The sequence below is a fragment of the Stenotrophomonas sp. CASM106 genome, assembly GCF_049384825.1.
In the GTDB taxonomy this organism is placed as follows: Bacteria; Pseudomonadota; Gammaproteobacteria; order Xanthomonadales; family Xanthomonadaceae; genus Stenotrophomonas; species Stenotrophomonas muris.
Genome location: NZ_JBMRFS010000015.1, coordinates 1 through 56,275 on the forward strand (window position 1 = coordinate 1; position 56,275 = coordinate 56,275).

51 protein-coding genes (1 of these 51 cut by a window edge) are annotated in these 56,275 nt (G+C 67.1%); 31 read left to right on the plus strand and 20 right to left on the minus strand.

All coding sequences use genetic code 11. From position 1 onward, the window contains the following. Positions 1-321: 321 nt before the first annotated feature. A complete protein-coding gene (locus VG556_RS21210) occupies positions 322-2,031 on the minus strand; it encodes a M28 family metallopeptidase (protein WP_049408406.1) in 1,710 nt (569 codons plus the stop codon). An 86-nt stretch (positions 2,032-2,117) separates the two neighbouring features. Next, positions 2,118-2,780, minus strand: a complete 663-nt coding sequence (locus tag VG556_RS21215) for a hypothetical protein (protein ID WP_014645682.1) — start codon at positions 2,778-2,780, stop codon at positions 2,118-2,120. A gap of 95 nt (positions 2,781-2,875) precedes the next feature. On the opposite strand from VG556_RS21215, the gene VG556_RS21220 reads away from it, so the two are divergent. Both VG556_RS21220 and VG556_RS21225 read left to right on the plus strand, forming a co-directional pair. Continuing rightward, complete coding sequence (locus VG556_RS21220) at positions 2,876-4,177, plus strand: murein hydrolase activator EnvC family protein (protein WP_100449253.1); 1,302 nt, start codon at positions 2,876-2,878, stop codon at positions 4,175-4,177. Positions 4,178-4,285: 108 nt separating this feature from the next. Next, entirely contained in the window at positions 4,286-5,758 is a 1,473-nt protein-coding gene (locus tag VG556_RS21225; RefSeq protein ID WP_111144265.1) for a S41 family peptidase, read from the plus strand. Between the two features lie 83 nt (positions 5,759-5,841). Here the strand turns inward: VG556_RS21225 and VG556_RS21230 are convergent, their stop codons facing one another. Then, the gene (locus VG556_RS21230) at positions 5,842-6,534 is read right to left on the minus strand and encodes a rhomboid family intramembrane serine protease (protein ID WP_005414994.1); all 693 of its coding nucleotides are present in this window, start codon (positions 6,532-6,534) and stop codon (positions 5,842-5,844) included. A gap of 227 nt (positions 6,535-6,761) precedes the next feature. On the opposite strand from VG556_RS21230, the gene VG556_RS21235 reads away from it, so the two are divergent. From VG556_RS21235 to VG556_RS21245, 3 genes are all read left to right on the plus strand, one after another. Further along, complete coding sequence (locus VG556_RS21235; RefSeq protein WP_014645685.1) at positions 6,762-8,189, plus strand: outer membrane protein transport protein; 1,428 nt, start codon at positions 6,762-6,764, stop codon at positions 8,187-8,189. Between the two features lie 113 nt (positions 8,190-8,302). Continuing rightward, positions 8,303-8,902, plus strand: a complete 600-nt coding sequence (gene pnuC, locus VG556_RS21240) for a nicotinamide riboside transporter PnuC (protein ID WP_049408399.1) — start codon at positions 8,303-8,305, stop codon at positions 8,900-8,902. After that, positions 8,889-9,962: an AAA family ATPase gene (locus tag VG556_RS21245; RefSeq protein WP_100449255.1), complete on the plus strand. Its 1,074-nt coding sequence runs from the start codon at positions 8,889-8,891 to the stop codon at positions 9,960-9,962. Before pnuC ends, VG556_RS21245 begins: the two co-directional genes overlap by 14 nt. A gap of 89 nt (positions 9,963-10,051) precedes the next feature. Here the strand turns inward: VG556_RS21245 and putA are convergent, their stop codons facing one another. After that, positions 10,052-13,270 carry a bifunctional proline dehydrogenase/L-glutamate gamma-semialdehyde dehydrogenase PutA gene (gene putA, locus VG556_RS21250; RefSeq protein ID WP_100449256.1) on the minus strand — a complete coding sequence of 1,073 codons (3,219 nt, stop codon included), beginning with the start codon at positions 13,268-13,270 and terminating at the stop codon, positions 10,052-10,054. A 274-nt stretch (positions 13,271-13,544) separates the two neighbouring features. Between putA and VG556_RS21255 the strand changes: the two genes are divergently transcribed. From VG556_RS21255 to VG556_RS21280, 6 genes are read left to right on the plus strand one after another with little or no spacing between them, the layout of a single operon-like run. After that, positions 13,545-14,021: a DUF2244 domain-containing protein gene (locus VG556_RS21255; RefSeq protein WP_004153894.1), complete on the plus strand. Its 477-nt coding sequence runs from the start codon at positions 13,545-13,547 to the stop codon at positions 14,019-14,021. An 11-nt stretch (positions 14,022-14,032) separates the two neighbouring features. Then, entirely contained in the window at positions 14,033-14,986 is a 954-nt protein-coding gene (gene coxB / locus VG556_RS21260) for a cytochrome c oxidase subunit II (RefSeq protein ID WP_046428202.1), read from the plus strand. Positions 14,987-15,045: 59 nt separating this feature from the next. Next, entirely contained in the window at positions 15,046-16,653 is a 1,608-nt protein-coding gene (ctaD, locus tag VG556_RS21265) for a cytochrome c oxidase subunit I (protein ID WP_004153896.1), read from the plus strand. Between the two features lie 8 nt (positions 16,654-16,661). Further along, positions 16,662-16,862 (plus strand): hypothetical protein, encoded by a 201-nt coding sequence (locus VG556_RS21270; protein WP_049408388.1) that lies wholly within the window; start codon positions 16,662-16,664, stop codon positions 16,860-16,862. Further along, positions 16,859-17,449 carry a cytochrome c oxidase assembly protein gene (locus VG556_RS21275; RefSeq protein WP_100449257.1) on the plus strand — a complete coding sequence of 197 codons (591 nt, stop codon included), beginning with the start codon at positions 16,859-16,861 and terminating at the stop codon, positions 17,447-17,449. The genes VG556_RS21270 and VG556_RS21275 overlap by 4 nt, the downstream gene beginning before the upstream one ends. A gap of 13 nt (positions 17,450-17,462) precedes the next feature. After that, entirely contained in the window at positions 17,463-18,338 is an 876-nt protein-coding gene (locus tag VG556_RS21280; RefSeq protein ID WP_005407793.1) for a cytochrome c oxidase subunit 3, read from the plus strand. Positions 18,339-18,358: 20 nt separating this feature from the next. Here VG556_RS21280 and VG556_RS21285 read toward each other — a convergent pair whose 3' ends face one another. Then, positions 18,359-18,577: a twin transmembrane helix small protein gene (locus VG556_RS21285; RefSeq protein ID WP_005412025.1), complete on the minus strand. Its 219-nt coding sequence runs from the start codon at positions 18,575-18,577 to the stop codon at positions 18,359-18,361. 57 nt (positions 18,578-18,634) lie between these two features. On the opposite strand from VG556_RS21285, the gene VG556_RS21290 reads away from it, so the two are divergent. The 5 genes from VG556_RS21290 to VG556_RS21310 all read left to right on the plus strand — a co-directional run bounded on the left by VG556_RS21290 (position 18,635) and on the right by VG556_RS21310 (position 23,034). Further along, positions 18,635-19,351 (plus strand): SURF1 family protein, encoded by a 717-nt coding sequence (locus VG556_RS21290; RefSeq protein ID WP_069118093.1) that lies wholly within the window; start codon positions 18,635-18,637, stop codon positions 19,349-19,351. A gap of 95 nt (positions 19,352-19,446) precedes the next feature. After that, positions 19,447-20,016 (plus strand): hypothetical protein, encoded by a 570-nt coding sequence (locus VG556_RS21295; RefSeq protein WP_046428212.1) that lies wholly within the window; start codon positions 19,447-19,449, stop codon positions 20,014-20,016. 10 nt (positions 20,017-20,026) lie between these two features. After that, the gene (locus tag VG556_RS21300; protein WP_041863006.1) at positions 20,027-21,190 is read left to right on the plus strand and encodes a COX15/CtaA family protein; all 1,164 of its coding nucleotides are present in this window, start codon (positions 20,027-20,029) and stop codon (positions 21,188-21,190) included. 4 nt (positions 21,191-21,194) lie between these two features. After that, positions 21,195-22,088, plus strand: coding sequence for a heme o synthase (gene cyoE, locus VG556_RS21305; protein ID WP_046428214.1), 894 nt, complete (start codon positions 21,195-21,197; stop codon positions 22,086-22,088). 136 nt (positions 22,089-22,224) lie between these two features. Continuing rightward, positions 22,225-23,034 carry a calcium-binding protein gene (locus VG556_RS21310; RefSeq protein WP_100449258.1) on the plus strand — a complete coding sequence of 270 codons (810 nt, stop codon included), beginning with the start codon at positions 22,225-22,227 and terminating at the stop codon, positions 23,032-23,034. 58 nt (positions 23,035-23,092) lie between these two features. Here VG556_RS21310 and VG556_RS21315 read toward each other — a convergent pair whose 3' ends face one another. The 6 genes from VG556_RS21315 to rpsU all read right to left on the minus strand — a co-directional run bounded on the left by VG556_RS21315 (position 23,093) and on the right by rpsU (position 28,239). After that, positions 23,093-24,064 (minus strand): bile acid:sodium symporter family protein, encoded by a 972-nt coding sequence (locus VG556_RS21315; protein ID WP_100449259.1) that lies wholly within the window; start codon positions 24,062-24,064, stop codon positions 23,093-23,095. A gap of 28 nt (positions 24,065-24,092) precedes the next feature. Continuing rightward, complete coding sequence (locus VG556_RS21320) at positions 24,093-24,593, minus strand: fused DSP-PTPase phosphatase/NAD kinase-like protein (protein WP_049448265.1); 501 nt, start codon at positions 24,591-24,593, stop codon at positions 24,093-24,095. 27 nt (positions 24,594-24,620) lie between these two features. After that, the gene (dnaG, locus tag VG556_RS21325) at positions 24,621-26,360 is read right to left on the minus strand and encodes a DNA primase (RefSeq protein ID WP_032957772.1); all 1,740 of its coding nucleotides are present in this window, start codon (positions 26,358-26,360) and stop codon (positions 24,621-24,623) included. A 61-nt stretch (positions 26,361-26,421) separates the two neighbouring features. Beyond that, entirely contained in the window at positions 26,422-27,342 is a 921-nt protein-coding gene (locus VG556_RS21330; protein WP_100449260.1) for a YihY/virulence factor BrkB family protein, read from the minus strand. Positions 27,343-27,446: 104 nt separating this feature from the next. Next, positions 27,447-27,890: a GatB/YqeY domain-containing protein gene (locus tag VG556_RS21335; protein WP_100449261.1), complete on the minus strand. Its 444-nt coding sequence runs from the start codon at positions 27,888-27,890 to the stop codon at positions 27,447-27,449. Positions 27,891-28,023: 133 nt separating this feature from the next. Next, a complete protein-coding gene (gene rpsU, locus VG556_RS21340; protein ID WP_002808376.1) occupies positions 28,024-28,239 on the minus strand; it encodes a 30S ribosomal protein S21 in 216 nt (71 codons plus the stop codon). Positions 28,240-28,405: 166 nt separating this feature from the next. Here rpsU and tsaD point away from each other — a divergent pair, with 166 nt between their 5' ends. Beyond that, complete coding sequence (tsaD, locus tag VG556_RS21345; protein ID WP_069118089.1) at positions 28,406-29,431, plus strand: tRNA (adenosine(37)-N6)-threonylcarbamoyltransferase complex transferase subunit TsaD; 1,026 nt, start codon at positions 28,406-28,408, stop codon at positions 29,429-29,431. Between the two features lie 33 nt (positions 29,432-29,464). Here tsaD and VG556_RS21350 read toward each other — a convergent pair whose 3' ends face one another. Continuing rightward, positions 29,465-30,130 carry a hypothetical protein gene (locus VG556_RS21350; protein WP_100449262.1) on the minus strand — a complete coding sequence of 222 codons (666 nt, stop codon included), beginning with the start codon at positions 30,128-30,130 and terminating at the stop codon, positions 29,465-29,467. Positions 30,131-30,487: 357 nt separating this feature from the next. On the opposite strand from VG556_RS21350, the gene folB reads away from it, so the two are divergent. The 4 genes from folB to VG556_RS21370 all read left to right on the plus strand — a co-directional run bounded on the left by folB (position 30,488) and on the right by VG556_RS21370 (position 35,174). Continuing rightward, positions 30,488-30,841: a dihydroneopterin aldolase gene (gene folB, locus VG556_RS21355; RefSeq protein WP_005407807.1), complete on the plus strand. Its 354-nt coding sequence runs from the start codon at positions 30,488-30,490 to the stop codon at positions 30,839-30,841. Between the two features lie 91 nt (positions 30,842-30,932). Continuing rightward, on the plus strand, positions 30,933-32,204 hold the full coding sequence (locus VG556_RS21360) for a mechanosensitive ion channel family protein (protein ID WP_046428231.1): 1,272 nt from the start codon (positions 30,933-30,935) through the stop codon (positions 32,202-32,204). A 128-nt stretch (positions 32,205-32,332) separates the two neighbouring features. Then, on the plus strand, positions 32,333-34,507 hold the full coding sequence (locus VG556_RS21365; RefSeq protein ID WP_014645707.1) for a glycoside hydrolase family 3 N-terminal domain-containing protein: 2,175 nt from the start codon (positions 32,333-32,335) through the stop codon (positions 34,505-34,507). A gap of 127 nt (positions 34,508-34,634) precedes the next feature. Beyond that, positions 34,635-35,174 carry a hypothetical protein gene (locus VG556_RS21370; RefSeq protein WP_100449263.1) on the plus strand — a complete coding sequence of 180 codons (540 nt, stop codon included), beginning with the start codon at positions 34,635-34,637 and terminating at the stop codon, positions 35,172-35,174. 110 nt (positions 35,175-35,284) lie between these two features. On the opposite strand, the gene VG556_RS21375 is transcribed toward VG556_RS21370, so the two are convergent. Beyond that, entirely contained in the window at positions 35,285-36,451 is a 1,167-nt protein-coding gene (locus tag VG556_RS21375) for a PQQ-dependent sugar dehydrogenase (protein WP_100449264.1), read from the minus strand. 168 nt (positions 36,452-36,619) lie between these two features. Here VG556_RS21375 and yiaA point away from each other — a divergent pair, with 168 nt between their 5' ends. After that, complete coding sequence (gene yiaA / locus VG556_RS21380) at positions 36,620-37,072, plus strand: inner membrane protein YiaA (protein WP_100449265.1); 453 nt, start codon at positions 36,620-36,622, stop codon at positions 37,070-37,072. A 107-nt stretch (positions 37,073-37,179) separates the two neighbouring features. On the opposite strand, the gene VG556_RS21385 is transcribed toward yiaA, so the two are convergent. The 6 genes from VG556_RS21385 to VG556_RS21410 all read right to left on the minus strand — a co-directional run bounded on the left by VG556_RS21385 (position 37,180) and on the right by VG556_RS21410 (position 43,592). Beyond that, positions 37,180-37,503, minus strand: coding sequence for a hypothetical protein (locus VG556_RS21385; RefSeq protein ID WP_100449266.1), 324 nt, complete (start codon positions 37,501-37,503; stop codon positions 37,180-37,182). A 110-nt stretch (positions 37,504-37,613) separates the two neighbouring features. Next, the gene (locus VG556_RS21390) at positions 37,614-38,915 is read right to left on the minus strand and encodes an APC family permease (RefSeq protein ID WP_100449267.1); all 1,302 of its coding nucleotides are present in this window, start codon (positions 38,913-38,915) and stop codon (positions 37,614-37,616) included. Next, a complete protein-coding gene (locus VG556_RS21395) occupies positions 38,912-39,673 on the minus strand; it encodes a L,D-transpeptidase family protein (RefSeq protein ID WP_100449268.1) in 762 nt (253 codons plus the stop codon). The genes VG556_RS21390 and VG556_RS21395 overlap by 4 nt, the downstream gene beginning before the upstream one ends. A gap of 15 nt (positions 39,674-39,688) precedes the next feature. Further along, positions 39,689-40,537 carry a MurR/RpiR family transcriptional regulator gene (locus VG556_RS21400; RefSeq protein WP_111144264.1) on the minus strand — a complete coding sequence of 283 codons (849 nt, stop codon included), beginning with the start codon at positions 40,535-40,537 and terminating at the stop codon, positions 39,689-39,691. 524 nt (positions 40,538-41,061) lie between these two features. Further along, positions 41,062-42,156: a dipeptide epimerase gene (locus VG556_RS21405; RefSeq protein ID WP_014645715.1), complete on the minus strand. Its 1,095-nt coding sequence runs from the start codon at positions 42,154-42,156 to the stop codon at positions 41,062-41,064. Continuing rightward, positions 42,153-43,592 (minus strand): SH3 domain-containing protein, encoded by a 1,440-nt coding sequence (locus VG556_RS21410; RefSeq protein ID WP_100449270.1) that lies wholly within the window; start codon positions 43,590-43,592, stop codon positions 42,153-42,155. Before VG556_RS21410 ends, VG556_RS21405 begins: the two co-directional genes overlap by 4 nt. A 132-nt stretch (positions 43,593-43,724) precedes the next feature. On the opposite strand from VG556_RS21410, the gene VG556_RS21415 reads away from it, so the two are divergent. The 9 genes from VG556_RS21415 (at position 43,725) to hglS (ending at position 54,739) form a co-directional block, all read left to right on the plus strand. After that, positions 43,725-45,197: a transglutaminase-like domain-containing protein gene (locus VG556_RS21415; protein ID WP_100449271.1), complete on the plus strand. Its 1,473-nt coding sequence runs from the start codon at positions 43,725-43,727 to the stop codon at positions 45,195-45,197. 51 nt (positions 45,198-45,248) lie between these two features. Next, a complete protein-coding gene (locus VG556_RS21420) occupies positions 45,249-48,248 on the plus strand; it encodes a TonB-dependent receptor (protein ID WP_049405521.1) in 3,000 nt (999 codons plus the stop codon). Beyond that, on the plus strand, positions 48,236-49,822 hold the full coding sequence (locus VG556_RS21425; protein WP_100449272.1) for a serine hydrolase: 1,587 nt from the start codon (positions 48,236-48,238) through the stop codon (positions 49,820-49,822). The genes VG556_RS21420 and VG556_RS21425 overlap by 13 nt, the downstream gene beginning before the upstream one ends. Beyond that, entirely contained in the window at positions 49,755-50,468 is a 714-nt protein-coding gene (locus tag VG556_RS21430; RefSeq protein ID WP_049441432.1) for a M15 family metallopeptidase, read from the plus strand. Before VG556_RS21425 ends, VG556_RS21430 begins: the two co-directional genes overlap by 68 nt. A gap of 363 nt (positions 50,469-50,831) precedes the next feature. Then, entirely contained in the window at positions 50,832-51,203 is a 372-nt protein-coding gene (locus VG556_RS21435; protein WP_049405516.1) for a hypothetical protein, read from the plus strand. Between the two features lie 232 nt (positions 51,204-51,435). Continuing rightward, positions 51,436-51,846: an EF-hand domain-containing protein gene (locus VG556_RS21440; RefSeq protein ID WP_014035758.1), complete on the plus strand. Its 411-nt coding sequence runs from the start codon at positions 51,436-51,438 to the stop codon at positions 51,844-51,846. A gap of 95 nt (positions 51,847-51,941) precedes the next feature. Next, positions 51,942-52,694 (plus strand): HAD family hydrolase, encoded by a 753-nt coding sequence (locus VG556_RS21445; RefSeq protein WP_014645722.1) that lies wholly within the window; start codon positions 51,942-51,944, stop codon positions 52,692-52,694. 31 nt (positions 52,695-52,725) lie between these two features. After that, on the plus strand, positions 52,726-53,214 hold the full coding sequence (locus VG556_RS21450) for a hypothetical protein (RefSeq protein ID WP_100449273.1): 489 nt from the start codon (positions 52,726-52,728) through the stop codon (positions 53,212-53,214). A 160-nt stretch (positions 53,215-53,374) separates the two neighbouring features. Then, positions 53,375-54,739 carry a 2-oxoadipate dioxygenase/decarboxylase HglS gene (gene hglS / locus VG556_RS21455; RefSeq protein ID WP_014645724.1) on the plus strand — a complete coding sequence of 455 codons (1,365 nt, stop codon included), beginning with the start codon at positions 53,375-53,377 and terminating at the stop codon, positions 54,737-54,739. Positions 54,740-54,814: 75 nt separating this feature from the next. Here hglS and VG556_RS21460 read toward each other — a convergent pair whose 3' ends face one another. Next, positions 54,815-56,275, minus strand: partial view of an acetyl-CoA hydrolase/transferase family protein gene (locus VG556_RS21460; RefSeq protein WP_100449274.1) — the 3' portion only. Its footprint extends 54 nt past the window's final position; 1,461 of the gene's 1,515 nt are visible here — the last part of the coding sequence; its start codon lies beyond the right edge, outside the window; it ends in the stop codon at positions 54,815-54,817.

A 56,275-nucleotide genomic window follows, 5' to 3' on the forward strand; every position in this document is an offset into this window, starting at 1 on the left:
TCAGGGAGAATCCGGCGTGGGGACCCAAGCTACTTCTCGGTCGCAAGACCTGGATCCACACGGTCGCCCACGCCGGGCTCTCGGCCCCCAAGGTGCCAGATCGGCAAGAGATAAGATCCACGCCATGCGTGGAGGCCCTCTGCGAGGAAGCATGGCGCCAACCAGGGTTGGCCGCTACCAATCGATTGCCGGCTAGCGGCCGGCACTACCGGCAGATCCACACCAACCGTGGATGAGCCGCCGACGGTACGCAAAAGAAAAGCGGCGCCCCGTGGGGCGCCGCTCTGCTCTCAACAGTGCTCAGTCGAGCATGGCCCGACTTTACTTGGCCGGGACCTTGTCCTTCATCATCGCGTCGCGGGCTGCCTTGAACGGATTGCCTGCATACCAGTTCGGCCAACGATCGCCACCGGCCAGTTCCTTGCCCACGCCGTACATCAGCTGCAGGTCTTCGACGGTGCCGTCCAGCTTCCAGGTGGCGGCGTCGAACTCGTCCTTCGGGCCGTGGTAACGGTTGGCGCCGTAGTCCGCCGCCGCCTTGCGGCCCGCTTCCACGCCACCCTCGCGCAGGTCTTCGCCGCCATCGGCGTACAGGGCCGGCACACCCGCTTTTGCGAAGTTGAAGTGATCGGAGCGGAAGTAGAAGCCGCTCTGTACCGAGGTCTCACCGTGCAGGGTGCGGTCCTGGGCGGCGGCCAGCGGCTTGAGGATGTCCTCCAGCTCCGAGCTGCCGAAGCCGGTGACGGTCACGTCCTTGGCGCGGCCGGCCACCGACATCGCATCGATGTTGATCACGCCGGCGATCTTGTCCAGCGGGAAGGTCGGGTGGGCGACGTAGTACTTGGAACCCAGCAGGCCGGACTCTTCCAGGGTCACCGCCAGGAACACCACCGAACGCTCCGGCTTCGGCTCCTGGTGGGCCATGGCTTCGGCCACTTCGAGAATGCCAGCCACGCCGGTGGCGTTGTCGACCGCGCCGTTGTAGATGTTGTCGCCGGTCTCACCCTCATGCTTGCCCAGGTGGTCCCAGTGCGCCATGTACAGGACGGCCTCGTCAGCGCGCTTGCTGCCCGGCAGCACGCCGACCACGTTGCGCGACTGCTTCTGTGCGATCTGGCTCTTCAGGTCGACCGCAGCGGTGGCCTTCAGCGGCACTGGCTTGAAACCGCGCTTGCTGGCGTCCTTGTAGGCCTGGGCAAGGTCCAGGCCGGCACCGGCGAACAGTGCCTTGGCCGCGTCGGCGCTCAGCCAGCCCTGTACCGGGATGCGCGCTTCCGGGTCATCCTTGGCGGGCAGGTCGTACTGCGGGCCAGCCCAGGAATTCTTCACCACGTCCCAGCCGTAGGACGCGCCGGCGGTGTCGTGCACGATCAGCGCGGCGGCGGCGCCCTTGCGGGCGGCCTCCTCGAACTTGTAGGTCCAGCGGCCGTAGTAGGTCATGCGCTTGCCGTCGAACAGCTTCGCGTCGTCGACGTGGAAGCCCGGGTCGTTGACGAACATCACGACCGTCTTGCCCTTCCAGTCCTGACCGGCGTAGTCGTTCCACTTCTGCTCCGGCGCATCGACGCCATAGCCGACGAACACCAGGTCGCTGGCATCGACCTTCACCTCGGCCTGGCCGGTACGGGTGCCGACCACCATGTCGGTGCCGAACTTCAGTTCGGTGGTCTTGCCGCCCTGGGTGATCTTCAGCACGGTCGATTCATCGGCCGTGGTCTCGGTCATCGGCACATCCTGGAACCAGCTGTCGCCGTTGCCGGGCTGCAGGCCGATGCGCTGCATCTGGTCGCGGATGTAGTTGACCGTCAGTTCTTCGCCCTTGCTGCCCGGGGCGCGGCCTTCGAACTCATCCGAAGCCAGGGTCTTGACCATCTCGGCGAAGTCGCCGGCGTTGATCTCCGGTGAGAACTGATGGGCGGCCGGCTTCGCGGCAGCGGTATCGGTGGGCGGCGTGGCAGCCGGCGTGGATTCGCCTTTGCAGGCACTGAGCGCGGCCGCGGCGGCCAGGCACAGGAGGAGTTTGCGGGGCATCGTCGATTCCTGGAGAACAAAGGGCGGTCGCACCTCACGCGCGACCGGTAAACGCGAGTATCACCGAAGCGGCAGGTGCGACGGGTTCAGTCGGCCGGCGCGGTTTCGGTATCGAACGGGATCGGCTCGGCCCCGGTGACCGGGCCGATGCGTGCGGTGCGATGCACGTACAGCACCACCTCGCGCTCGAACTGCAGCGGCCCACTGACGACCGCGTTGGGGCCGATGATCACGCGCGGCTTGCGGCTGGCGGTGAGCGAGACACTGAAGTTCGGCTTGCGCACATGCACGCCGCCGTTGACCTGCGAACCGATGCCGACGGTGATGTCACCGTTGACGGTCTCGACGTCTTTGCCGACGCGGCTCTCGACCAGGCCGATGCCGCCGTTCACGGTCTCGACGCCGCCTTCGATCTGGCTGCCGCGATCAGTGAAGATGCTGCCGTTGACGGTGCTGACGCCACCGCTGGCGATCACTTCGCGACCCAGGCGGACACCGCCGTTGACCGTTTCGATCTTGCCGGTGCGTGCGCGGTCGGCAACCTTCACCCCGCCGTTGACGGTGTCGATGCTTCCGGTCTCGACGCCTTCGCCGACGCGGATGCCGCCGTTGACGGTGTCCAGCTTGCCGTAGCGTTGGCCGGGTTCGGCGCTGATGCTGCCGTTGACCTTGCTGATGTTCTCCTGGGCGCAGACCGGCCCGGTGACCAGCAGTACGCCCAACAGCAGCGGAATGGATAGAGTTTTCATGGGAACCTCGATGGATGTGCGGCTGGCAGGCCGCGTGCGGAGATGTCACCATTCCCCGGTACCCCCCGCAACTGCCTGAAGTCACTGGAAAGCCCTTGCGCGACAACGCCTTCCCATCACGCCGACATCACATCGCCGCCGTACGCGGCGGGCGCTGGCTGCTGCTGGGGCTGGCTGTGGCGCTGGCTCTGCCCCTGCCGGGTGCTGCGCAGACCACCCGCGAGACCGAGCGCAAGCTGCAGAAGCTGCGTACCGAGCTGAAGGGCGTGGCGCAGGAGCGACGGCAGATCGAAGGGCAGCGTGGCCAAGCATCGCAACAGCTGCGCGAGGCCGACGAGAAGGTGGCACGCACCGGCCGCGCGCTTGCGCAGACCGAAGCGGCGCTGCGCGAGCAGGCCCAGGCCCTGGCCCAGGCCGAGCAGCGCCGCGGCAGCCTGCAAACCAACCTGGCCCAGCAGCACCGCGAACTGGCCGGCCTGCTGCGCGCGGCGTATCAGCTTGGCAATCACGCACCGCTGAAGCTGCTGCTGTCGCAGGATACGGTGGCCGATGCCAATCGCGCCCTGGCCTACCATCGTTACCTGCAGCGCGAACGAGCGCAGCGCATCACCACGCTCACCGCCGACCTGAAGGAACTGGAAGCGCTGCAGGCGCAGATCGCCGAGCGCAAGCAGAAGCTGCAGGGGGCGCAGCAGGACCAGAAGCAGCAGGCAGCGGCGCTGGCGGCCGACCGCCGTGACCGCGCGCAGACCGTGGCCTCGCTCGACGAACGCTTCAAGGACCGGCGCGAGAAGGAACAGGCACTGGGCCAGGATGCCAAGGCGCTGGAAACGCTGCTGGCCAATCTTCGTGCCGCTGCCGCCCGGGCCGAAGCCGAGCGTCGCGCGGCGGCGCGTCGAGCTGCTGCCGAAAAGGCCGCTGCCGAGCGGGCCGCACGCCAGGCGGCCGCACAGGGCCGGCCACCGCCGCCGGCAACCAAGGTTCCGCCTGCGGTGGCGTCGGCACCGGCACCGAAGGTCGGCGGCCTGGGTTGGCCGTTGTCCGGCAACCTGCTGGCCCGCTATGGCGGCAAGCTGCCCGATGGCCGTACCAGCAGCGGCGTGCTGATCGGCGCGCCGGCCGGCAGCACCGTCACGGCCGTGGCCGACGGCACCGTGGTGTTCTCCGACTGGATGACCGGCTACGGCATGATCCTGATCGTCGACCACGGCAATGGCTACATGAGCCTGTATGCCCACAACGACACCCTGCTGAAGGATGCCGGCGCACGGGTCAGCCGCGGTGATGCGGTGGCCAAGGTCGGCAATTCCGGTGGCCAGGGCGTCACCGCGCTGTACTTCGAGCTGCGCCGTGGCGGGCAGCCGGTCAACCCGGACAGCTGGCTGCAGCGGCGCTGAATCCAGGCCTGCCGGATGCGGGTTGGATTCAACGGGAATTTAGCTGTGCTTCGCGCATAATCGGTGCATGTGCCTTGGGCACGATGCCAACGTCGACAGGAGTGATCCATGCGCGCAGCCCGTACCGCCACCCTCTTGCTGGCCCTGTTGCCAGCGCTGTCCTGGGCGCAGCAGACCGCGCCCGCCCCGAGCCAGGAAACCAGCGGGCAGGCAGCGAACAGCGAGGAGGCGGTGACCTCGAAGGTGCCGCTGGAGGACATCCGCCGTTTCGTGGCCGTGTACAACGCGGTGCGCGCCGCCTATGTCGATCCGGTCGATGACAAGAAGCTGATGCAGTCGGCCGTGCGTGGCCTGCTGCTCGACCTCGATCCGCACAGCACCTACTTCAACAAGGAAGACGCGCAGGCCTTCGACGAGCAGGCCAATGGTGCCTACGAGGGCATCGGCGTGGAGCTGCAGCAGCAGCCGGACAACGCCAGCATGAAGGTGATCGCGCCGATCGACGACACCCCGGCGGCCAAGGCCGGCATCCTCGCTGGTGACCTGATCATCGCCATCGACGGCAAGCCGATCAGTGCGATCGATGCCAGCGAGCCGCTGCGCGGCCCGGCCGGCAGCGAGGTGGTGCTGACCATCGTGCGCGAAGGCAAGCCCAAGCCGTTCGACGTGAGCCTCACCCGCCAGACCATCCGCGTGACCAGCGTGCGCAGCCGCCTGCTGGAACCCGGCTATGGCTACATCCGCCTGAGCACCTTCCAGGCCGATACCGGTTCGGACTTCCAGAAGCACGTGCAGCAGCTGCAGAAGCAGTCCGGTGGCCAGCTCAAGGGCCTGGTGCTGGACCTGCGCAGCAACCCGGGTGGCCTGCTGACCGCTGCCGTGCAGGTGGCCGATGATCTGCTCGACAAGGGCAACATCGTCAGCACCCGTGGCCGCATCAGCATCAGCGATGCACGATTCGACGCGACCCCGGGCGACCTGCTGAAGGGCGCACCGGTGGTCGTGCTGGCCGATGCCGGTTCGGCCAGTGCATCGGAAGTCCTGGCCGGCGCGCTGCGCGACAACAAGCGGGCGCGCGTGGTCGGCAGCCGTACCTTCGGCAAGGGCTCGGTGCAGACCGTGCTGCCGCTGGACAACGGTGATTCGGTGAAGCTGACCACCGCGCGCTATTACACGCCCAGCGGCAAGTCGATCCAGGCCACCGGTATCGTGCCGGACGTCGAACTGAAGCCCGCCGCCACGCCGGCCGAGGATGCACTGCCAGCCAGCCTGAGCGACTACAGCGAAGCGACCCTGCCGGGCCATCTGCGCGGCGATGACGAAGGCACGGAGGGCTACCACGCCGGTGCGGTGCTGCCGGGCGATGGCCCGATCAACGACGCGCTGGCCGAGCTGAAGAACCCAGGCTCGGTGGCCGCACGGTTGAAGGCCGAGGCCGCCAAGGCGGATGCGGCCAAGGCCGCGAAGGCCGCTGCGGCGAAGCCGGAAGCAAAGCCGGAAGCAAAGCCGGAAGCAAAGCCGGAAGCAAAGCCGGAAGCAAAGCCGGAAGCAAAGCCCGAACCCGTCCCGGCCAAGCCTTGATTTTGTAGAGTCGAGCCATGCTCGACTGATCTACGAACGAGCGGGTGAGCGTGGAGCCGGCCAGCGGCCGGCACTATCAGGGGTCAGAATCCGTGCCGCTTGCGCAGGCGGCGCGCGATCGCGGCGCGCACGTACACGCCATACACCACGCCGAACACGAAGCCGCCGATGTGCGCCCACCAGGCCACCATGCCGAAGCTGGGGCCGATATGGGCGAACACCACCTGCAGCGCGGCCCAGACGCCGATCAGCAGGTAGGCCGGGGCGCGCACGAACTCCAGGAACAGGCCCAGCGGGATCACCACGCCCAGCCGGGCACCGGGGAACAGGGCCAGATAGGCGCCGATCAGCGCCGACACCGCGCCGCTGGCGCCGATGATGATCTGGTCCGGGCTGCCCATGGTGTAGATCGCCACCAGGTTGGACACCGCGCCGCCTACCAGGAACAGCAGCAGCAACCGCCAGGGTCCCAGCACCCGCTCGGCGGGGAGGCCGAAGATCAGCAGGAACACCAGGTTGCCCAGCAGGTGCGACCAGTCGGCGTGCAGGAACAGCGCAGTGAACAGGCGCAGCACGCTGCCGTCCTGCAGGGTCGCCCACCAGTCCAGCGGACGGGTCAGGCCGGTGGACAGGGCGCCCCAGTCCAGCCAGAGACTGCCGCGGGCATCGTCCGGGCGCGAGATCGACCACAGGAATGCCAGCCACAATGACGCGAACAGCACGGGCGTGGCCCAGCGCAGGGCCGCCTTCTTGCGCGACGGGAGGGAGACGAACATGCCAATAGCCTAGCGTGCGGCCACGTTCGGTGGGGACGGTCCTGTTCAGCTTTTGAGACGAAAAAACCGCCTGCGCTGTTATTGTTTCATTAACAGCTCTGGGTAATACTCGCATACGGCGTCGTATGTCGGGAGGGGAATCCGGCGCGCTCCGAAGGGCTTCAGGGCCGGTCGGGCGCAGGCGCACTCAGAGCACCATCACCGCTTACCGGAGAGAGAGAACTACGATGCAAACCGCTTCCACCATTGCCCGACTGACCCTGCTGGCCGTCGGCGTTGCCGGTGCGCTGGCCGCTGCCGATGCCAATGCTGCCGCCTTCCAGCTGAAGGAAAACAGCGCCAAGGGCCTGGGCCGCGCGTTCGCCGGCTCCACCTCGACCGAAGGTGACGCCTCGGTCATCGCCACCAACCCGGCCTCCATGCGCCTGCTCGACGGCACCCTGGTCCAGGGCGACGTCAGCGCCATCAGCTTCGGCGCCAAGTTCCGCGGCCAGGGCAAGTACGCCAACGGCGCGCCGATTTCCGGTGGCAACGGCGGCGACGCCGGCATGATCGCCCCGGTTCCGGCCGCGTACTTCCACGTGCCGTTCGGCGAGAACGACAACATGCACTTCGGTGCTTCGCTGACCGTGCCGTTCGGCTTCAAGACCGAATACGACCGCGACTGGGTCGGCCGCTACAACGGCGTCAAGACCGAGCTGCAGGCCATCGACCTGGGCGTGGCGTTCTCCTATGACGTCAACCCGTACCTGTCGTTCGGTGCGTCGGTGTTCGCCGAGCGCCTGAACGTCGACCTGACCAGTGCTGTCGACACCGGCACCGCGATCAACGCCACTGCCCAGCGCACCGCTGCGGCGCGTGTGCTGGCTGCCGGCGGCACCGCAGCCCAGGCTGCGGCGGCCTCGCAGGCCGCTGCACGCCAGGCCGCCCAGCTCGGCTTCTCGCCGGGCACCGCCGATGGCTACCTGCGCATCAAGGGCGATGAAGTGTCGGTCGGCTACACCCTGGGCATGACGGTCACCCCGGTGGAAGGCACCAACATCGCGTTCAGCTACCGCTCGAAGGTCGAGCACAAGATCACCGACGGCAAGGCCGATTTCACCATCCCGCAGAATGCGGCGGCCTTCCTGGCCACTGCTGCCCCGGGTACCTTCATCGACAGCAACGGTCGCGCGACCATCACCCTGCCGGCCAGCGCCACCGTGGGCTTCACCCACCGTGTGAACGACCAGTGGCAGATCATGGCTGAAGTCACGCGCACCGCGTGGAGCAAGTTCGACCAGGTCGTCGTCGATTACGACTCCAACCAGCCGGACAGCGTGCTGCCGTTCCACTACCGTGACACCACCTTCGCGTCGATCGGTACCGATTTCCGCGTGAACGACAAGCTGACCCTGCGCGGCGGCCTGGCCTATGACCAGACCCCGACCACCGATGCCCACCGCGACGTGCTCGTGCCGGACACCACCCGCAAGTGGCTGTCGCTGGGCATGACCTACGCCGCTTCGGACAAGATGGAATACAGCGTGGGCTACACCCACCTGTTCACCAAGGATCCGAACATCACCTCGACCTCGGCCACCGGCAACACCGTGACCGGCAAGTACAAGGTCAGCGGCGACGTGCTGGCGGCTTCGATGCAGTACAAGTTCTGATTCGGGCGATTGCCTGAAGCAGTACGAAGGAGGCCCCGCGCAAGCGGGGCCTTTCTTTTTGTGGGGACGGGCCGGGGCGTCCACGCAGCGCACGGATCCACGACAATAGCGACATGAACCTGTCCGATCCGAACTTCCAGCTGGAGCTGGCTGCCAACATCGCCGTCGCCGGCTCGATCCTGCTGGCCGGCCGCAACAACGTGCACACCTGGTGGCTGGGCATCGTCGGCTGCGCCTTGTTTGCTGCCGTGTTCGAACGATCGCATCTGTATGCGGACATGGTGCTGCAGTTCTTCTTCATCGCCATCAGCGTGCTGGGCTGGTGGCAGTGGCTGCGTGGTGACCATGGCGCGCCGTTGCCGATCACTTCATTGCGGCCGCGCGCCTGGGCCTGGCTGGCGCCGCTGGCGGTAGTGGCCACGTTCGGCTACGGCTGGATGCTGACCCGCCTGACCAATGCCTATGCGCCGTACATCGATTCGGCGGTGCTGGTGTTGAGTGTGATCGCGCAGATCCTGATGATGCGACGCAAGCTGGAATCGTGGTGGCTATGGCTGCTGGTGAACACCGTTGCGGTGCCGCTCTACTACAGCCGAGGCCTGCACCTGACCTCGATCCTGTATGTGGGCTTCTGGATCAACGCGCTGGTGGCCTTGCGCCATTGGCGGCACCTGATGCGGGACGAGGCCAGGGCAGCCGATGCCGCTGCCTGAGCGCGTTGCACGCGGCCTGGTGGTGGGCAAGTTCTGCCCGCTGCATCTCGGCCATGAACGACTGATCGACTTCGCCGCCACGCGCTGCCAGCGGCTGCTGGTGATCGGCTGGTCGCGGCCGGGCTTTGCCGGCTACAGCGCTGCGCGCCGCGAGCGCTGGCTGCGTGCGCGTTTCCCGCAGGCCACGGTAGCGGTGCTTGACGACGCGCGTCTGGCCGCATTGTGCACGCAGCATGGCTTGCCAGTGCGAGCGCTGCCGCAGGACAGTGATGACGAACAGGTGCAACGTGACTTTACCGCCTGGCTGTGCCTGAACCTGTTCGGTGGGCCGGTGCAGGCGGTGTACACCGGTGAGGACTACGGTGACGGCTTCGCGCAGGCGCTGGCCACGCACTTCGGTGCGCCGGTACGCCATGAGCAGCTCGAACGCGCATTGGACGTCGGGCAGGCCTGCGGCACCCAGCTGCGCAGCGATCCGCATGCGCATCGCCATGGGCTCGCACCGCAGGTGTATGCCGACCATGTACAGCGCGTGGCCTTCATCGGTGGCGAGTCCAGCGGCAAGACCACGCTGGCCCGCGTGCTGGCCGAGCGTCTGCAGACTGTCTGGGTGCCGGAGTATGGCCGCACGCTGTGGGAGCAGCGAGGCGGAGAGCTGACGCCGGGCGATCTGCTGCGCATCGCAATGACACAGCCACAGCACGAAGACGAAGCTGTGCGGCGTGCGCATCGCTGGCTGTTCTGCGATACCACGCCGCTGGTGACGCTGGGCTACAGCGGCTGGATGTTTGGCACCGCGCCGCAGCCGCTGCGGCAAGCGGCACGACGACGCTACGACCTGCTGTTCCTGTGCGCGCCGGATATTCCGTTTGACCAGGATGGCACGCGCGTGGGCGAAGCCTTCCGGGCGCAGCAGCATGCGTGGTACCTGGAGCAGCTGCAGGCAGAGGGTGTCGAGCATGTGCTGCTGGAAGGCGATCTGGAGACGCGCATCGCACGCGTGCAGGGCGAGCTGGCGAAGCGGGCGGACAATCGGTTCAGTGTGGCCCAGCCTCTGTAGAGCCGAGCCCATGCTCGGCTCAGCAGGAACCCAAAGCACAAAAAACCCCGCGTTCGCGGGGTCTTTTGTTTACTGCATCAAGCAGGCGATCAGTCGCCCAGGGTCAACAGCGAGGCGTTGCCGCCGGCGGCGGTGGTGTTCACCGTCACCGTCTTCTCGGTAGCGAAGCGCAGCAGGTAGTGCGGGCCGCCGGCCTTCGGGCCGGTGCCGGACAGGCCCTGGCCGCCGAACGGCTGCACGCCGACCACCGCGCCGATCTGGTTGCGGTTGACGTAGACGTTGCCGACGTGGACGCCGTTGCTGATGCGATCAACGGTCTCGTCGATGCGCGAATGCACGCCCAGGGTCAGGCCGTAGCCGGTGGCATTGATCTGGTCGATCACCGCGTCGAGCTGGTCGCCCTTCCAGCGGATCACGTGCAGGACCGGCCCGAAGATTTCCTTGTGCAGCTGGCCCAGGTCCTTCAGTTCATACGCGCGCGGTGCGAAGAAGGTGCCATTGGCCGCTTCGGCGGACAGCTCGGCGGCCGCGATCAGGCGGGCTTCGCGGTCCATGCGCTCGGCGTGGTCCTGCAGGATCTTCAGCGCGTCGGCGTCGATCACCGGGCCGACGTCGGTGGACAGCAGGCCCGGGTTGCCGACCTTCAGTTCCTTCATCGCGCCGGCCAGCATGGTCATCACCTTGTCGGCGATGTCGTCCTGCACGAACAGCACGCGCGCGGCCGAGCAACGCTGGCCGGCGGAGGTGAAGGCCGAACCGATCGCGTCCTTGACCAGCTGTTCCGGCAGCGCCGAGGAGTCGGCGATGAAGGCATTCTGGCCGCCGGTCTCGGCGATCAGCACACCGATGGCGGCGTCACGCGCGGCCATGGCGCGGTTGATCGCACGTGCGGTGTCGGTGGAGCCGGTGAAGGCCACGCCGGCCACGCGCGGGTCGGCGGTCAGTGCGGCACCGACGGTGGCGCCGTCGCCCGGCAGGTACTGCACCACCTCGGCTGGCACGCCAGCTTCGTGCAGCAGCTTCACCGCGTAGTAGCCGATCAGGTTGGTCTGTTCGGCCGGCTTGGCGATGACGCTGTTGCCGGCGGCCAGTGCAGCAGCGACCTGGCCCAGGAAGATCGCCAGCGGGAAGTTCCACGGGCTGATGCAGACGAACACGCCGCGGCCGTGCAGCTGCAGCTCGTTGGACTCACCGGTCGGGCTGGGCAGCTTCTCGGCGTGGCTGAACTGCTCGCGCGCCTGCTTGGCGTAGTAGCGCAGGAAGTCCACGGCTTCGCGCACTTCGGCGATGCTGTCGGGCAGGCTCTTGCCGGCTTCCTTCACGCACAGCGCCATGAACTCCGGCATGCGCGCTTCCAGCTGGTCGGCGGCGTGCTCGAGGATGGCGGCGCGGCTGGCGGCCGGGGTGCGGTTCCAGCCCGGCTGCGCGGCTACGGCATTCGCCAGCGCCTTCTGCACGGTGGCGGCATCGGCGGCCAGCCACTGGCCGACCACTTCGCGGGTGTCGGCCGGGTTGGTCACCGGCAGCGAGGCGCCGGCCGGGTTCGCACCCGGTACCAGCGGGGCGGCCTGCCACGGCTTCACGGCCGCGTTGAGCTGCTCGGCCAGGGCGCGCAGTTCGTTGTCGTTGGCGAGGTTGGCGCCCATGGAGTTCTTCCTGTCGTGGTTCTGGCTGCGCAGCAGGTCAACCGGCAGCGGGATCTTGGGATGCGGAATCGAAGCGAACGAGGCGACCATCTCGACCGGATCGCGGATCAGGTCGGCGATCGGCACGCGCTCATCGGTGATGCGGTTGACGAAGCTGGAGTTGGCGCCGTTTTCCAGCAGGCGGCGCACCAGGTACGGCAGCAGGTCTTCATGCGAACCGACCGGGGCGTACACGCGGCAGGGCAGGCCCAGGCGATCGGCCGGCACCACTTCGGCGTACAGGTCATCGCCCATGCCGTGCAGCTTCTGGTGCTCGTACACGCCACCGTTGGCGATGCTGCGCACCGCAGCGATGGTGTGCGCGTTGTGCGTGGCGAACATCGGGTAGATCGCGTCGGCATGGGTGAACAGGCGCTTGGCGCATGCCAGGTAGGACACGTCGGTGTTCTGCTTGCGGGTGAACACCGGGTAGCCCGGATAGCCTTCGATCTGCGCGCGCTTGATCTCGGCATCCCAATAGGCGCCCTTGACCAGGCGCACCTGCAGGCGGCGACCGGCGCGGCGCGCCATGTCGGCCAGGTGGTCGATCGTGTACGGTGTGCGCTTCTGGTAGGCCTGCACGACCACGCCGAAGCCGTCCCAGCCGGCCAGCGAGGCGTCGGAGAACACCTTCTCGATGATGTCCAGCGACAGTTCCAGGCGGTCGGACTCTTCGGCGTCGACGGTGCAGCCGATGCCGTAGCTCTTGGCCAGCTGCGCCAGCTCCAGCACGCCCGGCACCAGGTCCTTCAGCACGCGCTCGCGCTTGGCGTGCTCGTAGCGCGGGTACAGCGCCGACAGCTTGATCGAGATGCCCGGTGCGTTGTTGACGTCGCCATCCGGGCGGCCGCCGCGGGCCTTGTGATCACCGCCGATGGCGTGGATCGCGCGACGGTAGTCTTCCAGGTAGCGCAGCGCGTCCTTCATGGTCAGCGCGCCTTCGCCCAGCATGTCGAAGGAGTAGCGGTAGTTCGCGTTGTCGCCCTTGTGCGAGCGCGACAGCGCCTCGCTGATGGTGCGGCCCATGACGAACTGGTGGCCCATGATCTTCATCGCCTGGCGCACGGCCAGGCGCACCACCGGCTCACCGACGCGGCCGACCAGGCGCTTGAACGCGCTGGGCGCATCGGCGCGGGTGGCGTCGTTCATCTGTACCAGCTTGCCGGTCAGCATCAGGCCCCAGGTGGAGGCGTTGACCAGCACCGAGTCGCTGCCGCCCAGGTGCTTTTCCCAGTCGGCATCGGCCAGCTTGTCGCGGATCAGCTTGTCGGCGGTGTCCTGGTCCGGAATGCGCAGCAGCGCTTCGGCCACGCACATCAGCAGCACGCCTTCTTCGCTGCCCAGGTCGTACTGGCGCATGAAGGCTTCGATCGCGCCCTGGTCCTTGGCACGCACGCGCACGCGGCCGACCAGGTCGGCGGCCAGCGCCTGCACCCTGGCCTGCTCGTCGGCCGGCAGCCGGGCCTGCGCCAGCAGCTCGTGGACGTGGCTGGCCTCGTCCTTCAACCATGCATCGGTGATGGCCTGGCGGAACGGGTTGGGGGGCGCCGGCAGTTCCGGCGACAGCAGCACGCCGGGACGCTGGGCGTCGCTGGCGGCAGGGGAGGAGGAAGGTGCGTTCATGCCGGTCCGGCCAATGGAAAACTTGGCGATTTTAATCATTTTTGCGGGTTGCGGAAGTGCCCCACAGCCACCTTCGTGAAGGGCTGATAGCCCCTAACGGTGGTGTATTCAGCGTGTTCAGCAAGCCCGGCAATATTTGTGCTGAATTCGGCATTCGCGCCGCCGACCCCATGCTGTGTTGCAGCATGGGAAAAAGTGTGAATGCACCCTTGCTACCGGCGAGAGGGCGGGGCTACCATCGAGACGTTTCCCGCGGCAGGAACGCGGTTGCGACATGATCGAGGTGCTTCCAGCTCCGGATGGGTCAGGTACGCAGCTGCGGCTGCGTCCCCCACGGGCGCTCGATGCCCGGCAGTTCGTCCTGTTGTTCACCGTGTTGTCGGGTGCGATGTGGCTGGTGTCCGCCCTCGGGTGGTTGGCCGGCAATGCATTCGCCCCCCTGTTCGCGCTGCTGTACAGCCTGGTGCTGGCGGCGGCGCTGCGTGCCTTGTGGCGCAGCGGTGAACGGCAGGAGGAGATCCGGGTGGTGCCGGCGTACGTGGAGGTCATCCCCGTACCCGGTGGATCGCCGGTGTTCCGGGCCCACCCCCACTGGGTGCGCCTGCTCACCGACGATGAGAGGGTCCGGCTGGCATCCAGCGGCCGGCAGGTGGAGGTGGGGAGTTTCCTCGCGCCGGCCGAACGTCAGACGCTCGCAGAGACACTTGAAAGCTTGCTCGCCGCCAGCGATGGCGGCAACCGACGACGCTAAGGGTCTAGGCAATGAAGCAAAGCAGCAGGTGGGGCACGAAGTGCGTTGCAGTGGTCACCGCCATGGTGGCCGGGGGACTGATGCCGGCGTTGGCCTGGGCCCAGGCGGCCGATCCCAAGCCGTGGCAGCTGAACATGGGCAAGGGGGTGACCCAGACCTCGCGCCTGGCCTGGGAATCGAACAATCTCTCGTTGATCATCTGCACGGTGATCGGCGTCATCGTGTTCGGCGCGATGGCCTACGCCATCTTCAAGTTCCGCAAATCCAAGGGGGCAGTCGCCGCCACCTTCAGCCACAACACCAAGGCCGAGATCATCTGGACGGTGATCCCGGTGATCATCCTGATCGTGATGGCGTGGCCGGCCACGGCCAACCTGATCAAGATGTACGACACCCGCGATGCCGAGATGACGGTCAAGGTCACCGGCTACCAGTGGATGTGGAAGTACGAATACCTCGGCGAGAACGTCACCTTCACCAGCCGCCTGGACCGCGAGTCCGACCGCGTGCGGCAAAGTGGCATCGTGCCGACCCGTGAAAGCCATCCGCACTACCTGCTGGATGTCGACAACCGGCTGGTGCTGCCGGTCGACACCAAGGTGCGCTTCGTCATCACCTCCGACGACGTGATCCACGCCTGGTGGGTGCCGGCGCTGGGCTGGAAGCAGGATGCCATTCCCGGCTTCATCAACGAAGCCTGGACCAGCATCGAGCAGCCTGGCGTGTACCGCGGCCAGTGTGCCGAGCTGTGCGGCAAGGACCACGGCTTCATGCCGATCGTGGTCGAGGCGGTGTCCAAGGAGGAATTCAAACAGTGGCTGGCGCAGCGCAAGCCGGCGCCGGCTGCCGCGCCGGCCACGCCTGCGGCACCTGCCGAACCGGCTGCACCGGCGGGCGAGGCGCCGGCTGCGCCTGCTGCTGCAGAAGCGGCCAGCGCACCTGCCACTGCAGCCAGCGGCGCGTGATGTAAAGCCCGCGGCCGCCCGCGGCCGTGGTGACAACCGATTCTGAGAGGTGTTTTGCAATGGCGCACTCGGCAGTTGGGCACGACGATCACCATCACCAGCAGAGTTTCTTCGAGCGTTGGTTCTTCTCGACCAACCACAAGGACATCGGCACGCTGTACCTGGGTTTCAGCTTCATCATGTTCATCATCGGTGCGGCGATGAGCGTGGTGATCCGCGCCGAGCTGGCACAGCCCGGCCTGCAGTTCGTCAAGCCCGAGTTCTTCAACCAGATGACCACCGTGCATGCGCTGGTGATGATCTTCGGTGGCGTGATGCCGGCCTTCGTCGGCCTCGCCAACTGGATGATCCCGCTGCAGATCGGCGCGCCGGACATGGCGCTGCCGCGCATGAACAACTGGTCGTTCTGGTTGCTGCCGGTGGCCTTCAGCCTGCTGCTGCTGACCCTGTTCCTGCCCGGTGGTGCGCCGGCTGGTGGCTGGACGCTGTATCCGCCGCTGTCGCTGCAGGGCGGCTACAACGTGGCCTTCAGCGTGTTCGCTATCCACGTGGCCGGCATCAGTTCGATCATGGGTGCGATCAACATCATCGCCACCGTGCTGAACATGCGTGCGCCGGGCATCGACCTGCTGAAAATGCCGATCTTCTGCTGGGCCTGGCTGATCACCGCGTTCCTGCTGATCGCGGTGATGCCGGTGCTGGCCGGTGCGGTGACCATGCTGCTGACCGACAAGTTCTTCGGCACCAGCTTCTTCAACGCCGCCGGTGGCGGTGACCCGGTGATGTACCAGCACATCTTCTGGTTCTTCGGGCACCCCGAGGTCTACATCATGATCCTGCCCGCCTTCGGCGTGGTCAGCGAGATCATCCCGACCTTCAGCCGCAAGCCGCTGTTCGGCTACCAGGCGATGGTATACGCCACCGCGGCGATCGCGTTCCTGTCGTTCATCGTCTGGGCCCACCACATGTTCACCGTGGGCATGCCGCTGGGCGGCGAGATCTATTTCATGTTCGCCACCATGCTGATCTCGATCCCGACCGGCGTGAAGGTGTTCAACTGGGTCAGCACCATGTGGCGTGGCTCGCTGACGTTCGAGGCACCGATGCTGTGGTCGGTGGCCTTCGTCATCCTGTTCACCATCGGTGGCTTCTCCGGCCTGATGCTGGCCATCGTGGCCGCCGACTTCCAGTACCACGACACCTACTTCGTGGTCGCGCACTTCCACTACGTGCTGGTGACCGGTGCGGTGTTCGCGCTGATCGCCGCGGTGTACTACTGGTGGCCGAAGTGGACCGGGCGCATGTACAGCGAGAAGTGGGCCAAGGTGCACTTCTGGTGGTCGATCGTGTTCGTCAACCTGCTGTTCTTCCCGCAGCACTTCCTCGGCCTGGCCGGCATGCCGCGCCGCATTCCCGATTACAGCGTGGCGTTTGCCGACTGGAACCTGATCAGCTCGATCGGTGCGTTCGGCATGTTCGTCACCCCGTTCATGATGGCCGCGATCCTGCTGTCCTCGCTGCGCAACGGCGAGAAGGCCGAAGCGCGTTCCTGGGAGGGTGCACGCGGCCTGGAATGGACGCTGCCGTCGCCGGCACCGGCGCACACCTTCACCACCCCGCCGACCATCCGTCCGGGGGATCTGGCGCATGACGACATCACGCATTGAGGTGGGGCATGCATAACGAGAGCCCGCTGCAGACCTGTAGAGCCGAGCCATGCTCGGCGGATGAGAAGCAGCCGACCAGCGGTCGGCTCTACCAGGGCGGAAGCATCGAGCAGCAGCGCCAGCGTGCGAAGCGCACCGCGATGTGGGTCGGCGCCATCGCTGTGCTGGTCTACGTCGGCTTCATCCTCAGCGGGGTGATCGGGCGATGAGCGAGGCACTGGCCAGCACACCGTCACGCAGTGCCGGGCTGCCGCGCCTGATCGGCGTGGCGGTGGCGGTGTTCCTGCTGACGTTCTCGCTGGTGCCGCTGTACCGCATCGCCTGCGAGAAGGTGTTCGGCGTGCGCCTGGAACGCGGTCCCGGTGGCGAAGCCAGCGCAGGTGCCGCGGCCGGCAAGCGCACCGTGCGGGTGGAGTTCGATGGCGGCGTCAATTCGCGACTGCCGTGGTCGTTCCATCCTGAGCAGCTGACCATGGACGTGGTGCCCGGCGAGCTCAACGAGGCGCTGTACTTCGCCCGCAACGACAGCGCAGCTGCCGTGGTCGGCAGCGCGGTGCCTTCGGTGGCACCGGCGCGTGCGTCGGGCTTCTTCAGCAAGACCGAGTGCTTCTGTTTCACCGCGCAGACGCTGCAGGCCGGCGAGAAGCGCGACATGCCGGTGCGCTTCATCGTCGATCCGGACCTGCCGCCGGAGATCAGGACGATCACCTTGTCCTACACCTTCTACCGCAACGACGCGCTGTCCGATCGGCTGGCCCCGGCCGCCACCTCGGACGGCGCGCACGCCGCACCCTGACCCGGATACCGACATGGCCCAGACACCGACCGACGCCAACGTGTACTTCGTCCCGGCCCAGAGCAAATGGCCGTTCGTGGGTTCCATCGCCATGATGGTGACCATGGTGGGCGTGGCCAGCTGGCTCAACGATGCCAGCTGGGGACGCTGGACGTTCTACATCGGCATCGCGATGCTGGTGCTGACCCTGTTCTGGTGGTTCAGCGACGTGGTGCGCGAATCGCAGGCCGGCAACTACAACCACCAGGTCGACGGATCATTCCGGATGGGGATGATCTGGTTCATCTTCTCCGAGGTGATGTTCTTCGGCGCGTTCTTCGGCGCGCTGTTCTACACCCGCAACCTGGGCCTGTCGTGGCTCAGTGGCGAAGGCCGTGGGGTCATGACCAACGAGCTGCTCTGGCAGGGCTATTCCGCCGGATGGCCGACCAATGGCCCGGCGGCGATCGGTGGCGCGTTCCAGACCATCCCGGCCTGGGGCCTGCCACTGATCAATACGCTGATCCTGTTGACCTCCGGCGTGACCCTGACCATCGCCCACCACGCACTGAAGGCCGGCAACCGCCGCCAGCTGCTGATCTGGCTGGGCCTGACCGTGGTGCTCGGCCTGGGCTTCCTGACCCTGCAGGCAGAGGAGTACATCCATGCCTACAAGGAACTGAACCTGACGCTCGGCTCCGGCATCTACGGGTCGACGTTCTTCATGTTGACCGGCTTCCACGGCGCGCACGTGCTGCTGGGCACGATCATGCTGATCGTGATGTGGCTGCGTTCGGCCAAGGGACACTTCACCCGCGACAACCATTTCGGTTTCGAAGCCGCCGCGTGGTACTGGCACTTCGTTGACGTGGTGTGGCTGATGCTGTTCCTGTTCGTCTACGTGCTTTGATCAGGCGCGCATCGGTGGTCTCAGCCGCCGATGCCGTGTGGTTTGATCCAGCCCATGTAGATGCTCACGATCACCAGCAGGATCAACGCGACCGACACCGCGATGCGGCGCGTCAGTGCATTGACCGTGCGCTTGGTCTGCCCGCGGTCGACCAGCAGGTAGTACAGGCCGGCGCCCAGATTCCAGACGATGACGATCAGAAACGCGATTACCAGCAGGGTCTTCAGCGAATCACTCATGCGCGGCTCGAGGGCAGGGTGGATGTGCCTATCTGACCGCGTTTGCGCGGACTTGTCATGATGCGCCAGCACACGCGCGTGTTCGGATGGTTGCTGGCCGTGCTGGCGATGGCCGGATTCACCGCATTGGGGCTGTGGCAGCTGCAGCGCATGCATGCCAAACAGGCAATGTTGGATGCACAGGGTCCAGCCGTGGCACAGGCGTTGCCGCTGTCGCAGGCCCTGGCGGCGCCCGGCGCGTTGCACGGCGTGGCCGACCACGGTCGCTTCCTGCCCGGCGTGGTACTGCTGGACAACCAGATCCGGCATGGCCGCGCCGGCGTGAAGATCTATCGCCCCTTCCGCAGTGACGACGGCAGCGTGCTGCTGGTCGACCTCGGTTGGCGTGCGCTGCCGCCGGATCGCACGCTTCCGGAGGTGCCTTCGCCGCCTTCGCCGGTGGCCGTGCGTGGGCTGCTCGCGCCGCCACCGTCGGCGGGACTGCTACTGGGCCCGGCGTTCTCTGCTACCGGTGAGGCCGGGCGCTGGCTGGCCAGCCGGTTGCCGGACGACGGGCTGGCGCGCGCGCTGGGGCTGCAGGCGCTACCCGACCGCGTGCTGAGGCTGGACCCGGCGCTGCCCTTTGGCGACGAGCGCGATCTGGACCTGCTGCCGAACACGCTGCCGCCTCAGCGCCACCTGGGCTACGCCGTGCAGTGGTTCGGGCTGGCCCTGACCGTGCTGGTGGTGGCCGTGGTGCTGGAGCGGCGGCGGAGGCGCGTGATTACCCGGTAGTGGCGGCCGTTGGCCGGCAACCCCCGCAATCCTGGATGCCGGCCAGCGGCCGGCACTACCGGCATCCCCTACCCAACCATGAGAAAATGCCCCGCATGAACACTGCTACGTCCCCGCAGGCGCGCGGTTCCGGCCGCCGGACCCTGGTGCTGCTGTTTGCCGTGTTCTTCGGGGCGATGGCACTGGCCGCCGTGCTGCGCTTCTCCGGCTGGCAGCCGACCGGGCACCGCAATGCCGGCCAGCTGCTGAAGCCGCCGGTGGACCTGCGCCAGCAGGCGCCGACCCTGGCCAGCGGCCAGTCCTACCCCTGGAACCCCGAGGCCCGTACCTGGCGCCTGCTGGTGGCCCCGGCCGGTGCCTGCGACGCGCAGTGCGTCACTTTGTCGCAGGGACTGGGCAAGGTGTGGCAGCTGTTCGGCCATAACGCCGATAATGTCGAGATCCTGTGGCTGGGTACGCCACCGGCGTCGATCGCCTCGCTGCCCGCGCTGCGGCCGCTGGCTCCGTCGCCAGCCCTGCGCGCGGCGTTGCCGGGCGTCGATGATCCGGCGGGACTGCCGGTCTACGTGATCGATCCGAACGGCTTCGTGATCATGCGCCATGCCCCGGGTTCCGACCTCGGTGGCCTGCGCAAGGACATGGCCACGTTGCTGAAACTGAAGTGAGTCCCGTTTGATGAGCCTTTCCGCGCGTCCGGCGCTGCACCGCAATTTCCACCGCCTGGCGTGGTTCGCCATGATCATGACCGCGAGCACGATCATGTTCGGCGCCTTCGTGCGCCTGTCCGATGCCGGCCTGAGCTGCCCGGACTGGCCGACCTGCTATGGCCAGGCCACCTGGCCGCAGCACGTGGAAGAGACCATCGGCCACCCGGCGGCGGAGATCCGCCCGCTGGAGACCCACAAGGCCTGGCGAGAACAGGTGCATCGCTTCCTGGCCGGCGCGCTGGGCATCGAGATCCTGACCCTGGCGCTGCTGGCAACGCGCAAGCGGCGATTCGGAAGCACGGCGGTGGTGACCGCCTGCGTGCTGGTGGCCGCCGGCATACCGCTGTACATGATGGGCTGGCACGGCACCGCCAGTGCCCTGGCTCTGACCGGCGAGGCGATCCTGCTGATCGCCGCGCTGCGCTGGAGCAACATCGATCTCGCACGTGCGGCGCTGCTGACCTTGGCGGTGGTGATCTTCCAGGCCCTGCTGGGCATGTGGACGGTGACCCTGCTGCTCAAACCCATCGTGGTGATGGGCCATCTGCTGGGTGGCATGCTGATGTTCGGCCTGCTGGTGTGGATGGCCTGGCGCGCGACGCACATGCCGATCACCCTGGCCGAAGCGCCGAAGCTGAAGTGGCTGATGCGCATCGGCGTGGCAGTGCTGGTTACCCAGATCGCGCTGGGTGGTTGGGTCAGCGCCAACTACGCCGCACTCGCCTGCGGCGGTGGCAGCGCCTCGCTGGACAACTTCCCGCGCTGCGCCAACCAGTGGTGGCCGCAGCACAACTTCGTCGAAGGCTTCACCCTGTGGCGCGGCATCGGCGTGGATTACGAAGGCGGCGTGCTGGATGGCGCTTCGCGCATCGCCATCCAGATGGCGCACCGCCTGTTCGCGGTGGTGGTGGCCGTCTACCTGCTGTGGCTGGGCGTGCGCCTGTTCCGGTTGCCGAGCATGCGTGGCTGGGCCAGCGCGCTGATCGCGCTGCTGGTGCTGCAGGTCACCCTCGGCATCCTCAACGTGAAGCTGGCGCTGCCGCTGGAAGTGGCCGTGGCCCACAACGGCGTGGCCGTTGCCCTGTTGTTCGTACTGGTCAGCCTGCTGGCCCGCCTGCGTGCCCCGGACTGATTCCATGTTTTCCAATTACCGCCAGTACTGGGACCTGACCAAGCCCAAGGTCGTCGCCCTGATCGTCTTCACCGCCCTGGTCGGCATGGTCCTTGCCATCCCCGGCGTGCCGAGCTGGGAGCAGGTGCGCGCCGGCCTGCTCGGCTTCCTCGGCATCTGGCTGGCGGCCTCGGCCGCGGCCGCCATCAACCAGCTGCTGGACGCGCACATCGATGCGCAGATGGCGCGCACCTCGTGGCGCCCGCTGGTGGTGGGCAAGGTCAAGCCGTGGCAGGTGCTGGTGTTCGCCGGCGTGCTGATCGTGCTGTCGATGACCCTCCTGGTGCTGTGGGTGAACCTGATCACCGCGGTGCTGACCTTCGCCTCGCTGATCGGCTACGCGGTGATCTACACCGTGTACCTCAAGCGTGCGACCTCGCAGAACATCGTCATCGGTGGCCTGGCCGGCGCGATGCCGCCGATGCTGGGCTGGGCCGCAGTGACCGGCATGCAGGGTTCGTCGGACTGGGCGTACTCGTCGCTGCTGGTGCTGATCATCTTCATCTGGACCCCGCCGCACTTCTGGGCGCTGGCGATCTTCCGCCGCGAGGATTACGCCAAGGCGGAGATCCCGATGCTGCCGGTGACCCACGGCGTGGCGCACACCCGCAAGCAGATCATGGTGTATTCGGTGGTGCTGGCGCTGGTCTGCCTGTTGCCATACCTGGTGGGCATGAGTGGTGCGTTCTACCTGGGCGGCGCGATCGTGCTCAACGCCGTGTTCCTCTGGTACGCCTGGCGCATGCTCGACCCGCCGGATGAGCTGTTCTCGATGAAGATGTTCTATTACTCCATCGTCTACCTGATGGCGCTGTTTGCCTTCCTGCTGGTGGACCACTGGATCCTGCCCTGGTTGTGACCTCGGGGTCGGATCCCCGAAGGGGCTCTGACCCCACCTGATCGCGCGGACATCCTCGCATGACGTGGATCACCTTGAACCGCCGTCTCGGCGTCGCCATTGCTGTTCCTGACCCCAGGGAAAGGAAGCAGCAGGGATGCATTCGTTCTTCCGTTGGACCACCGCGCTGATGCTGGCGCTGGGCATGGCCGTGACCGCGCATGCCGACGACACTACCGCGCAGATCCGCCAATACGCCGCTGGCCATCGCATGCTGGTGCTGGGCGAATTCCACGGCACACGCGAGACGCCACTGCTGGTGCGGCAGCTGGTGGACGACTACAGCCGCAATGGCGCGCCGGTCCTGCTGGCGCTGGAACTGCCACGTGCCGAGAATCCTGTGCTGCGCGACTATCTGGAATCCGATGGCGGGGCCGCGGCGCGCCAGCACCTGCACGGCCGCGCGTTCTGGACCGTACGCGACGACCAGCACGATGGTCGCCGCAGCCGCGACATGCTGGCGATGATCGAAGGCCTGCGCGCGCTGAAGGCGCAGGGCCGCGCGATCGAGGTGATTGGCTACGACGTCAATCACAGTAACGGCGGCAGCCAGGCCCGCGATGACCGCATGGCCGCCGAACTACGGCGCCTGTACCAGCGCCTGCCCGATGGCGCACGGATGGTTGTGCTGACCGGCAATGTCCACGCCATGCTGCAGCGCCCCGCCGATGCTCCGCCGGAAATGCAGACCCAGCCGATGGCATCGGTACTGCGCGACCTGGATATCTACAGCGTGCGGCTGGAAGCGTTGCACGGCCACTTCTGGGGATGCATGGACCGCTGCAAGGCGCTGGCGCTGCTCGAACGGCCCGCGCGTGCGCCGGAGGTCAACACCCACGCCGGCCGCGAGTACGACCTGTGGGTGTGGATGCCGCAGCTGAGCGTGGGCACGCTGGTGGAGCCGTGAATCCACGCATGGCGTGGATCTGCTGTAGATCCACGCCACGCGTGGATGGATTTCCGGGTCAGGGCTTGCGCCGCGCATACCGCTGCGCGATCACACCGCAGACGATCAGCTGGATCTGGTGGTAGATCATCACCGGCAGCACGATGGCGCCCAGGCTGCCGCCGGCGAACAGCACCTTGGCGATCGGCACGCCGGTGGCCAGGCTCTTCTTCGAGCCGCAGAACACGATGGCGATCTCGTCCTCGCGGTTGAAGCGCAGGCGACGGGCGATGAAGGTGATCAGCGGCATGGCGATGCCCAGCAGCACGGCGGCCACCACCGCCACAGCCAGCAGCGACAGCAGCGGGGTCTTGCTCCACAGGCCTTCGGTGACGGCTTCGCCGAACGCCGAGTACACCACCAGCAGGATGGTGGCCTGGTCGGTGTAGCGCAGCAGCGCGCGCTGGCGTTCCACCCAGCCGGCAATCCACGGCCGCAGCAGGTGGCCGGCCACGAACGGCACCAGCAGCTGCAGCATGATGCCGCCGATCGCATGCAGCGGATCATGGATGCCGCCCGAGGTGCCGGCCAGCGCGGTCAGCAGCAGCGGGGTCAGGAACACGCCGAGGATGCTCGACAGCGAGGCGCTGCACACCGCTGCGGGCACGTTGCCATGCGCCATCGAAGTGAACGCGATGGACGACTGCACGGTGGAGGGCAGGGTGCACAGGAACAGCACGCCCAGGTACAGCTCCGGGGTCAGCAGCCAGCCCGACAGCGGCCTGAACATCAGCCCCAGCAGCGGGAACAGGATGAAGGTGCAGGCCAGGATGGTCAGGTGCAGCCGCCAGTGCAGCATGCCGCCGATGATCGACTCACGTGGCAGGCGCGCGCCATGCAGGAAGAACAGTGCAGCGATGGCGACGGTGGTGACATCGTCGAGGACGATGGCGGCGGCGGCCTTCATCGGCAGCAGCGAGGCCAGGCCGACGGTGCACAGCAGGGCGAGGGTGAAGTTGTCCGGTCGCAGGCGCGACCACCAGCGGGTCATGGTGGGCAGAGTCCTTGGTGCGGAGGGTTCAGGGCGAGGTGACCGGCGTGGCCAGGCGTTGGCGGGTGGCGGCTTCCAGCGACTTCAGGCCAGCACGCTGGCCCAGCTGAAGGGCCTGTTCGGGGCTGGCATGTTCGTACCGTGCATTGACCAGGCCGAGCACGGCGCCGGCGCGGTTGCCGGACGCACAGTGCAGCAGCACCGGCCCCTGGCTCTGCTGCAGGGCCAGGTGCACGGCGCGCACGTTGGCCGTATCCAGGCCATCGGCGCCGGCCACCGGAATGCGCACGTAGCGCAGGCCCAATGATTCGGCGACGCGGGTTTCATCGAAGCCCCGGTCCTCGCCGGGCTGGCGCAGGTCGATCACGGTGCGCACGCCCTGTGCGGCCAAGGCCTGCAGCTGTGCGGCGCTGGGCTGGCCGCCGGCATACAGGCCGGGGCGGACTTCGTTGAGGGGCGCGTCTTCGGCCAGGGCCGTCAGTGGCAGGCAGAGCGACAACAACAGCAGGCAGGTCAGGCGCAGCAGCATGGTCTTCTCCGTGAAAACGTTCTGCCGCTACAGGCGCAGTCCGGCGCGCGCCTTCAGCAGCTCGCGCAGTTCGTACTTGTCAGTATCGTCCAGGCCCTGCTGGCGCTGCTTTGCCAACAACTCCTCCAGACGTTGCACCAGCAGCTGTTTCTCCAGCTGTGCCACTGCGTCGTGCAGTTCCTGGGTCCAGCTGGCCTCGGTGCCGGGCAGCGTCTGTGCGGCCAGGGTATGCAGCGAGGCCTGTTCCTCGCGCCCGTCGAAGTGTTCCAGCAGGGCGCCGGTACTGATGTCCGGGCGCTGTTCGACCAGCCCCAGCAGCTCCAGCAGCAGTTCCACGCCGGGCAGGCGCAGGCCCTGGAAGTGGTGCTTGCCGCCCAGCGTCAGCGCCAGCGACGGCTGCTGCAGCAGCACGGCGATCGCGCCGCGCACCAGGCTGCGCTTGGCCACGGGCTGGATCGTCCGCTGCGGCTGGCGTTGCGGCATCGGCGCGCGCGTGGCCTGGGCAGTACCGCCCAGGCCGGTCAGCTGCGCCAGCTGCTGCTTCATCAGGTCGCCAAAGGCGCCGTCGGGAATCTGCGCCAGCATCGGCTTGGCGCGTTCGGCCAGGCGTGCCTTGCCATCGAGCGTGCCCAGGTTGATCTCGCGGGTCAGTTCGTCGAAGAAGAACTGCGACAGCGGCGTAGCCTGCTTCAGGCGCTCGTTGAACGCTTCGGCGCCTTCCTTGCGCACGATGGTGTCCGGGTCTTCGCCATCGGGCAGGAACAGGAAGAAGGCCTGGCGGCCATCCTTCATGCGCGGCAGCACCGACTCCAGCGCCTTCCAGCCGGCGCGGCGGCCGGCGGCGTCGCCGTCGAAGCAGAAGAACACGTCCGGTGCGTTGCGGAACAGCAGCTCGGCATGGTCCGGCGTGGTCGCGGTACCCAGCGTTGCCACCGCCTGGGTGACGCCGAACTGGAACAGCGAGACCACGTCCATGTAGCCCTCGACCACGATCAGCCGCTCGATCTTCTGGTTGGCCTGGCGCACCTGCCACAGGCCGTACAGTTCGCGGCCCTTGTGGAACAGCGCGGTCTCGGGCGAGTTGAGGTACTTGGGGCCGTCGTCCTTCTCGAACACGCGGCCGCCGAAGGCGATCACCCGGCCACGGCGGTCGAAGATCGGGAACATCACCCGGTCGCGGAACTTGTCGTAGACGTGGCCGCGGTCGTTCTTGGAGAACAGGCCGGCGCGGTCGAGCAGCTTCATGCGCCGCTCGTCCTTGCCCAGCGCGTCGCGCAGGCCGCTGTAGCCATCCGGCGCGTAGCCGATCTGGAAGCGCGCGCGGTTCTCTTCGTCCACGCCACGGCCATCCAGGTAGCTGCGGGCCTTCTCGCTGCCCTCCAGGTTCTTCTGGAAGAACTTGGTCGCCGCGTCCAGCGCCGAGTACAGCTCGCGGCTGTCGTCCTGCTGCTGCGGGCTGCGCGGATTCTCGTTGCGCGGCACTTCCATGCCGGCGCGCTTGGCCAGTTCATCCACCGCGTCGAGGAACTCGAGGCGGTCGTAGTTCATCAGGAAGCTGATCGCGGTGCCGTGCGCGCCACAGCCGAAGCAGTGATAGAACTGCTTGGTGGGCGAGACCGTGAACGACGCCGATCGCTCGTCATGGAACGGGCAGCGCGCGGCGTACTCCTTGCCCTGGCGCTTCAACGGCACGCGGCTGCCCACCACCTCGACGATATCGGTGCGGGCGAGCAGGTCGTCGATGAAAGCGTCGGGGATACGGGCCATGGGCAACAGGGCAGGGCGCGGTGCAGGACCACGCGACGGAACCGGGGGCGGTCGGCCTAGTTTACCCCCTGTCGGGCACCTGGCTGGCGGTTGCCGGATCAATGCCGGCTGCGGCCAGGTGATGACGCGCGCGCAGGCGCTCATCGATCACCGCCGTCATCAGGGCGCCAACGAAGAACACGACGGTGGCGTAGTAGATCCAGACCAGCGAGATCACCAGCGCGCCCATCGAGCCGTAGGCACTGCCGGGGGCCACGGTGGCGATGTAGACGCCGATGCCGTAGCGGCCGAGTGCGAACAGTGCCGAGGTGATGACGCCGCCGATGAAGGCCTGGCGCCAGGCCACGCGGCGGTCGGGCAGGTAGTGGTACATGAAGGCGAAGCCGACTGCGTAAAGCAGCAGGCTCGTGACGTACCCCAGCGCGGGCAGGATCGAGGGCAGCTGGGCGAAGGCCACCTGCAGCACCGTGGTGGCCGTCATCGACAGGATCAGCAGGAAGCCCAGGGCCAGCACCACGCCGAACGAGAACACGCGCTTGCGCAGCCAGGCCTTGAGGCCTTCCAGGCGCTCGCCGCTGGTGCGGAAGATCAGGTTCAGTGCGTTCTGCAGCTGGGCGAACACGGCGGTGGCGCCGACGAACAGCAGCAGCGTGCTCCATACACCCGCCAGCGAGCCGACATCCGGCTGGTTGTCGGCGTTCTTCAGAACGGTTTCGGCCACGGTAGCCGCGCTGCTGCCGGCCACCGAGCTGATCTGGTCGATCAGCGCCTGCTGGGCCGGTGGGTACAGCGAGGCGGTCAGCCACAGCAGCAGCACGAGCAACGGTGCCATCGACAGCAGGGCGTAGAAGGAGACGGAAGCTGCCTGGGTCAGCACGTCGACGTCGATGAAGCGCTTGGCCACCGCCATCGGAAAGCTGTCCTGCAGGCGCTTGAGGTACTTGTGCAGGGACACGGGAACGTTGGGCTCGGATTCAACCATGTGTGCGGTTGTAGCAGGCGACCGACGAAGGTGCGGTGAAGCGGGTGCATCAATGGGTCAGAGCCCTTCCGCGCTGCGGAAGGGATCCGACCCCAGGTGCTGGATTACGCCAGCAGCTGCTTGACCAGCTTGGAGACCAGGCCCATGTCGGCCTGGCCGGCGAGCTTGGGCTTCAGCGCGCCCATCAGCTTGCCCATGTCGGCCGGGCCGGCGGCACCGGTCTCGGCGATGGCGGCCTGGATGGCGGCCACGATCTCGGCCTCGCCCATCTTGGCCGGCAGGTAGGCTTCGATGACCACGATCTCGGCGCGCTCGATCTCGGCCAGGTCTTCGCGGTCGGCGGCTTCGTACTGGCTGACCGAGTCCTTGCGCTGCTTGACCATCTTGTCGAGCACGGCGATCACGGCGGTGTCGTCCAGCTCGATGCGCTCGTCCACTTCGCGCTGCTTGATGGCAGCGTTGATCAGGCGGATCACGCCCAGCTTGTGCTTCTCGCCCGCCTTCATGGCGGCCTTCATGTCTTCGGTGAGCTGCTGCTTCATGCTCATGAGGAACCTCGTGGTGGTAGGTGGGGCGGGGCGGCTGCCCGAACCCGGAAACGCAAAAAGCCGGCGACGCTCGCGCGTGCCGGCTTCGGCTCCATCGCGACAGGCAGGCCCGCCGCAATGAAGATGCGTCCGATCAGTACAGGCGCTGACGCTTGGTGACGTCGCGCGACGAGCGGCGCAGCTGACGCTTCACAGCAGCGGCGGCCTTGCGCTTGCGCTCCTGGGTCGGCTTTTCGTAGAACTCGCGCTTGCGGGTTTCGGCCAGCACACCGGCCTTTTCGCAAGTGCGCTTGAAGCGGCGAAGAGCAAACTCGAAGGGCTCGTTCTCGCGGACTTTGACGCTGGGCATGGAATCTCCGGGACACAGTAGAACCGGGTCACGCCCGGCGAGCCGCACATTATAGCGGCGAAACGACAAACTGCAAGCGGCCAACCCTGAATACGGGCCGGGGGTTCGAAAGCAGTGAGATCTGCACGTCCCCCGAGGGGGCGGCAGGGGCGTCATAATAGCAGGCATGCGAGTCCTTGGCATCGAATCTTCCTGTGATGAGACCGGCGTGGCGGTGTATGACACCGACCTGGCCGGCAGCGCGGCCCTGCGCGCCCATGCGGTCTACAGCCAGATCGCCCTGCACGCCGAATACGGTGGTGTGGTGCCCGAGCTGGCCAGCCGCGACCATGTCCGCAAGCTGCTGCCACTGGTACGCCAGACCCTGGCCGACGCCGGCCTGGGCGTGGGCGATATCGATGGCGTGGCCTACACCGCCGGTCCCGGCCTGGTCGGCGCGCTGCTGGTGGGCGCTGGCGTGGCGCGTTCGCTGGCCTGGGCGCTGGAGGTGCCGGCCGTGGGCGTACACCATATGGAAGGCCACCTGCTGGCCCCGCTGATGGAAGACGACCCGCCGGAAGCGCCGTTCGTGGCGCTGCTGGTGTCCGGTGGCCACACCCAGCTGGTGGCGGTGGACGCCATCGGCCAGTACCGCCTGCTGGGCGAGACCCTGGACGACGCGGCCGGCGAGGCCTTCGACAAGACCGCCAAGCTGATGGGCCTGCCGTACCCGGGCGGCCCGCAGCTGGCCAGGCTGGCCGAGCAGGGCACGCCGGGCGCGTACCGCTTCGCGCGGCCGATGACCGACCGCCCGGGGCTGGATTTCAGCTTCTCCGGCCTGAAGACCCAGGTCCTGATGGCCTGGCGCGACAGTGACCAGAGCGAGCAGACCCGCGCCGATATCGCCCGGGGCTTTGAGGACGCGGTGGTCGAGACCCTGTCGATCAAGTGCGAGCGCGCACTGGAAGCGGCCGGCACCAACGTGATCGTGGTGGCCGGCGGCGTCGGCGCCAACACGCGCCTGCGCGCCCGCCTGCAGCAGATGGCCGAGCGCCTCGGCGGCCGTGCCTGCTTCCCGCGGCCGGCACTGTGCACCGACAACGGGGCGATGATCGCCTTCGCCGGCGCGCTGCGCCTGCGGGCCGGCCAGCACAGCCCGCCGAAGGTGGATGTGACCCCGCGCTGGGACATGGCGACCCTGCCGGCGGTCTGAGCCGGTGGCGCCGGGCCATGCCCGGCGGACGCATTACCGATGCACTGCCAACGGCGACGCCGCCAGCACGGTTGTCGCCCGCTCATGGCGCTGCAGCCAGCCCAGCGTGTGTGGGCAGCGGGCATGGATCAGCCGCCCGATCGCGGCCAGGTCGGCGCCGATGTCACGTTCCAGGACCGGCTCGTGGTGGGCGATGCGGTTGCGCAGGTGGCGGATGCGTCCGATATCCGCATGGATGGCTTTCCTTACGGCACTGGGATGAGCAGAGGGAGCATGCTGCAGAACCCTGCTGAGTGCGGGTATCCAAAGCGTGGAGTCGAAGCGACAGGTAAAGAGCTGCTGCCAGAACACCATCGGCAGGTTGGCGACGATCCCAGGTGTATCGGTTACGCGGCTGGCAAGTTGTTCCAGTACCGTGCGCGGAGGAGTACTGGATGAGGTTGGCAGCCTCCGTCGGAAGGCATTATTCCAGGGCCAACGCGGGCCATGCTGCCTGGCGAGCACAGCTGCAGCGGCGTTGCGGGTGACCACTTCGCACAGATGGACCGGCATCATCAGTGCACTGCACATCCGCATGTTCCACAGGTACAGGGATTCGGCTGTGACGTCGGGGCTGCAGGTCGATGCGATTCTCTCGTAAGTAGACAGACGCTCCGCTGACAACGCGCGCCGCAGTACATCGTATGGAGCCATCGTCATGTGCGGTGGTGAAGGAGGAATCGATGTTCGCGAGAGTGGGCGGCGGCGACCATCAGGGAACGTCCTTGTCCGCGCGGCTGATTTTCTGCGTTTTGCCTCGGACGAATACCTGACCTGTCCTGTCGGATTTGGCCTTGACCGGCGATCTGGTCCTTGCCTAATCTGCGTGCCTGCGCCACCGGGACTCGCGGCTGGATTTCAGCTCCCCCCGGGGACAAACGGTAGTACCAAAGGGCCCCGCTAGCAGGGCCCTTTGTTTTTTCCGGGCCGCCCCACGCCGGTGGCCCACCGCCCGTTCCGGGCAGGCTCACCGCCGTGCCGTTACCATGGCCGCCTGTATTCGTGCCGGTAAGCGCAATGGACAAGGTTTTCATCGAAGGGCTGACGATCGACGCCCTGATCGGTATCTACGATTGGGAACGACGGATCCGCCAGGACCTGGTGTTCGACCTGGAAATGGGTTTCGACAACCGTCGCCCTGCAGCCACCGATGACATCGCCCACACCCTGAACTACAAGGCGGTGAGCAAGCGCCTGGAACAGTTCGTGCGCGAGTCGGAGTTCGGCCTGGTCGAGACCCTGGCCGAGCGCTGCGCGCAGATCGTGCTGGACGAATTCGACGTGAAGTGGCTGCGCCTGAAGCTGAGCAAGCCGGGCGCGGTGCGCGGCGCGCGCGCGGTGGGCGTGATCATCGAACGCACGCGGGACTGACCCGGTCGTGCCGGCCGTTGGCCGACAACCCCGGTAGTGCCGGCCGCTGGCTGGCAACCTTGGCAACAACGAAACAGACAGGAGACAACTGATGGTGGACGCGGTGGTGGCGGTACAGTGGCTGGAACGGCTGCAGAACACACTGGAACCCTATCCCGGCGCCTACCTGGCGTTGATGATCTCGGCGCTGCTGATCGCCGCTGGCCTGGCCAACTGGGTGACCAAGCGCATCCTGCTGCGCGGGCTGCGGCGGCTGCTGAGCCGCCTTCCGGGCGCTGACACTGGCCGCGGCAGCCACCTGATGCGGGTGATCTCGCGCCTGTCGAACGTGGTGCCCAGCCAGGTGATCGCCTCGGGCATCCGCATCGTGCCGGACCTGCCGCCGGGCCTGGTCAGCTTCATCATCGGCGCCTGCCAGGCGTGGGCGATCCTGACCGTGGTGCTGGCCATCTCGCATGCGCTGGATGCGGCCAACGATCTGTACGAGCGCCGCCCCGAGGCACGCAACAAGCCGATCAAGGGCTACCTGCAGGTCGCCAAGATCGTCCTCTTCGTGATCGCCGGCCTGTCGATCGTCGCTACCCTGGCGGGCGTCGACCTGCGCTATCTGGTCACCGGCCTGGGCGCGGCCACGGCGGTGCTGATGCTGATCTTCCAGGACACCATCCTGTCGCTGGTGGCCAGCGTGCAGATCAGTGGCGATGGCCGCGTGCGCATCGGCGACTGGATCGAGATGCCCAGCCAGAACGCCGACGGCGACGTCATCGACATCGCGCTGCACACCATCACCGTGCAGAACTTCGACAAGACCATCACCACCATCCCGACCAAGAAGCTGGTGACCGAGTCGTTCAAGAACTGGCGCGGCATGCAGGAGGCCGGTGGCCGCCGGATCAAGCGCGCGCTGTACCTGGACCAGCACAGCGTCGGCTTCCTGGACGAGGGCGACCTGGCCTTCCTCGGCGAGTTCGCGCTGCTGCGCGACTACCTGCGCGACAAGGAACAGGAACTGGGGCAGTGGAACGGGCGCCTGCGCGAGCAGGGCGTGGCCGAGGTCAACAGCCGCCGCGTGACCAACCTGGGTACGTTCCGGGCCTATGTGGAGCGCTACCTGCGCAGCCACCCGGGCATCCATACCGACATGACCCTGCTGGTACGGCAGCTGCAGCCGACCACCGAGGGCCTGCCGCTGGAGCTCTACTGCTTCACCCGCAGCACTGCCTGGGCCGAGTATGAGGCGGTGCAGTCGGACATCTTCGACCACCTGCTGGCGATCCTGCCGGCCTTCGGCCTGCGGGTATTCCAGGCCTCCAGTGACGCCATGTTGATGGCCGGGCAGCGCCAGTTGGCCGGCTCGGAGTAAGCTGCGGTGCCCCCGGCGGGGCCATACGGACCCCGCTGGTGGCTGAAACTGAATGAAGAAACCTCTCGCCAAACGGCTCGGGATCGCTAGAATGCCGGGCTTGTAAACGTTTTCATCAAGGACTGCCGGTGGCCTCCGATCGCATCGAATCCCTCATTGCCCAGATGACCGTCGAGGAAAAGGTCGGCCAGCTGGGTGTCTTCGCGGACATGGTCCGCCCGTTCGCCCCGGACGTGAACCCGGAAGCCAACGTGCGCAATGCCGACCAGGTGCTGCAGCAGGTGCGCGAGGGCAAGGTCGGCTCGCTGTTCAATGGTGTGGGCGCCGAACTGGGCCGCCGCATCCAGCAGGTCGCCACCGAGGAGAGCCGCCTGGGCATCCCGGTGATCCTGGCGGCCGACGTCATCCACGGCATGCGCACCGTGTTCCCGATTCCGCTGGGCGAGGCCGCCAGCTTCGAGCCGGACCTGGCCGAGCGCACCGCGCGCGCAACTGCGATCGAAGCCACCGCCGCGGGCCTGCACTGGACCTATGCGCCGGCCGTGGACATCGCCCGCGACCAGCGCTGGGGCCGTGGCGCCGAAGGTGCCGGCGAGGATGTGGTGCTGGGCTGTGCGTTCGCCGCCGCCCGCGTGCGTGGCTTCCAGGGCAGCGACTTGCGTGCGGCCGATTCGCTGCTGGCCACGCCCAAGCACTTCGCCGCCTACGGCGCGGTGATGGCCGGCATGGAATACAACATGGTGGACATCTCGCCGCAGACCCTGCGCGACGTGCACCTGCCGCCGTTCAAGGCCGCCTTCGAGGCCGGCGCGATCACCGTGATGTCCTCGTTCAATGACATCAATGGCGTGCCGGCCAGTGCCAATGCCGAACTGCTGACCGACATCCTGCGCGGCGAATGGAAGTTCCCGGGCGTGGTGATCTCCGACTATACCGCCGACATGGAACTGGTCGCGCACGGCTATGCCGCCGATGACCGCGATGCCACGGCCAAGGCGTTCACCGCCGGCCTGGACCTGAGCATGCAGAGCGGCTTCTATGCCGAACACCTGCCCGGCCTGGTCGAGAGCGGCGAGGTGCCGATGGCGGTGCTGGATGAAGGCGTGCGCCGCATCCTGTGGCTGAAGGAGACCATCGGCCTGTTCGACGACCCGTACCGTTCGCTGGACCCGGCGCGCGAAGCGGATACCTCGCACATTGCCGCGCATGACGAACTGTCGCGCGATGCCGCGCGGCGTTCGATCGTGCTGCTGAACAACCGTGACAACGTGCTGCCGCTGCAGAAGACCGGGCAGAAGATCGCGCTGATCGGCCCGTTCGTGCAGGACCGCGAGAACATCGAAGGCTGCTGGACGCTGTTCGGCGACAAGCAGCGTTACGTGGACCTGGAAACCGGCGTGCGTGCCGCCATCGGCGACGAAGCGCTGCTGGAAATCGTGCCGGGCTGCGAACTGGAAGCCGCGATTCCGGGCGGCACGGAAGCCGCTGTGGCTGCCGCACTGCGTGCCGACGTGGTGGTGCTGGCGCTGGGCGAACCGCAGCGCTACAGCGGCGAAGCACAGTCGCGCGTGGAGATCACCCTGCCGCCGGCACAGCAGGCGCTGGCCGAGGCCGTGGCGATGACCGGCAAGCCGCTGGTGGTGCTGCTGCGCAATGGCCGCGCGCTGGCATTGCAGGGCGCAGTGCGCAATGCGCAGGCCGTGGCGGTGACCTGGTACCTGGGCACGCAGACCGGCCATGCCGTGGCCGATGTACTGTTCGGTGACTACAGCCCGTCCGGCCGCCTGCCGGTCAGCTTCCCGCAGGTGTCCGGCCAGCAGCCGTACTTCTACAACCACCCGCGCACCGGCCGTCCGGAACTGCCGACCATGTCGGAGTTCAAGGCGCGCTGGCGCGAGATTCCCAATGAACCGCTGTACCCGTTCGGCCATGGCATCGGCTACACCACCTTCGCCTACGGCGTGCCGCAGCTGAGCACGGCACAGCTCGGCTGGGACGACACCCTGACCATCACCACCGTGCTGACCAACACCGGCCGCGTGGCGGGCGAGGAAGTGGTGCAGCTGTACATCCACGATCGCGTGGCCAGCCGCGTGCGTCCGGTGCGTGAACTGAAGGACTTCCGCAAGGTGGCGCTGCAGCCGGGCGAGTCAGCCGAAGTGGTGTTCACCTTGACCCGCGAGCAACTGGCCTTCACCGGCCGCGACGGCGTGCTGCGTGCCGAGCCGGGCCAGTTCGACCTGTGGGTCTGTGCCTCGTCGGCCGCCGGCGAAGCGGTGCAGTTCGAGCTGCTGAAGGCCTGATCGAAAAAAGGGGACGGAGGGGATTAAGTCGTTTGTGCCAAAACGACTTAATCCCCTCCGTCCCCTTTTTTGTGGTCCTCACTGTGGTGGCGCTACCATCGGGCCTCCTGTTCGATGGAGTGCGCGCATGCGCCGGATGGCCTACCTGATTCCCGCCCTGCTGCTGGCGGCCTGTTCGCAGCCGGCGCCGCCGGCCGAGCCTGCAGCGGATGCGCCGCCGCCGATGGAGGCCAGTGCTGCTTCGACGCCTGCGGCTGAACCGGCGGCGCCGGCTGCCGAAGCCGCCGCTGCACCCGCCGCACCGGCAGCCGAGGATGCGCGTGCGCGCATCGAGTCGCTGCTCGGCGATGCCGCGCAGTTCGAAAAGGTCTTCAATGCGTTCAAGGCCGCCGTGGTCGGCGGTGATCGCGCTGCGGTGGTCGAGGAAGTGCGATTCCCCTTGAACATCAGCGGCGGAAAGAAGATCTCCGGCCCCGGAGAGTTCCAGCGCAACTACGAGAAGATCATCACGCCGGAGGTGGTCAAGGCGGTGTCCGCGCAGGACTTCGGCAAGGTGTTCGTCAACCAGCAGGGCGTGATGATCGGCAGCGGCCAGGTGTGGTTGAGCGGCCAGTGCCTGGACCAGGCCTGCACGAAGACCGAGGTGAAGGTCATCACCATCCAATGAATGCAGACGCCCCGCGTGCGGGGCCGTTTGGCAAGGGTAGTGCCGGCCGCTGGCCGGCAACCGCAGGATGCCGGAAGGATCCAGGGTGCCGGCCGGCGGCCGGCACTACCTCAGGTCTTCGGCGTGAGCTTCAGCAGGCGCGCCTTGCTGCCGTCTTCCAGCAGCCACAGCGCGCCGTCCGGGCCCTGTTCCACTTCGCGGATGCGCTCGCCCATGTTGAAGCGCTCGGCTTCGCGCGCGCTGTCGCCATCGAAGGCCACGCGCACCAGCGAGGTGGACGACAGGCCACCGATGAAGCCGCTGCCCTTCCACTGCGGGAACAGGCTGCCGCTGTAGATCACGAAGCCGGCCGGCGAGATCACCGGCGTCCAGGTCACCTTCGGCGCGGCGAATTCCGGGCGCGTATCGTGGTCGGGAATCGGCCGGCCGTCGTAATGGTCACCGTTGGAAACGATCGGGTAGCCGTAGTTGGCGCCACGCACGATCAGGTTCAGTTCGTCGCCGCCGGCCGGGCCCATCTCGTGCGCCCACAGCTTGCCGTTGGCATCGAAGGCCATGCCGAGGATGTTGCGGTGGCCCAGCGACCACACCTGTGCGGCCACCCCGCCCTGCGAAGCGAACGGATTGTCGGCGGGCAGGCTGCCATCGTCGTTGAGGCGGATGATCTTGCCGAGGTTGCTGCCCATGTCCTGGGCCGGATCGAACTTCTGGCGCTCGCTGGAGCTGATCCACAGCTTGCCGTCCGGGCCGAAGGCGAGGCGATGCCCGTAGTGACCCTCACCGCTGACCTTGGGGCTCTGCCGCCAGATCACCTTCAGGTCCTTCAGCTGGCCACCGCCGTTGGCATCCAGTGCCAGCGTGGCCCGGGCCACCGCGGCACCGCGGGTATCCAGCGTGCCTTCCTCGGCATAGCTGACGTAAACGACATGATTCCGGGCGAAATCCGGGTGCAGGATGATGTCGCCGAAACCACCCTGGCCAGCATAGGCGACCTTCGGAACGCCGGTGATCTCGTGCTTCTGGCCGCTGGCCGGGTCCAGGTGCTGGAGCTTGCCGCGCTTTTCGGTGACCAGCAGGCTGCCGTCGGGCAGGAAGGTCATCGCCCAGGGCTGGTCGAAGCGGCTGACTTCGGTGGAGTTGAACGGGCGCTGGTCGGTGGCGGCAGAGGCCGCTGTGGCGGTCTGCGCACCGTTGGCGGCCGGATCGGCGGCATTGCAGGCGGAGGTGGCAAGGATCGGCACGAGGCCGAGGGCGAGCAGCAGGGGCGTGCGGGTCATGGGTATCTCCAGTGCGGGGATGCGGATGGCCGGGCTGTCCCTTGTATACCACCGGCGCCGTGAGCGTCGTGGCCCGAAGGTCCTGCGCCCCCTGTGCGAGCGCGGCGGGATCGTCTAGGGTGGGCACGCCCGGGCAAAGCGTGCCCGCCTGCCTGCCAAGGACCTGCAATGAACACTGCCATGCCCCACAAGCCGTCCACCGCCTTCATCGCTGCCTCCTGGGTGGCCCTGCTGCTGGGGGCGGCGGCGTACCTGATCGGCCTGTTCAACGCCACGATGGCGCTCAACGAGAAGGGCTACTACCTGACCCTGCTGCTGTTCGGCCTGTTCGCGGCGGTGTCGCTGCAGAAGAGCGTGCGCGACCGCGTCGAAGGCATTCCGGTGAGTGGCCTGTATTACGCGCTGTGCTGGTTCGCGCTGCTGTCGGCGCTGATGCTGCTGCTGGTCGGCCTGTGGAATGCCACGCTGGCGCCGAGTGAGAAGGGCTTCTATGGCATGGCGTATGCGCTGTCGCTGTTCGGCGCGGTGGCGGTGCAGAAGAACACCCGCGACCTGATCGCTGCCGGTGGGGGCGAGAGCAAGCGCAGCGCGCTCGTGCCGCCGCTGCCGGAACAGGAGTGATCGATCCGGTGTAGAGCCGGGCCATGCTCGGCTCAGTCGAGCGTGGCTCGACGTTACAGACGTGGTGCGAGAGCCGAGCGTAGGCTCGGCTCTACAGAAGCATGGCGCTATCGCTTCAACAGCGGGTCCGCCAGGTGCGCTTCGTCCCAGCCACGACGCACCGCATTGCGTGCCTGCGCCCAGTCCAGGCGGCTGCGGCCGCGTTCGTTGGCCCAGCGTGATTCGAGCTCGGCCTCGACCTGTTCATAGGCGCGGATCATGTCCTGTGCACGCGCGGCGTGGCCGATGCGGTAGGCCGGCTCATAGTCCTCGAAGAACAGCTGGTCGTCGTAGTACGGCTCGGCCGTGTAGCGTTCGCGCCAGTAGTTGCTGATCGCATCGCGCGGCGTGCTGTCGTCCGGTACGCGGCCGGGGATCTGGTACTCGGTCATGGAAGGCTCCGTTGTGGACGAAGCCCGATCGTGCCTGTGTGGCGGTTAACGGCCCGGTCCGGCAGCGTGATCACCAGATCAATCCGCCGGGCATGGCCCGGCGCTATCGGTCATCCGGCATCGGTATCTTTTCGCGGCAGCGTGTAGATCACCGCGCCGATGGCGAACGCCACCAGCGCAGCAGCGATGTTCTGCCAGCTGGCACTGGCGAACAGCGCCAGGCACAGCAGCAGCGCCAGCACCGGAATCAGCGGTCCGCCGGGCAGCTTCAACGCGCCCGGGCGGTCGGCGTAGCGCTTGGCCAGGACCAGTACCGCCGCGGCGGTGCCGATGTAGGCGAACAGGCGCGTGGTCATCGACAGCAGGGCCAGCTGCACGAACGAACCGGACAGGGCCAGGCCGAGCGCGATCAGGCCCTGGCACAGGATCGACGCGGCCGGGGTGTGGAAGCGTGGATGCACCTGCGCCAGGATCTTCGGGCCGTAGCCATCGCTGGCCAGTGCGAACAGGAAGCGTGGGCCCATCATCATCGTGTTGCTGTTGGTGCCGAGGATGGAGATGGTGGCACCGACGGTCAGGACCAGCGCCAGTGCTTCGCCACCGAAACCGGCGGCGGCATCGGCCAGCGGGGTGGCCGAACTGGACAGGCCGGCCAGCGTTCCCTGCGCCACCACCTGCACCGCGCCGTAGATGACGGTGACGGTGATGATCATGGTGATCAGGGCGAACGGAATGTCGCGGCGCGGATTGCGGTACTCGCCGGCGGCGGCCGGGATGTTCTCGAAGCCCGCGTAGGCGTAAAGCAGCAGCAAGGCGGCTTCGCCCATGCGCTGCAGGTCATGCGGGTCCGGGCGTTGGCCGGAGAAGGCCAGCTGTGGGTCGATGTAGAACGCACCGATGGCCACGAACAGCAGCAGCGGCAGCATCTTGCCGATCACCAGCACCACGCCGGTACGCGCGGCCGAGCGCACGCCGATGATGTTGATGCCGGTGAGGAAGCCCAGCGATACCACGATCACCGCGATGCGGCCCAGGCCGGCATCGGCCCACGGCCAGAAACGCGCAACCGCGTCGGCCAGCGCGTTGCTGAGCGCAGCGGCCGAGCTGATGCGGGTCAGCCAGATCATCCAGCCGATCTCGAAACCGGCGAAGCGCCCGAACGCCTCGCGTGCATACAGGTAGCTGCCGCCGGGTTCATCGAAGTAGCTGGCGGCCTGCGCATAGCACAGCACCAGCAAGGCCACGACGATGCCGGCGGCGACCACGCCCCACAGGCTGAAGGGGCCGAGCAGGGCGACGGTGGCGGCCGGCAGCAGGTAGATGCCGCTGCCGATCACATCGTTGATCGACAGGCCGACGATCTGCCAGCGGCTGACCGCGCGTTGCAGCTGCGGTTCGTCCTGCGTGCTCAACGGACGTCTCCGGCCAGCGCGGGCAGTTGCCACTGCGCCTGCAGGCGCTTGTACTCCGCGCGCGGCAGGAGCACGAAACGCGGCGCGTCCTGCGGCCGCAGCCAGTCCAGCAGTGCCTGCATGCGTTCCTGCGGCATGGCCGTGCAGCCGGCGGTGGCTTCGCCGGGCTGGCGCCACAGATGGGCGAAGATGCAGCTGCCCTTGCCGGGCTGGTTGTCCGGGTTGTGGGCGATGACGAAGCCTTCCCGGTAGCGCACGTCGCCCTTGTTGTGCAGGTCCAGCCGCATCGGCTCGGTGGAGCCCTTGACCGCTGCATTGCCGACCTTCTTTTCATCGACGATGCGGTTGTAGAACGGCGAACCGGGCACGTCCATGCAGTAGCTGCTGTCCAGCATCGGCTGGTAGGGCATGGCGGTGCCGCGGCGGGTGACGGCATAGCCGAACGCACTGCCGAGCGCGAATATGCCGGCCGGGCTGCGGCCATCCCCTTCCTGCTTCTGCGGGCCATCGGCCTGTGCCGGATGCAGGCCCAGGCCCCAGGCGCTGCCGGTGCGGCCGAGCGCGACCGGGAACGCCTGTCCGTGCGTGTGCCAGCCCTGGCCGTCGCGCACATAGGCCTGCAGTTGCCCCTGGGTGCTGTCCCAGCCATCGCTGGTGACCACGATCAGCTGGCGCGCGCCATCCAGCGGCGCCGCGTGAACGGACACCGCCGAAGCAAGCAGCAGTGCAGCGGTAGCGAAGCGAACCAGCGATCTCATCAACATGCGCCCCGGTCAGGAATCCAGCAGGTGGTCGATCCGCTCCAGGTTCACCGCAAGCTGCTGCTGGCGATCCGGATTGGTGTGGCAGAGCAGCATGAACAGGAAATCGAGCAGGGCGTGCATGGCGCTACGGTACAGCAGCTGCGCGACCTGTGGCGTGCGGTCGTGCGCGCAGACCGCCAGTGCCGCGTCCGCATGCGCGCGCAGTGGGTTGGCGGTGTGGCGGGTGATGGAAATCACCTTGCCACCCATGTCCTGGAACTGCCGCGACAACTGTGAAAGCTGGGGCAGGTTGCCGAACTCGGAGAACATCAGCAGCGCATCGCCGGGGCGTGCGGCCGAGAGGTTGGCCAGCATCAGGATCGGATCGGTATGCGGCACCACCAGCAGTCCGAGCAGCGACAGCCGCATGGCGAACTCGCGGGCATACAGGCCGTCGTCACCCAGGCCGTAGACGAACAGTTTGGGCGCACCGTCGAGCAGCTGCACGATGCGCTCGATCTCCCCGCGTGGATTGGCCTGGCGTGTTTCCTCCTCGGCCTGCGCCTTGCTGCGGCGCAGGGCCTCGCCCAGGCGCAGGTAGTCATCGCCGCTGTCGGGTTCGTCGGGCGCCTGCTGCGGATCGGCACCGGCGCGGGCCACGTCCTGGCCGATGGAGTACTTCAGGTCCGGGTAGCCCTTGAAGCCAAGCTTCTGGCTGAACTTCACCACGCTGGACTGGCTGATGCCGAGCGCGCTGGCCAGCTGCTGGGAGGAGTAGTCGCGCAGCAGGTGGGCGTTGTCGAGGATGAAGTCGGCGATGCGGCGCTCGATGGCCGACATCTGCCCACGCTCGGTGCGGATCTTCAGCAGGGGCGGCATGCGGGGTGTCCGGGGGTCTGCAAAGGCGTTGCGGTTGGCCGCATAAAGCGAGTTATGGGGTGGGTCGGGCGGGGGGGGGGGGGTGGGGATTGCGGGGGACGCCGCAAGTACGTCCGTGTAGGCTTGGCCGCCGCATCCATGCGGCGGACACCCCCGCAAGCCCCACCCGCCCGACCTTGGACACATCGCGCGCGTGCCAGCCGCGAAGGGATTACGGGGTAGGGCAAAAACAAGCGCTTCCACGCGTGGCGTGGATCTACTGGGTGCAGCTGTTGCATTGGACGTTGAGTCCGCCTTGTAGCGAGCCGAGCACCGCAGGTCCGGCGAGGGCGAAGAGGCGCGGGTGTCTGAGCGCAGCGAGTTCCCGCGCCGTCCCTCGACGGGCCGAGGAGCGCAGGGAACCGGTGCGTAGCACCGGCTCGCGGCCGGCGGAGCGTTTCTTTTGGTTACTTTTCTTTTCGCGAAAAGAAAAGTAACGCGCGACCCAGCGTCAGTGGCAGGCAACGTCAGCCGCAAGGCAGAAATCAACCCAGCATCTCCAGCCCGCGCACTTCGGTGATGCCCAGCCCCGGCACGTCGCTGATGCTGATCTCCGATTCGTTGAAATGCACGCCGCCGCTGACCGGATCGAACTGGCCCAGCGAGGGGCCGTCCAGATCGACCTTGGTGATCACATCGCTCTTGGCCACGGCCAGGTGCACGGCGGCGGCCACGCTGATGCTCGATTCGATCATGCAGCCGATCATGCACGGCACGCCGTAGATGCCGGCAATGTCGGCGATGCGGATCGCGTTGGACAGGCCGCCGGTCTTCATCAGCTTGATGTTGATGATGTCGGCCGCGCGCTGCTGGATCAGGTCCATCACCTGGCTCGGGCTGAACACGCTTTCGTCGGCCATCACCGGCGTGTTGACGCGGTCGGTGACGTACTTCAGGCCGCTGATGTCGGCCGCTTTCACCGGCTGCTCCAGCAGTTCAAGCACCACGCCGGCGTCTTCCAGGGTACGCATCGCATGCACCGCCTGCTTGGCGGTCCAGCCCTGGTTGGCGTCCAGGCGCAGCAGGGCGCGGCCTTCCACGGCGGCATGGATCGCCTTGACCCGTTCGATGTCCAGGCCGATGTCCTTGCCGACCTTGATCTTCAGCGACTCGAAGCCACGTTCGATCGCCGACAGCGAGTCGGCCACCATCTTGTCGATGTAGTCCACGCTGATGGTGATGTCGGTGGTGATCACCGGGTCGCCACCACCGAGCATCTGGTACAGCGGGGCGCCGTGCAGCTGCGCCCACAGGTCGTACAGCGCGATCTCCACCGCCGCCTTGGCGCTGGTGTTGCGCTCCATCGCGGTCTGCACCAGCGTGCACAGGTGGTTGAGGTTGACCACGTCCTGGCCGATCAGGCGCGGGGCGATGAAGTGGCGGATCGCTTCGATGATCGAGCCGTGCGTATCGCCGGTGATCACGGCGGTGGCCGGGGCTTCACCATAGCCGGTGTTGCCGGTGTCGGTGCGGATCAGCACCACCACGTCTTCCACGGTTTCCACCGTGCGCAGGGCGGTCTTGAACGGTGTCTTCAACGGCACGCGCAGCATGCCCAGTTCGATGGCGGTGATCTTCATTCAGGAGTCTTGGCCCGCAGGCGCTGGATGTTGGTGATGCGGTCGATGTAGCGGACGGTATCGCTGGCCATCATCGGCTCCAGCGGCGTGACCGAAACACCATTGAGATGGGCCTGCACGCGCGTGCCGTCGGCACCGAACCAGCTGCCGCCCGCCGTATCGTGGATCACCCACGTACGACCGTCGACGTGGCCGATGGCCATCATCACGTGGCCGGGGATGTAGACCAGATCGCCGACCTTCAGGTCGGTGACGGCACGGTCGCGCAGTGCCTTGCCGTCCTTGCCGGTGAACGGCAGGCGATCCAGCGCCGGGCTGACCGCCTGTGCACTGGTATTGCGTGGCAGCAGCACGCCGAAGCTGCGGTAGATCTCGGAGACGAAACCGCTGCAGTCGCGGGTGTCGTAGTCGTGGCCCCAACCGTAGCGCTCGCCGAGGAACTTGAAGGCCTGCTGCAGCAACAGGCGCGGGGTCAGGGCCAGGTAGTCGGCGGCGGTGTCCTGCGAGCGCGGCAGCAGGGCCGGTACCAGTTTCAGGCGACCATCTGCCTCGCGTACCGGCAGCTGCACCACCCACGATGCGTGCGCCTGCTGGCCGTTCACCGGTTCTGACGCGGGCCAGTCGGCCAGCACCGGCAGGCGCACGCCCATGTCCAGCTGCAGGCGCGAGACACGCGGTTCTTCCGGGGTGTAGGCGGTCTGCGCGGTGGCACCGGTGATGATCCGGTAGGGTCCCTTCGCGCCGTAGCCGAGCACCGTGGCCTTGTCGCCGCTGGCGATGGCGTCGGCTTCGATCCACGCGCTGTAGCGCTCGCTGTGCACGAACAGCCAGCGGCCGTCGGCACTGCGGTGGACCACGGCGACCTTGTCGCCGGGGAACAGTGCCGATTCCTGGAAGCGGTCGATGTCGGTGTCACCGACGGTGCTGAAGACGCGCTCGCGGGTGGGGAAGGTGCGCAGTGCGGCACGCTTCACCACCAGCCCGTAGGCCGGTGCCACCTGGGCGGGAATCGCATCAAGGCCGAGGTTGGCTTCGATCGCGCTGCGCAGGGCCGGCGCGATGGGCGTGCCCTTGTCGCTGTAGAGGGTGGGCGTGGGCCAGCTCGACAGCGCGGTGATGCTGGCACGCACCGTCGCCGCATCAAGCTGGGCTGGCAGCGCCGCGATGTCCTGGATGTGGCTGTCCTGCGCCCGCATCCGTGCGTTCTGTGCCTCGATCTGCGCGCGATCCAGGATCGGCGCATCGGCGTTGTCCAGACGCGCCGCCCAGTACTGCGGCGTCAGGTAGGCCTCGTGCAGGCCGATCACATAGGGCAGCGGTGCGCCGGGATCGGGCGCCGGGGCGGCCTGTGCAAAGGCCGGTGCGGCCAGCAGGCACAGGGCCAGGGTCAAGCGGCGCGGCCAATGCCGGTGCCGTTCGCGGGAAGCCAGGCTCATGCGGTGCACACCCTCCTCGAATGCCTTGTGGAATATTTATTCCTTTCGGCATCGAAAGCAAGAATAAATTATTGACCGGCATCCCGGCCCGTGTTACACAGCCGTTACCACCCGCGCTGGGGAAGTGTCGCTGTGGATCCTGCCATTCGCAAACCGCGTCTGCCTGCTGCTGCCGGCCTGTGTGCCGCGCTGCTGCTGTGGGTGTCGGTCACGCAGGCGGCAGACGGGCGCACCAGCCAGCAGCGTGCGCGCCAGGCGCAGGTGATCGACCTGATCGACGGTGGCCGCTTCAGCGACGCCGATGCGTTGCTGGCGACAGGGAGCGATGCTGCCGAAGGCGCGTTCCAGCGTGAGCGCATGCGCCGCATCCGCCTGGATCTTTCCCTCGACGAAACCGCCGCCAAGTCTGCCGTGCGCCGCTGGATTCCCGACCTGACCGACGAGGAATTCGCGCGCTGGGACCAGCTTGGCCTGATCGAGCATCTCGATATCGATGGCGAGCGTTGGTACTTCAAGCGCGCACCGTCGAACCTGTTCCTGCTCAGCGACGAAGCACGCGCACGCCGCCGTGCGGATGCACCGATGCCGCCTCCAGGACCCAACGAAGTGCTCAACGCGCACCACACGCGCGTGGTCGCCGCGGCCGAACAGAGTGGCCGGGCGTCGGTGCTGCCGCAGCGTATCGAATTCACCCAATCGCTCACGGTGAAGGCCGATGCCGTGCCGGCCGGCGAAACCGTGCGTGCCTGGATTCCGTACCCACGCGAGATCCCCGGCCAGCAGGAGCAGGTGCAGTGGCTGGGCAGCAGCCCAGGCAAGGCGCGGGTGGCACCGGCCAGCACCTTGCAACGCACGGCCTATCTGGAGGCCAAAGCGGTGGCCGGGCAGCCGACCCGCTTCGAGATCCGCTACGCGGTCACGATCTTCGCCCGGCACACCGCGATCGACCCGGCCGTGGTGCAACCGGCCCCGGCCGATACGGCGTTGAAGCCGTATCTGGCCGAGCAGCTGCCGCATGTGCGCTTCACCCCTGCGTTGAAGCTGTTCTCCGACCAGGTGCTGCAGGGCGAGACGCGCCCATATGAAGTGGTGCGCAAGCTGTTTGCTGCGGTCGACCGTATTCCCTGGGCCGGTGCGCGCGAATATTCCACGCTCAGCAACATCAGCGATTACGCGCTGCGTTCCGGCCATGCCGATTGCGGGCAGCAGACCCTGCTGCTGATCGCGCTGCTGCGCCTGAACGGCATTCCCGCGCGCTGGCAGTCGGGCATGGTGTTCTCCGACGATGGCAGTGGCTACAACAACCTGCATGACTGGGGACAGGTCTACCTGGCGCCGTATGGCTGGCTGCCGATGGACGTGACCACTGGCGCACTGGCCAGCGAGGTACCGGCCCTGCGCGACTTCTACCTGGGTGGCCTCGATGGCTACCGCATCGCCTTCAACGATGATTTCGGCCAGCCCCTCGTGCCGGCCAAGCAGCACTTCCGCTCGGAAACGGTCGACTCGCAGCGCGGCGAGGCCGAGTGGGCAGGCGGCAACCTGTACTTCGACCAATGGAGCTACGACTTCCAGTGGCGGGTACTGCCAGCCAGGCAACGCTAGCGCGACACATCGCATTCCACACCATTCAATTCTTGCAGGAGAGAGCAGGGGATGAAGGCTTACAGCATCAAGCGGGCGGCGTTGTGCGTCGCTCTCGGGGCGTGTCTGGGCGTGATCGCGCCCAGCGCATTTGCACAGGATGGTTCAGTGGTCGGCCGGCTGGTCAGCGATGCCGGCCAGGTACCGGCCGGTGCCACGGTGACCGTACGCAACCCGGCAACGGGCTTCGTGCGCTCCGTGCAGGCCGAAGCCAACGGCAGCTACCGCATTCCGCTGCTGCCCGTCGGCACCTATGACATGGAGGTGAGCCTGCCGGGTGGAGGCGCCAGCCGTGTCGGCCAGGTGACGGTCAGTCTCGGCAGCGCGACCACGGTGAACGTGCCGCTGGGTGCGGTCAGTACCCTGGGCACGGTCGAAGTGCGGGCGCCGCAGGTGGTGTCGATGGTGGATGTGAAGTCCACCGAGTCGGCCACCAACATCACCCGCGAGGAGCTGTCGCGCCTGCCAGTGGACCGTGACATCACCGCGGTGGCGCTGCTCGCGCCGGGCGCGGTGAAGGGCAAGGGGTCGCTGGGCGGGCAGGGCATTTCCTTCGGCGGTTCGTCGGTGGCCGAGAACACCGTCTACATCAATGGCCTGAACGTCACCGACTTCTACAACCGGGTCGGCTTCTCGTCGGTGCCGTTCTCGTTCTACCAGGAATTCCAGGTCAAGACGGGCGGCTACTCGGTGGAGTTCGGGCGCAGCACCGGCGGCGTCATCAATGCGGTGACCCGCTCGGGCAGCAACGATTTCAAGGCCGGTGCCGAACTGGTGTTCGAGCCGCGCGCGTGGCAGTCGCAGGCACGCGACCGCTACGACGGCAGCGGCAGCCGCTACATCACCGCCAGCCGCGACGACTACAGCCGCAGCGCGCTGAATGTGTTCGCTTCCGGTGCGCTGGTGCAGGACCGCCTGTTCTTCTTCGGCATGTACGAGGCGCGCGACTACCGTCCCACCTCGACCAATGATGCCGGCACGCGCCTGAGCCAGGGCAAGGCCGATGATCCGTTCTGGGGCGGCAAGATCGATTGGCAGATCACCGACAACCAGATGCTGTCGCTGTTCGGCTTCTCGGACAAGAGCAAGACCCTCACCGACGTCTACGCCTACGACTACGCCACGGGGCAGACCGTGGGCGAGCGCAGCAACCAGATCTACAACACGGTGGGTGGCAAGAACTGGTCCGGTACCTACAGCTGGCAGGTCAACAACGACCTGACCATGAAGCTGATGTACGGCGAGAACAAGCGCAACCGTGTGCAGAGCTCGTTGATGGACCAGAACTGCAACCGCGTGTTCGACAACCGCACGGCCGGCCAGGGCGTGCCGCCGTCGCTGCAGGGCGACCGCAGCTGCACCAGCAGCTCGCAGCTGGAGTCGGCGCTGGACACGCGCAAGGCCGCGCGCGCGGACTTCGAATGGACGTTGGGCAACCACCTGCTGCGGTTCGGCCTGGATCGGGAAGAGAACACCTCCGATTACAGCCGCGCCTATCCGGGCCCGGGCGGCTTCCGCTACGACATCTACTACCGCACTCCCGGCAGCTCGCTGAACGGTGGCGTGGTGCCGGCCAGCGGCGTGGTCGTGCGCACCCGTCGCTATGAAGTGGACGGGGCCTTCGAGACGATCAACTCGGCCTACTACCTGGAAGACAACTGGCAGGTGACGCCGAATCTGCTGCTGAACATGGGCCTGCGCCTGGAAGCCTTCGACAACAAGGGCGGCGACGGCAGCAGCTACATCAAGATCGACGACATGCTGGCCCCGCGCCTGGGCTTCTCCTGGGACGTGCGCGGCGATGGCACGACCAAGGTGTTCGGCAACCTGGGCCGATACTTCCTGCCGGTGGCCAACGTCATCAACATCAAGCAGGCCGGTGGTTTCCTCGACGAGCGCACCTGGTACGAGTTCCTCGGCTACACCGGCGCAGCCAACAACATCCCCAACCTGGGCGCGCAGATCGGCCCAGTGGACAACTCGCAGGGCGACGGCAGCGTGCCGGACCTGCGCGCGGAAGTGAACCGGGACATGGACCCGGTCTACCAGGATGAAGCGATCCTGGGCTTCCAGCAGATGATCAACGAGGCCTGGTCGGTGGGCGCCAGCGTGACCTACCGGCGCCTGCACAATGCCATCGATGACATGAACATCACCGCGACCGGCCAGTGCGGCGCCATCGACAGCGTGTGGATCATGGGCAACCCGGGGCGCACCAACACCGTGTGGGGTGACACCGACTGCGACGGCCGCAACGATGGCTGGATCAGCATCGACACCTCGAAGGAAGGTTGGGCGCTGTATGACGACAACGGCAATTATGTCGGCCAGCGCGGCTGGGTGAAGCCCAAGCGTGACTACAAGGCGCTGGAACTGCAGGTCGACCGCGCCTGGGACGGCAAGTGGGGCTTCAACGCCTCCTACACCCTTGCATACGGGCGCGGCAACGCAGAAGGCCCGGTCAACTCCGATACCGACTTCGCCGATGCAGGGCGCACCGAGAACTTCGACAACCCCTGGGTCAACTACGGTGGCTACGGCTACCTGGCCAACGACCGCCGCCACCAGTTCAAGTTCCGTGGCAGCTACGCGCTGACCGAGAACCTGAGCGTGGCGGCTACGCTGGGCGTGCAGTCGGGCAGCCCGATTACCCGCTTCGGCGCCGGTAATCCGTTCGACGACACCGACTTCCACAGCTATTACGTGTGCGTGTCCAACTGCCAGGCGACGGTTCCGTCCCAGCGCGTGTTCGTGCATTCGCCACGCGGTGGCGATGGCCGCACGCCCTGGACCTATGACCTGGACGTGAGCGTCTCGTACAAGGTGCCGATTCCCACCGATCTGCGCCTGAAGCTGGCGGTGTACAACGTGCTCAACCAGCAGCGCGTGGTGACCGTGGACCAGGACTACGAGCCGCAGGACAGCATCGGCACGCCGAACCCGCTGTACCGCTACGGCACCGGCTTCCAGTCACCGCGCTATGCGCAGTTGACCGTGACATGGGCCTACTGAAGCCCGCACGGCAGGCTCGAAACTGCGTCTGCGCGGCGGCGCTGGCGGTGTTCCCGGTTGCGGTGGCACAGACCACCGCGACCGCCTCCCTCGATGCCGATGTCGCTGCCGTCGTCCAGCACGAGCACCTACCCGGGCTGGCGATGGCGGTGGTCGACAACGGGCAGGTGGTCTATCGCCACGCCGAGGGCGCGCGTGGCGATGGCGGCCGCATCGACGAGGACACGTTGTTCAAGATCGCCTCCAACAGCAAGGCGATGACTGCTGCACTGCTGGCGCGGCTGGTGCAGCAGGGCAGGCTGCGCTGGGATGATCCGGTGCAGCGGCATCTGCCGGGCTTCCGCATGCACGATGCGTGGGTGGGCCAGCAGATGCAGGTGCGCGACCTGCTGATCCACAACAGCGGCCTGGGCCTGGGCGCCGGCGACCTGATGCTGTGGCCGGAACCGAACGCGTTTACCCGTGCCGACATCATCGCCGCATTGGCGCATCTCAAGCCGGTCAGCAGCTTCCGCAGCCACTATGCCTACGACAACCTGATGTACGTGGTGGCCGGTGAAGTGGCCGCTGCGGCGGGCGGCAAGCCGTATGACCAGCTGATGCGCGAGCAGGTGTTCGAACCATTGGGCATGACGCGCTGCCAGGTGGGGGCGTGGTCGGTGAAACGCGTGGGCAACGTAGCGCAGCCGCATGCCTGGCGTGGCGAACGCAATGAAGTGGTGAACGCCGATGGTGAAACCAGCCCGGACGTGCCGTCGATGGCGGCCGGCGGCATCCGTTGTTCACTGCGCGACATGACGCGCTGGATGCAGGTGCTGCTGGATCCCGCGCTGATGCCGGACTGGCTGGGCAGCGAGCAGCGGCGCACGCTGTGGACCCTGCACATGCCGATGCCGCTGGGCGAGCGCCAGCGGCGCTGGGACAACGCGCATTTCTACGGCTACGGCTATGGCTGGCGCGTGTCTGACATGGACGGCCAGTGGAAAGTGGCGCACACCGGCACGCTGTCAGGCATGTACTCGTCGCTGGCGCTGCTGCCTGAACGCCGGGTGGGCGTGGTGATGCTGATCAACGGCGAAGGCGAGGACGCACGCACGGCCCTGATGCAGGCCGCGCTGAAGCGCTTCACCGCAGCGGACGATGCGCGCCCGGCGATGGAATACCTGGCCGAACTGAAGGCTGACCAGGCAACGCGGGCCGCGACCGGCCATTCGCGGCCATCCACCGCGGCGGCGCAGGAGACGAGCCGCACGGACCTGTCCCGCTGGCAGGGCCGCTACCGCGATCCGTGGCTGGGCGCGGCCTCGCTTTGCCCGGGCAAGGACGGCCTGCGTTTCAGCGTGGACAAGTCGCCCCGGCTGCAGGCCACGGTGCTGCAGCTGCAGGGGCGCTGGCTGCTGCGCTGGGATACGCTGGGCGACGAGGCGCAGGCGTGGTTGCAGCCAGGCGAAGCCCCGGCACCGACGCTGGACCTGCGCGCCATCGACCCGGACATCGACTTCAGCTATGACTTCCAGGACCTGCATTTCACTCGTACTGGCGACTGCGCTGGCGGCGACCACCCGCGCCGCTGAGCCACCGCGCGTTTCACCGGCAGCCGACGCGGCCAGCGCCGGACTGGTGGAGATCCGCACGTTGTCGCCGCGCATCGACCTGGACATCCGCTACGCCGGTGCCAACAACTTCACCGGGGCGCGCGTGCCCGGCTACGAGGCGCCATCGTGTTATCTGCTGGCGCCGGTGGCGAAGGCGCTGGCACAGGTGGAACAGGACCTGCGCGGCGATGGCTTCGGCCTGCGGCTCTACGACTGCTACCGGCCGGTGCGTTCGGTGCAGGCGTTCATGGCCTGGGTGAACGATCCGCGCGAGCGCTCGCGCAAGGCACAGCAGTACCCGGACCTGGACAAACCACGGTTGCTGGCCGACGGCTACATCGCCGAGCGCTCTGGCCATAGTCGTGGCGCCACGGTTGATCTGGGCCTGCTGGATTGCCGCAGCGGTGCATGCACGCCGCTGGACATGGCCACCGACTTCGATTTCTTCGGTCCACGCGCGCATACGCAGGCAAGCGGATTGAGCGATGCGCAACAGGCCAATCGCCAGCAGCTGGTGCGCGCGATGGCGCGGCGGGGCTTCGTCAACTATCCGCAGGAGTGGTGGCACTACACCCTGCAGCCCGAACCGGATCCCGGCACCGCGTACGACGTCCCGGTACGGTAGGGGCATCGGCAGGGCTGCGTCCTGCACCTGCAGAATCTGGAGCAGCAACAGCAACAGCAACAGCTTGCTTTCCGTGGGTTGGCGGGGCGGTGCCGGAGTGCGGGGACGCCGTAAATCCGTCCATGGAGGCTTGGCAGCCGCATCCATGCGGCTGACACCCCGCATTCCGGCACCGCCCCGCCTCTGACAGTTTCCCGCGTGGTCCGTTGTAGAGCCGAGCCCATGCTCGGCTGCTCCTTGTTCAATCGTCGGGATATTCGATTTGGATGGAGATTCATCCACGCATGGTGGATCCACTGTGGCTGCCGATTGGGTCCGGCGCAGATCCCTTACACTGGCCGCCTTCTCATCCCAGCCCACCCGATGAACCTTCCCCTGCACTTCGGCCTGCTCGGCACCCTGGAAGCCGGCGCCATCGCGCTGCTGGTCGGCCTGCTGGTGTACTTCCTGTGGTCGCGACTGTGCCGGCTGCTGCACTGGTCGATGGGCCATGCCATCGGCTGGGCCTGCGTCATCTCGGTGGTGGCCTCCGCTGGCATCGATGCGTGGAAGCTGTTCTACATGGGCATCGTGCGACTGGAGTCACCGCTGTACGCGCGCCTGTTCCTGGCCACCATCCACGATCCGAACGAGCTTGGCAGTCGCGTGGTGCTGGAAATCGCCGGCGCGCTCGCCGGTGTCGCCTTGGGATGGGTGTTGTTCAGTTCGCGGTCATCGGAAAAAACCGTCGACTGACGCAGGTTTTTCGTTGCCTGCCGGTTAAATGCAGAGGCGTTGAATGCGCATCTTATGAGCCGCTCACTCCTCGCTAACCAGCGCGCTAAAGCATGCGTGGATGCGAGTGGTTAATCGTGCGTGTGGAGGCCGGTCGCGGCCCAAAATCGATTCAGAAACGCGGTGGCAGGGTAGGTGCCGTGCGGAAACAACAGGCCGCGCAACACCACCCAATATGCAGGAGACACCCCTGATGACTATTCGCAACCGCAAGCCCCTGATCGCCCTGATCGTCGCCGCTGGCAGCGTGCTGGCCATTCCGGCGATGGCCCAGTCGGCCAAGCAGCAGGCCGCACATGCGCAGAATGAAGCGGCGCAGGCCCAGCAGGCGGCAGCACAGGCCGGGCAGGCGGCTGACCAGGCGACCGATGCGGCCGCAGCGGCCTCGGCGCAGGCCAACGGTGGTGGCCAGACCTGGGCCAGCATCGATACCGATGGCAACGGCACCATCAGCAAGACCGAGGCGCAGGTGAACGCCGGCCTGGCCCAGGTGTTCGACCAGGCCGATACCAACAAGGACGGCGAGCTGAGCGCCGACGAGTACAAGGCCTACGTGGCCGCGCAGCAGGCCGGTGCGGGTGCCGGCGCGGCGCAGGGCCGCTGATCCAGACCTGATTCGGGAAGACCGGTGCATGGGGACCCGGGCGGCTGCGGCCGCCCGGGTTTTTCTCGTCATCGCCACCCCTGTATCCTTGGCCGATGAACACGTCCACGCCTGCGCCGTCGCGCGCCATCGGCCTGGTCGGTTTTGACGGTGACGACACGCTGTGGAAGAGCGAGGACTACTACCGCAAGGCCGAGCAGGATTACCTTGACCTGCTGTCGCGCTATGTCGACGTGCACGACACCCAGACCGCGCGCCACCTGCTGGAAGTTCAGCAGCGCCACCTGGGCACCTTCGGCTACGGCGTGAAGAGCATGACCCTGTCGATGATCGAAGCGGCCATCGACATCACCGGCCAGCGCATCGAGGCCAAGGACATCCAGCGCATTCTGGATATCGGCCACGATACCCTGCGCCACCCGGTGGAACTGATCGACGGTGTGCGCGAAGCCGTGGCGGCCATCGCCGAGCACTACCCGGTAGTGCTGATCACCAAGGGCGATCTGTTCCACCAAGAGGCGAAGATCAAGGTCGCCAACCTGGCCGAGCTGTTCCCGCGCATCGAGATCGTTTCCGAGAAGGACCCGGAAACCTACGCCCGCGTGCTGGCCGAATTCGAACTGCCGATGCAGCGCTTCGTGATGGTCGGCAACTCGCTGCGCTCGGACATCGAGCCGGTGGTGACCCTGGGTGGCTGGGGCGTGCATACCCCGTACGCAGTGACCTGGGCCCATGAGACCCAGCACGGCGTGGCCGACGACGAACCGCGCATGGTCACCGCCGATACCGCCCACGACTGGCCGGCCGCACTGGCGGCGATCGAGGCCAAGGCCGCTGCGGCGGCCTGACAGGGCCCGGCAGCTGCGGCAGAATCGTGGCATGAACGTTCGACTGCGCGCGCTGTTGTTGTCCCTGCTGCTGGCGCCGGCCACCGTGCCGGCCCAGCAGACCGCCGAGCGTTCGGCTGCGTATGAGGTGGCAACCGGCGACAGCTGGGTTGATGCCCAGTTGCAGGACATCAACCATTACGCCGAACGCTACCCCGATGCCTTCCTCGATGAAGTGTCGCGCTACGCCGATGTCCCCCGCGGCTACATCAATGCGCTGTTCACCACCCATGGCTGGCAGGCCGGGGATATCTATTTCGCCTGCTTCTGGGCCAAGGCCAGCGGCCAGACCTGCCGCGACAGCGTGCGCGCCTTCAGCCAGGACCCGGAGGGCGGCTGGGAAGCGGTGGTGAAGCGCATGCCGGCCAAGCCGGACAACCTGCATTACCGCGCTGTGCGGCATGCCATCGTGGCCAGCTACCAGCACTGGGACCGGCCGATCACCCTGGATGCCACCCTGAAGCGCCAGTTGAAGCGGTAGTGCCGGCCGTTGGCCGGCAACTGCACCCTTACAGGCATCAGGAGGTTGCCGGCCAGCGGCCGGCACTACCCGGCCATGTTGCTCTGCGTATCGCCGCCGCCGCGCGCTCCGGCGACAATACGGGTCCGAGCTGTTCCCCGTTCCCGTAATCGAGTGACTGATGAGCGCCTCTTTCGTTTCGCCTGATGTGATCCGCCGCCTGTTCGCGCAGGCCATGTCCCGCATGTACCGCACCGAAGTGCCGCTGTACGGCACGCTGGTGGAACTGGTGGAGCGGATCAACGCGCAGGTGCTTGCCCAGGACCCGGCACTGGCCGCGCAGCTGCAGCGCAACGACGAGCGTGCGCGCCTGGACGAAGAGCGCCATGGCGCGATCCGCGTCGGCACCGCGCAGGAGCTGGCGACGCTGCGCCGCCTGTTCGCGGTGATGGGCATGTACCCGGTCGGCTACTACGACCTGTCGGTAGCCGGCGTGCCGGTGCACTCCACCGCGTTCCGCCCGCTGACCGGCGCCGCGCTGGCGCAGAATCCGTTCCGCGTGTTCACCTCGCTGCTGCGCCTGGAGCTGATCGAAGACGAAACCCTGCGTGCCGAGTCGGCGAAGATCCTGGCACGCCGCCGCATTTTCACCGACGGCGCACTGGCGCTGATCGACCAGGCCGAGCGTGACGGTGGCCTGTCGCAGGCCGACGCCGAGCGCTTCGTCGACGAAGCACTGGAAACCTTCCGCTGGCACGGCGATGCCACGGTCGATCTGCCGACCTACCACGCGCTGCACAATGCGCACCGCCTGGTGGCCGACGTGGTCAGTTTCCGTGGCCCGCACATCAACCACCTGACCCCGCGCACGCTGGACATCGACGCGGCGCAGGCGGCAATGATCGAGCACGGCATGGCGGCCAAGGCGGTGATCGAAGGGCCGCCGCGCCGCGCCTGCCCGATCCTGCTGCGCCAGACCAGCTTCAAGGCGCTGGAAGAGGCCGTGCATTTCCCGGATGCGGACGGTGGCGATGCCGGCACCCATACCGCGCGCTTCGGCGAGATCGAACAACGCGGCCTTGCGCTCACCCCGAAGGGCCGCGCGCTGTACGACCAGCTGCTGTCGCAGGCACGCGATGCCGGTGGCGAAGGCAGTACCGGTGGCGACTACGGGCAGCGCCTGCAGGCGGTGTTCGCCAGCTTCCCGGATGACCATGACACGCTGCGCCAGGAAGGATTGGGCTACTACCGCTACCAGCTGACCGACGCCGGCCGCGCCGCGCCGGAACGCGTGGCCGATCTGCCTGCCGAAGTGCTGGTGGCCGCCGGCCTGGCCACGGCCGATCCGATCGTCTACGAGGATTTCCTGCCGGTCAGTGCCGCGGGCATCTTCCAGTCGAACCTGGGCGGTGAAGAACAGCGCGCGTATGCCGCGCACGCCAACCGCGAGGCCTTCGAGCAGGCGCTGGGCGTGGCGGTGAATGACGAGTTCGAGATCTACGAGCGGCTGCAGGCTGAGTCGCTGGCGGCGCTGCGCACCGCGTGAAGGTAGAGCCGGGCGCTGGCCGGCTGTAGGGGAAGCCGGCCAGCGGCCGGCTCTACCCGATGTCCGGACCTGGGGTCAGCCCTTCATCGTGCCCGTATCCAGCCAGCGCTGGTGCCACGACAGTGCTTCGGGCAACAGGTGCGGGGTGTGCTTGCCGTAGCTTTCGCGGCTGGCACGGTCGAAGTAATCCTGCAGCTGCTGGCGGAAATCCGGGTGCGCGCAGTTGTCGATCAGCACCTGCGCGCGCTTGCGTGGGGTCAGGCCACGCAGGTCGGCCAGGCCCTGTTCGGTGACGATCACCGACACGTCGTGCTCGGTGTGGTCGACATGGCTGGCCATCGGCACGATCGCCGAGATGGTGCCGTTCTTGGCAGTGGACGGGCTCAGGAACGCCGACAGGAAACCGTTGCGGGCGAAGTCACCCGAACCGCCAATGCCGTTCATGATCCGCGTGCCCATCACGTGCGTCGAGTTGACGTTGCCGTAGATGTCCACCTCGATCATGCCGTTCATGCCGATGCAGCCCAGGCGGCGCACCAGTTCCGGATGGTTGGAGATCTCCTGCGTGCGCATGATGATGCGCTCGCGGTAGAAATCGATGTTCTCCTTGAACGTCTCGTTGGCCTGCGGGCTCAGCGCGAAGCCGGTACACGAGGCGTAGCTCAGCACGCCATCGCGCAGCAGGTCGAGCATGCCGTCCTGGATCACTTCGGTGAACGCGGCCAGGTCGCGGAAACCACTCTTGGCCAGGCCGGCCAGCACGGCGTTGGGGATGTTGCCCACGCCCGACTGCAGCGGCAGCAGGTTCGGCGGCAGGCGGCCCTTCTTCACCTCGTGCTTGAGGAACTCGATCAGGTGCGAGGCGATCTGTTCGCTGGTCGCATCGATCGGACTGAACGGGCTGTTGCGGTCCGGGCCGTTGGTGCGCACCACGGCCACGATCTTGTCCGGGTCGCAGCGCAGCGCGGTGTCGCCGATGCGGTCGTTGGCGTTCACCAGCGGAATCGGCTTGCGGTGCGGTGGCAGCGCGGTGCCGTAGTAGATGTCGTGCATGCCGTCGACGCCGGCCGGTTGCCATTCGTTGACCTCGACGATCACCTTCTTGGCCAGGTCCAGCCAGGTCTTGTTGTTGCCGACCGAGGTGGAGGGCACCAGCGAGCCATCTTCGCGGATGGCCGAGACTTCGATCACGGCGGTATCGATCTCGCCGTAGAAGCCGAACCACACGTGCTGGGCGACGTGGCTGAGGTGGATGTCGATGTAATCCAGCTTGCCCTCGTTGATGCGGTTGCGCGCATCCGGATCGCTCTGGAACGGCATGCGCATGGCGATGCCATCGGCCTTGGCCAGCGCGCCATCGAGTTCCGGCGCGGTGGAGGCGCCGGTCATCAGCTTGATCTGGAAGGGCTGGCCCTGGGCGTGCACCGCTTCGATGCGGCGGGCCAGTTCCACGGGAACGGCCTTGGGATACCCGGAGCCGGTAAAGCCGCTCATGGCCACGGTTTCACCGGGCTGGATCAGCGCGGCTGCGGCCTC

Bases quoted from the DNA above. Each gene is read 5' to 3' on its own strand.
- VG556_RS21210 (WP_049408406.1), bottom strand. From the start codon at position 2,031: ATGCCCCGCAAACTCCTCCTGTGCCTGGCCGCCGCGGCCGCGCTCAGT.
- VG556_RS21215 (WP_014645682.1), bottom strand. From the start codon at position 2,780: ATGAAAACTCTATCCATTCCGCTGCTGTTGGGCGTACTGCTGGTCACC.
- VG556_RS21225 (WP_111144265.1), top strand. From the start codon at position 4,286: ATGCGCGCAGCCCGTACCGCCACCCTCTTGCTGGCCCTGTTGCCAGCG.
- VG556_RS21230 (WP_005414994.1), bottom strand. From the start codon at position 6,534: ATGTTCGTCTCCCTCCCGTCGCGCAAGAAGGCGGCCCTGCGCTGGGCC.
- VG556_RS21235 (WP_014645685.1), top strand. From the start codon at position 6,762: ATGCAAACCGCTTCCACCATTGCCCGACTGACCCTGCTGGCCGTCGGC.
- pnuC (WP_049408399.1), top strand. From the start codon at position 8,303: ATGAACCTGTCCGATCCGAACTTCCAGCTGGAGCTGGCTGCCAACATC.
- VG556_RS21245 (WP_100449255.1), top strand. From the start codon at position 8,889: ATGCCGCTGCCTGAGCGCGTTGCACGCGGCCTGGTGGTGGGCAAGTTC.
- putA (WP_100449256.1), bottom strand. From the start codon at position 13,270: ATGAACGCACCTTCCTCCTCCCCTGCCGCCAGCGACGCCCAGCGTCCC.
- VG556_RS21255 (WP_004153894.1), top strand. From the start codon at position 13,545: ATGATCGAGGTGCTTCCAGCTCCGGATGGGTCAGGTACGCAGCTGCGG.
- coxB (WP_046428202.1), top strand. From the start codon at position 14,033: ATGAAGCAAAGCAGCAGGTGGGGCACGAAGTGCGTTGCAGTGGTCACC.
- ctaD (WP_004153896.1), top strand. From the start codon at position 15,046: ATGGCGCACTCGGCAGTTGGGCACGACGATCACCATCACCAGCAGAGT.
- VG556_RS21270 (WP_049408388.1), top strand. From the start codon at position 16,662: ATGCATAACGAGAGCCCGCTGCAGACCTGTAGAGCCGAGCCATGCTCG.
- VG556_RS21275 (WP_100449257.1), top strand. From the start codon at position 16,859: ATGAGCGAGGCACTGGCCAGCACACCGTCACGCAGTGCCGGGCTGCCG.
- VG556_RS21280 (WP_005407793.1), top strand. From the start codon at position 17,463: ATGGCCCAGACACCGACCGACGCCAACGTGTACTTCGTCCCGGCCCAG.
- VG556_RS21285 (WP_005412025.1), bottom strand. From the start codon at position 18,577: ATGAGTGATTCGCTGAAGACCCTGCTGGTAATCGCGTTTCTGATCGTC.
- VG556_RS21290 (WP_069118093.1), top strand. From the start codon at position 18,635: ATGATGCGCCAGCACACGCGCGTGTTCGGATGGTTGCTGGCCGTGCTG.
- VG556_RS21295 (WP_046428212.1), top strand. From the start codon at position 19,447: ATGAACACTGCTACGTCCCCGCAGGCGCGCGGTTCCGGCCGCCGGACC.
- VG556_RS21300 (WP_041863006.1), top strand. From the start codon at position 20,027: ATGAGCCTTTCCGCGCGTCCGGCGCTGCACCGCAATTTCCACCGCCTG.
- cyoE (WP_046428214.1), top strand. From the start codon at position 21,195: ATGTTTTCCAATTACCGCCAGTACTGGGACCTGACCAAGCCCAAGGTC.
- VG556_RS21310 (WP_100449258.1), top strand. From the start codon at position 22,225: ATGCATTCGTTCTTCCGTTGGACCACCGCGCTGATGCTGGCGCTGGGC.
- VG556_RS21315 (WP_100449259.1), bottom strand. From the start codon at position 24,064: ATGACCCGCTGGTGGTCGCGCCTGCGACCGGACAACTTCACCCTCGCC.
- VG556_RS21320 (WP_049448265.1), bottom strand. From the start codon at position 24,593: ATGCTGCTGCGCCTGACCTGCCTGCTGTTGTTGTCGCTCTGCCTGCCA.
- dnaG (WP_032957772.1), bottom strand. From the start codon at position 26,360: ATGGCCCGTATCCCCGACGCTTTCATCGACGACCTGCTCGCCCGCACC.
- VG556_RS21330 (WP_100449260.1), bottom strand. From the start codon at position 27,342: ATGGTTGAATCCGAGCCCAACGTTCCCGTGTCCCTGCACAAGTACCTC.
- VG556_RS21335 (WP_100449261.1), bottom strand. From the start codon at position 27,890: ATGAGCATGAAGCAGCAGCTCACCGAAGACATGAAGGCCGCCATGAAG.
- rpsU (WP_002808376.1), bottom strand. From the start codon at position 28,239: ATGCCCAGCGTCAAAGTCCGCGAGAACGAGCCCTTCGAGTTTGCTCTT.
- tsaD (WP_069118089.1), top strand. From the start codon at position 28,406: ATGCGAGTCCTTGGCATCGAATCTTCCTGTGATGAGACCGGCGTGGCG.
- VG556_RS21350 (WP_100449262.1), bottom strand. From the start codon at position 30,130: ATGACGATGGCTCCATACGATGTACTGCGGCGCGCGTTGTCAGCGGAG.
- folB (WP_005407807.1), top strand. From the start codon at position 30,488: ATGGACAAGGTTTTCATCGAAGGGCTGACGATCGACGCCCTGATCGGT.
- VG556_RS21360 (WP_046428231.1), top strand. From the start codon at position 30,933: ATGGTGGACGCGGTGGTGGCGGTACAGTGGCTGGAACGGCTGCAGAAC.
- VG556_RS21370 (WP_100449263.1), top strand. From the start codon at position 34,635: ATGCGCCGGATGGCCTACCTGATTCCCGCCCTGCTGCTGGCGGCCTGT.
- VG556_RS21375 (WP_100449264.1), bottom strand. From the start codon at position 36,451: ATGACCCGCACGCCCCTGCTGCTCGCCCTCGGCCTCGTGCCGATCCTT.
- yiaA (WP_100449265.1), top strand. From the start codon at position 36,620: ATGAACACTGCCATGCCCCACAAGCCGTCCACCGCCTTCATCGCTGCC.
- VG556_RS21385 (WP_100449266.1), bottom strand. From the start codon at position 37,503: ATGACCGAGTACCAGATCCCCGGCCGCGTACCGGACGACAGCACGCCG.
- VG556_RS21395 (WP_100449268.1), bottom strand. From the start codon at position 39,673: ATGAGATCGCTGGTTCGCTTCGCTACCGCTGCACTGCTGCTTGCTTCG.
- VG556_RS21400 (WP_111144264.1), bottom strand. From the start codon at position 40,537: ATGCCGCCCCTGCTGAAGATCCGCACCGAGCGTGGGCAGATGTCGGCC.
- VG556_RS21405 (WP_014645715.1), bottom strand. From the start codon at position 42,156: ATGAAGATCACCGCCATCGAACTGGGCATGCTGCGCGTGCCGTTGAAG.
- VG556_RS21410 (WP_100449270.1), bottom strand. From the start codon at position 43,592: ATGAGCCTGGCTTCCCGCGAACGGCACCGGCATTGGCCGCGCCGCTTG.
- VG556_RS21420 (WP_049405521.1), top strand. From the start codon at position 45,249: ATGAAGGCTTACAGCATCAAGCGGGCGGCGTTGTGCGTCGCTCTCGGG.
- VG556_RS21425 (WP_100449272.1), top strand. From the start codon at position 48,236: ATGGGCCTACTGAAGCCCGCACGGCAGGCTCGAAACTGCGTCTGCGCG.
- VG556_RS21430 (WP_049441432.1), top strand. From the start codon at position 49,755: ATGACTTCCAGGACCTGCATTTCACTCGTACTGGCGACTGCGCTGGCG.
- VG556_RS21435 (WP_049405516.1), top strand. From the start codon at position 50,832: ATGAACCTTCCCCTGCACTTCGGCCTGCTCGGCACCCTGGAAGCCGGC.
- VG556_RS21440 (WP_014035758.1), top strand. From the start codon at position 51,436: ATGACTATTCGCAACCGCAAGCCCCTGATCGCCCTGATCGTCGCCGCT.
- VG556_RS21445 (WP_014645722.1), top strand. From the start codon at position 51,942: ATGAACACGTCCACGCCTGCGCCGTCGCGCGCCATCGGCCTGGTCGGT.
- VG556_RS21450 (WP_100449273.1), top strand. From the start codon at position 52,726: ATGAACGTTCGACTGCGCGCGCTGTTGTTGTCCCTGCTGCTGGCGCCG.
- hglS (WP_014645724.1), top strand. From the start codon at position 53,375: ATGAGCGCCTCTTTCGTTTCGCCTGATGTGATCCGCCGCCTGTTCGCG.